Source organism: Actinomadura sp. KC06 (assembly GCF_004348735.1).
In the GTDB taxonomy this organism is placed as follows: Bacteria; Actinomycetota; Actinomycetes; order Streptosporangiales; family Streptosporangiaceae; genus Spirillospora.
The window spans coordinates 1-56,430 of sequence record NZ_SMKT01000018.1 but is presented as its reverse complement, the minus strand read 5'-3'; the positions used below and the strand labels follow the sequence as shown (position 1 = coordinate 56,430).

Annotated in this window: 52 protein-coding genes (1 of these 52 only partly in view); 26 read left to right on the top strand and 26 right to left on the bottom strand. The window is 72.4% G+C overall.

All coding sequences use genetic code 11. The features are described from left to right. Window positions 1–345, bottom strand: the 5' portion of a protein-coding gene (locus E1287_RS09010; protein ID WP_131964398.1) for a YciI family protein. Its footprint begins 255 nt before the window's first position; 345 of the gene's 600 nt are visible here — the first part of the coding sequence; it begins with the start codon at window positions 343–345; its stop codon lies beyond the left edge, outside the window. An 88-nt stretch (window positions 346–433) separates the two neighbouring features. Here E1287_RS09010 and E1287_RS09005 point away from each other — a divergent pair, with 88 nt between their 5' ends. Then, window positions 434–796: a cupin domain-containing protein gene (locus E1287_RS09005; protein ID WP_131964397.1), complete on the top strand. Its 363-nt coding sequence runs from the start codon at window positions 434–436 to the stop codon at window positions 794–796. A 17-nt stretch (window positions 797–813) separates the two neighbouring features. Here the strand turns inward: E1287_RS09005 and E1287_RS09000 are convergent, their stop codons facing one another. Further along, window positions 814–1,467, bottom strand: coding sequence for a 1,4-alpha-glucan branching protein (locus tag E1287_RS09000; protein ID WP_131964396.1), 654 nt, complete (start codon window positions 1,465–1,467; stop codon window positions 814–816). Between the two features lie 83 nt (window positions 1,468–1,550). Between E1287_RS09000 and E1287_RS08995 the strand changes: the two genes are divergently transcribed. Next, entirely contained in the window at window positions 1,551–3,026 is a 1,476-nt protein-coding gene (locus tag E1287_RS08995; RefSeq protein ID WP_207934093.1) for a M28 family metallopeptidase, read from the top strand. 7 nt (window positions 3,027–3,033) lie between these two features. Here the strand turns inward: E1287_RS08995 and E1287_RS08990 are convergent, their stop codons facing one another. Further along, entirely contained in the window at window positions 3,034–3,822 is a 789-nt protein-coding gene (locus E1287_RS08990) for a TetR/AcrR family transcriptional regulator (RefSeq protein WP_131964394.1), read from the bottom strand. A gap of 132 nt (window positions 3,823–3,954) precedes the next feature. Between E1287_RS08990 and E1287_RS08985 the strand changes: the two genes are divergently transcribed. After that, the gene (locus E1287_RS08985) at window positions 3,955–4,953 is read left to right on the top strand and encodes an ATP-binding cassette domain-containing protein (RefSeq protein ID WP_131964393.1); all 999 of its coding nucleotides are present in this window, start codon (window positions 3,955–3,957) and stop codon (window positions 4,951–4,953) included. Beyond that, the gene (locus E1287_RS08980; protein WP_131964392.1) at window positions 4,950–5,780 is read left to right on the top strand and encodes an ABC transporter permease; all 831 of its coding nucleotides are present in this window, start codon (window positions 4,950–4,952) and stop codon (window positions 5,778–5,780) included. The genes E1287_RS08985 and E1287_RS08980 overlap by 4 nt, the downstream gene beginning before the upstream one ends. A gap of 93 nt (window positions 5,781–5,873) precedes the next feature. On the opposite strand, the gene E1287_RS08975 is transcribed toward E1287_RS08980, so the two are convergent. The 6 genes from E1287_RS08975 to E1287_RS08950 form a co-directional block, all read right to left on the bottom strand. Further along, window positions 5,874–7,103 (bottom strand): FAD-dependent oxidoreductase, encoded by a 1,230-nt coding sequence (locus tag E1287_RS08975; RefSeq protein ID WP_131964391.1) that lies wholly within the window; start codon window positions 7,101–7,103, stop codon window positions 5,874–5,876. Window positions 7,104–7,108: 5 nt separating this feature from the next. Next, entirely contained in the window at window positions 7,109–7,300 is a 192-nt protein-coding gene (locus E1287_RS08970; protein WP_131964390.1) for a ferredoxin, read from the bottom strand. Window positions 7,301–7,351: 51 nt separating this feature from the next. Then, entirely contained in the window at window positions 7,352–8,266 is a 915-nt protein-coding gene (locus E1287_RS08965) for a zinc-binding dehydrogenase (protein WP_207934092.1), read from the bottom strand. Between the two features lie 97 nt (window positions 8,267–8,363). Continuing rightward, a complete protein-coding gene (locus E1287_RS08960) occupies window positions 8,364–9,563 on the bottom strand; it encodes an MFS transporter (RefSeq protein ID WP_131964388.1) in 1,200 nt (399 codons plus the stop codon). Between the two features lie 36 nt (window positions 9,564–9,599). Then, window positions 9,600–10,280: a class I SAM-dependent methyltransferase gene (locus tag E1287_RS08955; protein WP_131964387.1), complete on the bottom strand. Its 681-nt coding sequence runs from the start codon at window positions 10,278–10,280 to the stop codon at window positions 9,600–9,602. Between the two features lie 36 nt (window positions 10,281–10,316). Continuing rightward, entirely contained in the window at window positions 10,317–11,570 is a 1,254-nt protein-coding gene (locus E1287_RS08950) for an aromatic ring-hydroxylating dioxygenase subunit alpha (RefSeq protein WP_131964386.1), read from the bottom strand. A 522-nt stretch (window positions 11,571–12,092) separates the two neighbouring features. Here E1287_RS08950 and E1287_RS08945 point away from each other — a divergent pair. After that, a complete protein-coding gene (locus E1287_RS08945; RefSeq protein WP_131964385.1) occupies window positions 12,093–13,184 on the top strand; it encodes an adenosine deaminase in 1,092 nt (363 codons plus the stop codon). Window positions 13,185–13,191: 7 nt separating this feature from the next. Beyond that, the gene (locus E1287_RS08940; protein ID WP_131964384.1) at window positions 13,192–13,839 is read left to right on the top strand and encodes a PH domain-containing protein; all 648 of its coding nucleotides are present in this window, start codon (window positions 13,192–13,194) and stop codon (window positions 13,837–13,839) included. Here the strand turns inward: E1287_RS08940 and E1287_RS08935 are convergent. The 3 genes from E1287_RS08935 to E1287_RS08925 are packed head-to-tail and all read right to left on the bottom strand — an operon-like array spanning window position 13,832 to window position 16,744. After that, window positions 13,832–15,463, bottom strand: a complete 1,632-nt coding sequence (locus E1287_RS08935; protein ID WP_131964383.1) for a phospho-sugar mutase — start codon at window positions 15,461–15,463, stop codon at window positions 13,832–13,834. The genes E1287_RS08940 and E1287_RS08935 overlap by 8 nt on opposite strands. Next, window positions 15,460–16,260: a purine-nucleoside phosphorylase gene (locus tag E1287_RS08930; protein WP_207934091.1), complete on the bottom strand. Its 801-nt coding sequence runs from the start codon at window positions 16,258–16,260 to the stop codon at window positions 15,460–15,462. The genes E1287_RS08935 and E1287_RS08930 overlap by 4 nt, the downstream gene beginning before the upstream one ends. 31 nt (window positions 16,261–16,291) lie before the next feature. Then, window positions 16,292–16,744: a gamma-glutamylcyclotransferase gene (locus E1287_RS08925; RefSeq protein ID WP_207934090.1), complete on the bottom strand. Its 453-nt coding sequence runs from the start codon at window positions 16,742–16,744 to the stop codon at window positions 16,292–16,294. A gap of 125 nt (window positions 16,745–16,869) precedes the next feature. Between E1287_RS08925 and E1287_RS08920 the strand changes: the two genes are divergently transcribed. After that, a complete protein-coding gene (locus tag E1287_RS08920; RefSeq protein WP_131964380.1) occupies window positions 16,870–18,255 on the top strand; it encodes an NAD(P)H-quinone dehydrogenase in 1,386 nt (461 codons plus the stop codon). Between the two features lie 21 nt (window positions 18,256–18,276). Here E1287_RS08920 and E1287_RS08915 read toward each other — a convergent pair whose 3' ends face one another. Continuing rightward, on the bottom strand, window positions 18,277–19,557 hold the full coding sequence (locus tag E1287_RS08915; RefSeq protein WP_131964379.1) for an ArsB/NhaD family transporter: 1,281 nt from the start codon (window positions 19,555–19,557) through the stop codon (window positions 18,277–18,279). A gap of 31 nt (window positions 19,558–19,588) precedes the next feature. After that, window positions 19,589–20,050 (bottom strand): CBS domain-containing protein, encoded by a 462-nt coding sequence (locus tag E1287_RS08910; protein WP_131964378.1) that lies wholly within the window; start codon window positions 20,048–20,050, stop codon window positions 19,589–19,591. Window positions 20,051–20,362: 312 nt separating this feature from the next. Between E1287_RS08910 and E1287_RS08905 the strand changes: the two genes are divergently transcribed. Next, entirely contained in the window at window positions 20,363–21,022 is a 660-nt protein-coding gene (locus tag E1287_RS08905) for a response regulator transcription factor (protein WP_131964377.1), read from the top strand. Between the two features lies 1 nt (window position 21,023). On the opposite strand, the gene E1287_RS08900 is transcribed toward E1287_RS08905, so the two are convergent. The 5 genes from E1287_RS08900 to E1287_RS08880 form a co-directional block, all read right to left on the bottom strand. Next, complete coding sequence (locus E1287_RS08900; protein WP_131964376.1) at window positions 21,024–22,010, bottom strand: sensor histidine kinase; 987 nt, start codon at window positions 22,008–22,010, stop codon at window positions 21,024–21,026. Between the two features lie 376 nt (window positions 22,011–22,386). Then, complete coding sequence (locus tag E1287_RS08895; RefSeq protein ID WP_131964375.1) at window positions 22,387–23,766, bottom strand: hypothetical protein; 1,380 nt, start codon at window positions 23,764–23,766, stop codon at window positions 22,387–22,389. Between the two features lie 71 nt (window positions 23,767–23,837). Next, window positions 23,838–25,607 carry a biotin carboxylase N-terminal domain-containing protein gene (locus E1287_RS08890; RefSeq protein ID WP_131964374.1) on the bottom strand — a complete coding sequence of 590 codons (1,770 nt, stop codon included), beginning with the start codon at window positions 25,605–25,607 and terminating at the stop codon, window positions 23,838–23,840. Between the two features lie 574 nt (window positions 25,608–26,181). Next, window positions 26,182–30,507 (bottom strand): FtsK/SpoIIIE domain-containing protein, encoded by a 4,326-nt coding sequence (locus tag E1287_RS08885; protein WP_131964373.1) that lies wholly within the window; start codon window positions 30,505–30,507, stop codon window positions 26,182–26,184. A gap of 37 nt (window positions 30,508–30,544) precedes the next feature. After that, a complete protein-coding gene (locus E1287_RS08880) occupies window positions 30,545–31,486 on the bottom strand; it encodes an NAD-dependent epimerase/dehydratase family protein (protein WP_131964372.1) in 942 nt (313 codons plus the stop codon). A gap of 112 nt (window positions 31,487–31,598) precedes the next feature. On the opposite strand from E1287_RS08880, the gene E1287_RS08875 reads away from it, so the two are divergent. The 11 genes from E1287_RS08875 (at window position 31,599) to E1287_RS08825 (ending at window position 42,393) form a co-directional block, all read left to right on the top strand. Continuing rightward, window positions 31,599–32,324 (top strand): TetR/AcrR family transcriptional regulator, encoded by a 726-nt coding sequence (locus E1287_RS08875; RefSeq protein ID WP_131964371.1) that lies wholly within the window; start codon window positions 31,599–31,601, stop codon window positions 32,322–32,324. A 243-nt stretch (window positions 32,325–32,567) separates the two neighbouring features. Next, the gene (locus E1287_RS08870) at window positions 32,568–33,485 is read left to right on the top strand and encodes a hypothetical protein (RefSeq protein ID WP_131964370.1); all 918 of its coding nucleotides are present in this window, start codon (window positions 32,568–32,570) and stop codon (window positions 33,483–33,485) included. Window positions 33,486–33,487: 2 nt separating this feature from the next. Beyond that, complete coding sequence (locus E1287_RS08865; RefSeq protein ID WP_243718759.1) at window positions 33,488–34,426, top strand: hypothetical protein; 939 nt, start codon at window positions 33,488–33,490, stop codon at window positions 34,424–34,426. Then, complete coding sequence (locus E1287_RS08860) at window positions 34,427–35,725, top strand: ATPase, T2SS/T4P/T4SS family (RefSeq protein ID WP_131964369.1); 1,299 nt, start codon at window positions 34,427–34,429, stop codon at window positions 35,723–35,725. Continuing rightward, window positions 35,725–36,720 carry a type II secretion system F family protein gene (locus E1287_RS08855; protein ID WP_131964368.1) on the top strand — a complete coding sequence of 332 codons (996 nt, stop codon included), beginning with the start codon at window positions 35,725–35,727 and terminating at the stop codon, window positions 36,718–36,720. The genes E1287_RS08860 and E1287_RS08855 overlap by 1 nt, the downstream gene beginning before the upstream one ends. Beyond that, complete coding sequence (locus E1287_RS08850; protein ID WP_243718755.1) at window positions 36,717–37,646, top strand: type II secretion system F family protein; 930 nt, start codon at window positions 36,717–36,719, stop codon at window positions 37,644–37,646. The genes E1287_RS08855 and E1287_RS08850 overlap by 4 nt, the downstream gene beginning before the upstream one ends. Window positions 37,647–37,700: 54 nt before the next feature. Then, window positions 37,701–37,922, top strand: coding sequence for a hypothetical protein (locus E1287_RS08845; protein WP_131964367.1), 222 nt, complete (start codon window positions 37,701–37,703; stop codon window positions 37,920–37,922). Window positions 37,923–37,951: 29 nt separating this feature from the next. Continuing rightward, entirely contained in the window at window positions 37,952–38,344 is a 393-nt protein-coding gene (locus E1287_RS08840) for a TadE family protein (RefSeq protein WP_131964366.1), read from the top strand. Continuing rightward, entirely contained in the window at window positions 38,341–38,781 is a 441-nt protein-coding gene (locus E1287_RS08835; RefSeq protein ID WP_243718753.1) for a TadE family protein, read from the top strand. The genes E1287_RS08840 and E1287_RS08835 overlap by 4 nt, the downstream gene beginning before the upstream one ends. Then, entirely contained in the window at window positions 38,778–39,242 is a 465-nt protein-coding gene (locus E1287_RS08830; protein WP_131964365.1) for a pilus assembly protein TadG-related protein, read from the top strand. Before E1287_RS08835 ends, E1287_RS08830 begins: the two co-directional genes overlap by 4 nt. 79 nt (window positions 39,243–39,321) lie before the next feature. Then, window positions 39,322–42,393 carry a BTAD domain-containing putative transcriptional regulator gene (locus tag E1287_RS08825; protein WP_131964364.1) on the top strand — a complete coding sequence of 1,024 codons (3,072 nt, stop codon included), beginning with the start codon at window positions 39,322–39,324 and terminating at the stop codon, window positions 42,391–42,393. A 12-nt stretch (window positions 42,394–42,405) separates the two neighbouring features. On the opposite strand, the gene E1287_RS08820 is transcribed toward E1287_RS08825, so the two are convergent. From E1287_RS08820 to E1287_RS08805, 4 genes are all read right to left on the bottom strand, one after another. Next, on the bottom strand, window positions 42,406–43,620 hold the full coding sequence (locus E1287_RS08820) for a YncE family protein (RefSeq protein ID WP_131964363.1): 1,215 nt from the start codon (window positions 43,618–43,620) through the stop codon (window positions 42,406–42,408). A 104-nt stretch (window positions 43,621–43,724) separates the two neighbouring features. After that, on the bottom strand, window positions 43,725–44,792 hold the full coding sequence (locus E1287_RS08815) for an NYN domain-containing protein (RefSeq protein WP_131964362.1): 1,068 nt from the start codon (window positions 44,790–44,792) through the stop codon (window positions 43,725–43,727). Between the two features lie 77 nt (window positions 44,793–44,869). Next, window positions 44,870–45,118, bottom strand: coding sequence for an acyl-CoA carboxylase subunit epsilon (locus E1287_RS08810; RefSeq protein ID WP_243718751.1), 249 nt, complete (start codon window positions 45,116–45,118; stop codon window positions 44,870–44,872). Window positions 45,119–45,140: 22 nt separating this feature from the next. Then, window positions 45,141–46,733, bottom strand: coding sequence for an acyl-CoA carboxylase subunit beta (locus E1287_RS08805; protein WP_131964360.1), 1,593 nt, complete (start codon window positions 46,731–46,733; stop codon window positions 45,141–45,143). Between the two features lie 150 nt (window positions 46,734–46,883). Between E1287_RS08805 and E1287_RS08800 the strand changes: the two genes are divergently transcribed. The 5 genes from E1287_RS08800 to E1287_RS08780 all read left to right on the top strand — a co-directional run bounded on the left by E1287_RS08800 (window position 46,884) and on the right by E1287_RS08780 (window position 52,377). Beyond that, window positions 46,884–49,463 (top strand): phosphoenolpyruvate carboxylase, encoded by a 2,580-nt coding sequence (locus E1287_RS08800; RefSeq protein ID WP_131964419.1) that lies wholly within the window; start codon window positions 46,884–46,886, stop codon window positions 49,461–49,463. A gap of 2 nt (window positions 49,464–49,465) precedes the next feature. After that, on the top strand, window positions 49,466–49,903 hold the full coding sequence (locus E1287_RS08795; protein WP_131964359.1) for a GNAT family N-acetyltransferase: 438 nt from the start codon (window positions 49,466–49,468) through the stop codon (window positions 49,901–49,903). A gap of 39 nt (window positions 49,904–49,942) precedes the next feature. Beyond that, the gene (locus E1287_RS08790) at window positions 49,943–50,278 is read left to right on the top strand and encodes a YciI family protein (protein WP_131964358.1); all 336 of its coding nucleotides are present in this window, start codon (window positions 49,943–49,945) and stop codon (window positions 50,276–50,278) included. 50 nt (window positions 50,279–50,328) lie between these two features. Beyond that, window positions 50,329–51,552 (top strand): RNA polymerase sigma factor, encoded by a 1,224-nt coding sequence (locus E1287_RS08785; RefSeq protein ID WP_131964357.1) that lies wholly within the window; start codon window positions 50,329–50,331, stop codon window positions 51,550–51,552. Window positions 51,553–51,636: 84 nt separating this feature from the next. Further along, window positions 51,637–52,377: a DUF899 family protein gene (locus E1287_RS08780; RefSeq protein WP_131964356.1), complete on the top strand. Its 741-nt coding sequence runs from the start codon at window positions 51,637–51,639 to the stop codon at window positions 52,375–52,377. 19 nt (window positions 52,378–52,396) lie between these two features. Here the strand turns inward: E1287_RS08780 and E1287_RS08775 are convergent, their stop codons facing one another. Beyond that, entirely contained in the window at window positions 52,397–53,170 is a 774-nt protein-coding gene (locus E1287_RS08775; RefSeq protein ID WP_243718749.1) for an enoyl-CoA hydratase-related protein, read from the bottom strand. A 47-nt stretch (window positions 53,171–53,217) separates the two neighbouring features. On the opposite strand from E1287_RS08775, the gene E1287_RS08770 reads away from it, so the two are divergent. Together E1287_RS08770 and E1287_RS08765 are read left to right on the top strand one after the other, a co-directional pair. Continuing rightward, window positions 53,218–54,093 (top strand): biotin--[acetyl-CoA-carboxylase] ligase, encoded by an 876-nt coding sequence (locus tag E1287_RS08770; protein ID WP_207934089.1) that lies wholly within the window; start codon window positions 53,218–53,220, stop codon window positions 54,091–54,093. A 171-nt stretch (window positions 54,094–54,264) separates the two neighbouring features. Further along, window positions 54,265–55,278, top strand: coding sequence for an adenylate/guanylate cyclase domain-containing protein (locus E1287_RS08765; RefSeq protein ID WP_131964353.1), 1,014 nt, complete (start codon window positions 54,265–54,267; stop codon window positions 55,276–55,278). Window positions 55,279–55,326: 48 nt separating this feature from the next. Here the strand turns inward: E1287_RS08765 and bfr are convergent, their stop codons facing one another. Both bfr and E1287_RS08755 read right to left on the bottom strand, forming a co-directional pair. After that, window positions 55,327–55,824 (bottom strand): bacterioferritin, encoded by a 498-nt coding sequence (gene bfr / locus E1287_RS08760; RefSeq protein WP_131964352.1) that lies wholly within the window; start codon window positions 55,822–55,824, stop codon window positions 55,327–55,329. A 100-nt stretch (window positions 55,825–55,924) separates the two neighbouring features. Beyond that, window positions 55,925–56,221 carry a (2Fe-2S)-binding protein gene (locus E1287_RS08755; protein ID WP_131964351.1) on the bottom strand — a complete coding sequence of 99 codons (297 nt, stop codon included), beginning with the start codon at window positions 56,219–56,221 and terminating at the stop codon, window positions 55,925–55,927. Between the last annotated feature and the right edge of the window lie 209 nt (window positions 56,222–56,430).

Sequence of the window (56,430 nt, the reverse complement as noted above, 5' to 3'; positions counted from 1 at the left end):
CTTGGCCTGCGCGAGGATCAGGAAGCGCTGGTATCCGGCGACCGCTCCGGTGAATTCCCACATCGTGCGGCCCAGCACGTTCCGCCAGCGGCGGACGAGGACCTCGCGGTAGACACCGGCCTGGTAGTTGGGCTCGTCGAACGCGAACTCGCGGGCGGCCGCCGGATCGGGCAGGTCGACGATGTGGAGGCTGCCGGTCGCCGCCGTGCCGTCCGGCGTGAGCGTGGGGCCGCGCGCGATCATCGTCTCGGCGTAGCGGTCCATGAACGTCCAGTGGGCCTCGACCAGCTCCGAACGCAGCGCCGCGCTCTCCGGCCGGTCACGGCAGTAGAAGAAATACTCCACGTCGCCTCTTCATATCGGGTGTTCGGATGCCTTGACGCAGGTCAGGGCCGGTGCAAGCGTGGAACTGATGGTGAAAGGGGGACCCATCATGCTGGAGATCAAGAGCATCGACAAGCCGGACGACCGGCGCGACATGTCCAAGGGGCACCTCGAACTCGTCAACCTGTCCGGGCTGGTGTTCGGCAAGGCGACGTTCGAGCCCGGGTGGCGCTGGACGGAGTCCGTGAAGGAGATCGCGGGCACCGACCTCTGCGAAGTGCACCACAACGGCTACATCGTCCAGGGACGGATGCGCATTCGCACGAAGGACGGAGCCGAAGGGGAGGTCGGTCCCGGCGACGTGTTCGTCGTGTCGCCCGGCCATGACGCGTGGGTCGTCGGCGACGAGCCGTGCGTCGCGTTCGACTTCGGAGGCGGCATCGGCGAATACGCCAAGGCCGGCGCCCACTGACCCGGAATCGCTGGGGGTCAGGCGGTGAGGACGGCGAACGGCCCGCGGCTGCGGCCGCCGTCCGGTGATCGCCACTCGGCGGTGACGGAGCCCAGGGCGTCGCCCGTCCCGGGCTGATTCTCGCGGAGAACGCGCACGACCCGGATGGTCAGCGCGCCGTGAGGCTTGGCCTCCACCGTGACGTCGGTGCCGTGCCGGGCGTCCTCGACGGACGTCAGCGCGACCAGCGCCGAAGCCCCGTCGCCGGTGAAGTCGCTGACGACGGACGTGTCAGGAGTGTCGCTCCGGCTCTGGTGCTGCGGCTCGGCACGGCCCTGGAGGAGCGCGAGGAGCTGCCCGACGGCGACCGGGTCGCGAGTGGCGTCGTACACCCAGCGCCGTCCCAGCACACCGTGCTCGGACGTGCCGATCAGCGCCCGATCGGCCCCGTCGAGCGGCGCGCCGCGGTAGCTGAGCGGCACGTGGTAGGCGACGGGGGCGCCGCTGGACGTGTCCGTGACCACCATGAACTCGATCCCGACCGCGCCCTCCGGGTCGTCGAGCCGGAAGCCTCCGGACCTTGACAGCGCGGGCGCGTCCAGCGAGCCCGCGTACCAGGGCCGCGCGGGCAGCCATGCCGCGAGCAGCTCCAGCTTGCCGGGCGTCATCGTGGTCTCGTGGATGAAAGCCATATCGCAATTGTCCACACCTGGGCGGGGCGATGACTGTCGCCTCTGGTCCTGGACACCGCCGCGATACGGAGAAAGATCGATGCGTGGCCACTAACGCATCCCCCGCCGACAACACGCCCCCCACCGAGCCGACGCGGACCGCCGCCAGCCGCAGGACGTTCCTCTCCCTGTCGACGGCGGCCGCCGCCGTCACCGCGACCGGCGCCGGTGTCGCGCTGACCGCCGCGCCCGCGGCGGCGAAGGAGCGCGGCTGGCCGGACGGCCCCGGCAAGCCCGTCACCGACCAGCGGCCGGACGCCGAGCTGCGGGCGCTGCTGCGCGAGATCGACCAGGACCGCATCGAGGCGATCGTCCGGAAGCTGGTGAGCTTCGGCACCCGGCACACGCTGTCCGTCCAGGACGATCCGGAGCGCGGCATCGGAGCCGCCCGCGACTGGATCCTCGCGGAGATGAAGCGCTACGCCGCCGCGTCCGGCGGGCGGATGACCGCCGAGCTGCAGTCGTACGTCCAGGAGCCGGGGCCGCGCATCCCGACCGCGACCCGCATCACCAACGTCGTCGCGACGCTGCGCGGATCGGCGACACCCGACCGGATCTACGTGGTGTCCGGCCACTACGACTCGCGGGTCACCGACGTCATGAACGCCACCGCGGACGCGCCCGGGGCCGACGACGACGCGTCCGGCGTGGCGGTCGTCATGGAGCTGGCCCGGGTGATGGCGAAGCGCCGCCCTGAGGCCACCCTCGTCTTCACCGCCGTGGCCGGCGAGGAGCAGGGCCTGTACGGGGCCAGATACCAGGCGAAGCAGTACAGGACGGCCGGCGCCGACGTGCAGGGCATGTTCACCAACGACATCGTGGGCAGCAGCACCGCCGACGACGGCACCCGCGACCCCCGTTCGCTGCGGCTGTTCGCCGAGGGCGTGCCGACCGCCGAGTCCCCGGGCGAGGGCGACGTGCGGCGCTCGGTCGGCGGCGAGAACGACTCCCCGTCCCGGCAGCTCGCCCGGTTCGTCTCGTCCGTCGCCGACAACGACGCGACCGGCATGCACGTCCGGACGATCTACCGCCGCGACCGCTACCTGCGCGGCGGCGACCACATCGGCTACCTGGAGCAGGACTACCCCGCCGCGCGCTTCACCGAGCCCCACGAGGACTACGCCCATCAGCACCAGGACGTCCGCGTCGAGGACGGCAAGCAGTACGGCGACCTGCCCGAGTTCTGCGACTTCGCGTACATCGCCCGCGTCGCCAAGGTGAACGCCGCCGCGCTGTGGTCGCTCGCCCAGGCGCCCGGGACGCCGAAGAACGCCCGCGTCCGCACCAGCGAGCTCACCAACGACACCGACCTGGTCTGGGACCGCGGCGCCGAGCCGGACCTCGCCGGGTACGAGGTCGTGTGGCGGGAGACGACCAGCCCCGACTGGACGCACGTCATCCCCGTCGGGAACGTCACCGGGGTCAAGATCGACCTGTCCAAGGACAACGCGTTCTTCGGCGTCCGCGCCGTCGACCGCGACGGTCACCGCAGCCCGGTCGCGTTCCCGGTCCCGGGCTGACTCGGCCTTACCCGGAAGGCGCGTCACCCGAAGGCGCGTCCAGGACGGGCGCGAAACCGTCGTGGATGCGGGCCAGGCCGAACTCGAAGAGCTGCTCGTAGGAGAAGTCGAAGGTCTTCTCGTCCAGGCTGGCCATGTTCGGGAACGCGCCGCTGTTCAGGGCGCTCTCCAGCGTCGGCGTCTGCTCCTGCCAGAACTCCTCGCTGCTGACGCCCGTCCGCGCCTCGGCGCGGAGCTCGTTGATGTGGCTGCGCGCGACGCCGTGCACATAGTCGTACTGGACGCCGATCATCATCATCAGCGTCCGGTCGTCGGCCCCGAAGGGGCGCAGCTGGCCGAGGAGCTGGTCCAGCCCGCGCAGGGAGTTCGGGCCGAGCAGCGGACGGCTCTGGTCCACGAACGGGTACCAGGGATGGTCCATGCAGAGCCGCCAGTGGCCGCGGGCGTCGGCCGCCATGATCTCGCGCCAGCCGCGCCCGTCGTCCGCGCACTGCTCCGGGTCCTCTTCGGGGAACTCGATGACGCGGTCGAGCATGAGGTCGAGCAGCTCGCTCTTGCCCGGGACGTAGCGGTACAGCGTCATCGTGCCGACGCCCAGATGGGTCGCGATGCAGCGCATCGACATCGCCTCGATCCCGTCGGTGAGGGCGAGCTCGTCGGCGACCTCGACGGCCGCCGTGACGATCCGGTCGAGGCTGAGCCCGGGCGGGCGGCCGCGCGGCGGCCGGGTCCGGTCACCCCACAGCAGCTTCAGGCTGCGTCCGAGATCGCGGTCGTCGCCGTGCTCCGTTGCCATCGTCCGTCCTGCTCTTCCCATGTCCGGCGCCGCCCGCCGGCGTCCGGACACGACGCTATCGCGCGGGTCCGGCTTCACTTCGAGTATAGTGTACGCTAATTTGCGTAGGGCATACGCGAACTAGGAGGCGGCATGCCGGACAACGCGATCCTCGCCGAGGGGGTCCGCAAGATCTACGGAGAGAAACGGGCACTGGACGGCTTCGACCTGGCCGTGCCGAACGGCATGGTCTACGGCCTGCTCGGCCCGAACGGGGCCGGGAAGACGACCGCCGTGCGCATCCTGACCACGCTCGTCCGGCTGGACGGCGGCCGCGCCGAGGTCGCCGGGCTGGACGTCGCCACCCGGCCCCGGCAGGTGCGCCGCCGGATCGGGCTGGCGGGCCAGCACGCGGCGGTGGACGAGGTCCTGACCGGACGGCAGAACCTGCGCATGTTCGGCCGGCTGTTCCACCTGGGCAAGAAGCGCGCCGCCGAACGGGCCGAAGAGCTGCTGGAGCGCTTCGACCTGCTCGACGCCGCCGACAAGGGCCTCAAGGAGTACAGCGGCGGGATGCGCCGCCGCCTCGACCTCGCGGCCAGCATGATCTTCGCGCCGGACGTCCTGTTCCTGGACGAGCCGACCACCGGCCTCGACCCGCGCGGCCGCAACGAGGTCTGGGCCTCGGTCCGGTCGCTCGTCGCGCAGGGCACGACCGTCCTGCTGACCACCCAGTACCTGGACGAGGCCGACCAGCTCGCCGACCGGATCGCCGTCCTCGACCGGGGCAAGGTCATCGCGGACGGCCCGCCCGAGTCGCTGAAGCGGCTGATCGGCGGCGACCGGATCGAGGTCGTGGTCAGCGACCCCGCCAACCTGTCCGCCGCGGCGGCGGTCGTCGCCCGCGTCGCGTCCGCCGAACCGGAGATCGACCAGACGGCGGCGCGGGTGCACGCCCCCGTCACCGAACGGGTCGCCGCGCTGACCGAGGTCGCCCGCACCCTCCAGGACGACGGCATCGGCGTCGACGACATCGGGCTGCGCCGTCCTACCCTCGACGAGGTGTTCCTGCGCCTCACCGGCCACCGCGCCGAGAGCGAGGACGACGCCCCGAAGAAGGCTCCGAAGAAGAAGGAGAAGGTGAAGGCGTGAACGCCCAGGCCAAGACCGCCGACGATGACGCGCTCGGCACGCGGCTCTACTGGGCGGCGGCCGACTGCTGGACGATCGTCCTGCGCGGCCTGACCCACTACGTCCGGCAGCCGAGCAACATCGCCTGGCAGCTCGGCTTCCCCATCGTCTCCGTCCTGCTGTTCGGCTACGTGTTCGGCAGCGCGATGTCGGTCCCCGGCGGCGGCGACTACCAGGAGTTCCTCATGCCGGGCATGTTCGGCATGACGATGGCGATGGGCTTCATGAACACCGCGTACGTCGTCGTCTACGACAGCGCCCGCGGCGTCACCGACCGGTTCCGGTCGATGCCGATGTCGCCGTCCGCCGTCGTCACCGGACGCGGCGTCGGCGACCTGATCGGCGCGTCCCTCGACCTCGTCGTCCTCGCGCTGACCGCGCTGGCGATCGGCTGGCGCTCCAGCGGCGGCGTGCTCGACACCCTCGCCGCCTTCGGGCTCCTCCTGCTGCTGCGGTTCGCGCTGATCTGGATCGGCGTCCTGCTGGGCCTCCTGGTGCCCAACGAGGAGGCCGCCGGAAGCCTGTTCGCGGTCGCGTTCCCGTTCGCGATGATCTCCAGCGCGTTCGTGGCGCCGTCCCTCATGCCGGACTGGCTGGGCACGATCGCGATGTGGAACCCGGTCTCCGCCACCGTGACCGCGTCCCGCGAGCTGTTCGGCAACCCGGCCGCCGTCGGCGACACCTGGATCGAGCAGCACGCCATGCTGATGGCGATCGTCTGGCCGATCGTCCTCACGGCGATCTTCCTGCCGCTCGCCGTCCGCCGCTACCAGCGCCTCAGCCGCTGACGGCCCCTGACCTCCGGGCGGCCGTGTCGGGACCGTACGCGGGCGTCGCACCGGGTCGATGCGACGCCCGCCGACGCCCGGCGAGCGGCCCGGTCATCGGCGCCGGCTTTCGGCGAACTCCAGAGCGGCCGTCCGACCGGTGTTCTGGGCTATCAGGCGGCGATACTTCATCGCTTCGGCTCTCATGTCCACGGCCAGCGCGCCGATGATTCGATCGTTCGCGCAATAGAGGGCCGTGAACGGACCGCCGCCGGTGTGGTCACCCGCCACGACACTTGTTTCCACGTCGTGGCGATCCGAATCGGGCACTCCCACGAATTGGATGCGGCTCGAATACCAGTCCGACCAGAAGTACGGGATCGTCTGATAGGGCTGCGCACGGGACGGCGCCACGGCGTTGCGAGCGGCACGTGCCCCCTGTTCGGCCGCGGACGTCCAGTGCTGGAGGCGCATCGGGCCGTCCAGGACGTCGTCGAACAGGGCGTTGGGCCAGCGTGCGATATCGCCCGCGACGTAGACGCCGGGCGCCGCGGCCAAGGTCGCGTCGGCCACCACCCCGTCCTCGACGGTCAGTCCGGCGCCGTCCAGCCATTCCGTGCAAGGCGCCGCGCCCACGCCCGCGACGAGGACGTCGGTCTGGACGTCCCGTCCGTCCGCGAGCCGGACCGCGCGGACGCGGGTGTCGCCGACGATTCCATCGACGCCCACCCCGGTGATCACTTTTGTGCCATTGCGCCGGTGAATCTCTGTGAGCGCCTGCCCCATGCGCTCACCGATCGCACCCGCCAGAGGTGTCGGCGCCCTTTCCACCACCGTGACATCGAGGCCCAGTTCCCGGCCCACCGAGGCCACTTCCGAGCCGATGAAACCGGCGCCTATGACGGTCAGTTTCGGCGAGCCGACACGCAGAGCGCCGCGCAGGGCACGAGCGTCGTCCAGCGTCCGTATCGTGAAGACGCCGTCCAGGTTCCCGGTACCCGGGAATGATCTCGCATAGGATCCGGTCGCCAGAACCAGGGCGTCGTAGCGCATCGGACGGTCGCCGACGACCACGGTTCCTTCGTCGACGTCGAGAGCGGTCGCGGGCTCTCCGAGATGCAGCGTGACACCGAATTCGTCCGCGAGTCTGGCGCTGCCGCGGTAGGTCGTGTCGGGGCATTCGTCGGCGCACAGATAGTCCTTGGTCAGCGGCGGCCGGTCGTACGGCAGATGTTCCTCCGCACCCACCAGCGAGATCGGGCCGTCCCATCCGTCGGCGCGCACCGCCTCCACCGCCCGCAGGCCGGCGAGCGACGCGCCGACAACGACCAGCGTCCCGGTCATGAGGATCAGTCCTCGAGGGAGAGGGCTTCGCTCGGACAGGCGGCCACGGCCTCGGCCGCTTCCGCCTCCTTGCCCTCCATGACGGTGTCGGTGTGCAGGGTCAACTGCCCGTCCTGGTCCACCTCGAATACGTCCGGCATGATGGATTCGCACATGCCGATTCCTTGGCAGCGATTCCAGTCGACCACGATTCGCATCCCATCCTCCATTCGGGTCTGTCGATCGAGTGCAGTGGTCGAGGCAACTCCTCACCCCATTTCCAGCGCGATGTTTCCGACGAAGTCCTTGCGCATGAAGTGTTGCTGTGCTCTGACGAATTCGGCCAGCGGATAGGTGTGCGCGAGCAGTGGCCGGAGGGAGCCGTTCTCAATCAATTCGACCAGCCGGGAGAAATCTTCATGCGAGCCGAAGGACGAACCGATGAGTTCGATCTGCTTGAGGTAGAGCCTCCGCAGATCGAGTTCGACGAGCGGGCCGGCGATGGCCCCGGCGGTCACATACCGGCCGAGCGGGCGGATGATCTCGTCGAGCAGCTCACGCAAGAGCGGGCCTCCCACCACATCGGCGACGACGTCGACCGGTCCGGCGGCACGCAGCTCGTCGCGGGTCAGCACGGTGTCCGCGCCGAGCCGGGCGACCTGCTCCACCTTTCCCGGCGAGGTCACGGCGACGGTCCGCGCGCCGCGCACCCGGCACAGCTGGACGAGCGCGGACCCGACCCCGCCGGACGCTCCGGTGATCAGAGTCGTCTCTCCCCGCGTCACCCGCGCGCGTTCGAGCATTCTGAGCGCCGTGAGGTACGCGGTGGGGAAGGTGGCGAGTTCCGCGTCGCCGCATCGCCTTTCGATCCGGTGCGCGTTACTCGCGGGCACGGCCACGAATTCGGCGTATCCACCGTCGATCTCGCTGCCCAGATACCGCGGCCGGACCAGCTCGCGCTCACCGCCCGTGTAGACCATCGGATCGATCAGGACGCGTTCTCCCCGGCGGGAGTCCGGCACGCCGAAGCCGGCTTCGTGGATATGGCCGGCCACGTCCGCGCCTTGGATCCGGGGGAACGAGATCGGCTCGCCCGACCAGCCGGTGGGCTCGTCGCCAGCGCTGTAGGCCCCCTGGCGCGTCCACACGTCGGTGTTGTTGAGGCATGCGGCCGCGACGCGCACCACCACCTCGTCCGCGGCGGGACGTGGGTCTGGCAGGTCGTCGCGGTACTCCACCTTGTCGAGCCCGCCGAATCCGGTCAGCACGACACCGCGCATGTCAGTCCCTCCGGTGGGCGGCGACGATGGGCGCGGGCGTGTCGGACGCACCGTCCGGCTTCGTCCCCGGCCGCACGAGTGATCCGAGGAGCCCGACGGCGGCGCACGCGTAGAACGCGGTGACACCGCCCGCGGCGTCGGTCAGGGCCCCGGCCAGCGGCGCCCCCACCGTCTGTCCGACCGCGATCATCATGAACGAGACACCCACGCCGAACGACGCGCGTTCGGGGTAGAGCGAGGTGCTCCAGAGCAGCACCAGACCGCACAAGCCCACATAGGCCGCGCCGAAGACCCCGCCGGCGAGGAACGCGACCGGAGCCGACGCCGGCGCGAGTCCGAGGAGGGCGGTGGCGCCACCGATGGCGATCATGACCATCGTCCACGACCGGGCGAGGCCGGAACGCGCGATCAGATCGCCGCTGAGCGCGCCGACGAACCCGGCCGCGCCGAGCACCGTCCACATCGAGGTGGACACCACCGGTCCGGCGCCGCCCTCGCTGGTGATCAGGTCACGGCCGAACGTCCACATGGCCACGCTGCTCAGGCCCATGAGGAACGCACCGAGGAGGAGGAGCGCCGTTCCCGGGACGAACCCGCGCTCACCGGCCGGACCGCGGCCCTCCGACGTGGTGTGCGGGACGGTCAGCCAGATCCACAGCGTGACCGCGGCAGCGAGCAGGGAGAAGACGCCCCACGCCCATCGCCACTGGTCGATGAGCACCAGGGCTATGGGCCCGGACACCAGAACACCGATCCCGGTGCCCGCGTTGACCACGCTCTGTGCACGGTCCCGGACCCCTTCGCGCACCCAGCGGCTGACGGCCGCGGCCATCGGAGGCGAGGCGATCCCGGTGCTCGATCCCGCGACGAGCACGCCTGCGGCCAGGACGAGGGACGATGGCGCCAGTGCCACCGTCGCCGTCCCGATCGTCGCCACCACGCCCGCGCCGACCCCGACCCGCCGGGCGCCGACCCGCTCGGTCAGAATCAGGCTGAGGACGATCGCCACGCAGTAGCCGATATAGCTACCGGAGCCGATGATCCCCGAAATCGTCGATGAGATGGCGAAGGTCTCGTTGAACTCGGGTGCGAACAGCCCGTAGGCGAAACGGGCGAATCCATAGCAGGTGCCGATCAGTGCCGTGCCCGCGCAGACCATGCCCCACCGGCCGCGAAACCCTCCCGAGCTCTCGCGGAGCATGGAGATCGACCCCCTTGTTCCCTGTTTTGTTCCCTGCTACTTCCGCAGGACCCAGTAGGTGGCGCCTTCCTCGTCGATGTAGGGCCCGTCGTCGTCGGCCTTCAGCAATTCGAGTTTGCCGTCGCCGACGAGTTCGTCCACATGCTGTGTGAATCGTGATTCGCGCAGGTAACTGTTCCTAGTGCTGATCACCAGAAACGCGCCGGCGCGGGCGGGTGCGACGATGTGGTCGAGCGCCTCGGCCTCGACGTGCCCGACGGTGAACACTCCGCAGCAGGTCACCAGGTCGTAGTGCTCGTCCTCCACGCAGTCGATGGGCTCGCTGAGGTCCACGCCGCCGACGAGGTTCCGGTAGAACCCGGTGGCCTGGGCCTTCTCGACCATCGGCCGGCTGAGGTCGACCCCGTCCACCGCGCCGAAGCCGGACCTGGCCAGCTCGGCGCCGACCAGGCCGGTGCCGCAGCCCGCGTCCAGCACGGTGACGTCGGAAGGCTCCATCCCGGCGTCGGCGACGGCCGCCGCGGCCAGATGCGCGGTGAAGGCGGGGCCGACGTATCCTTCGGCTGAAACGTCGGCATCATAGGTTTCCGCCCAGTCCTGGTAGTAGGCGTCCAGGGCGCTCACATCGCCGGAGAGCGCATGTGATGCCTTGATGTTCTCCAGACTGACGTCGTGATTCGCATCGATGTCCGTGGACTTGAAGGACGCGCCGCTCATGGGTTCCTTTCGCGATGGGAGTGGACGCTGAACTCGTCAGGACACCAGCGTCGTCTTGGCCTCGCCAGGCAGGCCCACATGTGTCCTGATGAGTGTCTGGAACGCGTTGATATTGCGCTCCATCTCTCGGGAGAGCAGCGGGTGGGGGAAGGCCGGTGACTGCATTCCCGCATGCATCCGCTGGATGATCTCCCAATCCTCGTCGTTGACCTGTTTCCAGTTGTCCAGGGTCTGCCTGCGGTGCGGTGCGTACTCCTCCGCGTAGGCGCCCTCTTCGCCGACGAAATAGAAATTGAGGTGCTCGATCGTCCGTCCCGCGCTGATGGGTTCCAGAATCCAGGCGAAGAGGTGATCGGGCATGACGCCGATCAGGAAGGTCGGGTACACGCTGAAGTACTCGGCGCGCACGGTGTCCGCGCCGCCTTTGAGGGGCCACTTGGGCAGGCTCAGACCGTTGATGGAGTCGGGCTCGTAAAGACCGGTGCCGATGCCCATCAGCCGGTCGCTCAGCTTCACCTGGTAGCGCTGGGAGAACGGCGAGTAGGTGTTCAGGGTCTTGTGGATGAAGGGGACGTGGTAGCTCTCGAGGAAGTTCTCCACGATGAGCTTCCAGTTGGCCTTGAAGTCATAGGTCAGCGAGGCCCCGTGCCTCATGACGCTGAGATCATAATCGGCCCAGCGTGCCCGGAGTTCGGCGATGGAGTTCTCGAACGGCTCGGGCATCGCGGAGAAATTGACGAAGACGAAGTCCAGCCACTCGGTCACGGCTATCTGCTTGAGCCCCAGCTTGTTCTGCTGGCGGTCCGGCAGCTCCGTGGCGTTGACGCCGGCGAAATGCTTCGTCCAGGCCAGCTCGCCGCCGAGCTTGTAGGTCCACGCGTGGTAAGGGCACACGATCGTCTTCTGGCCCTTTTGCGGTTCGCACACCAACTGGCTGCCGCGATGGCTGCAGACGTTGTGGAATGCCTTGAGCGATCCGTCCTCATCGCGGACGACGAATATCGGTACGCCCTGCACCATGGCCGGGACGACGTCGCCGGGTTCGGCGACGTCGCGCACGAACGCGGCGAACATCCAGGACACGCTGAACAGCCGCCTGTTCTCGACGCCCAGGTACTCCTCACTCGTGTAGGCGTCCTTGGGCAGAATCGCGAACTCGCTCATCTCGCTCGGGTCGGATTCGGCGGTGACGACCGACCTGCCGACGCCGACCGCATCCGTTCCGGGCGCATCGGCTGCTTCGTCTCCGTACAGGTTCTCACCAGGTCGGGGGCCGGACACCTCGGACATGAAAAGTCACTCCAGACCGAATAACGAGTGTTCGTTCCATCTTTTCGCGCGGAACCGACACGGCTCGCCAGCGGCCGGTAGACATTTCGATGCTGTGTGATGCCGTCCCCGTGTGTCAACCCGCGCCTGTGGCGCGGCCATCAAGAATTGCGCTCCCACCTGCACGGATAAAATTTCAAAGAGACCGTCGGCGTCATGCGGTGACGCGTCAGGCCAGTGTTCAAGCCCGGTCCGGAGCATGATGCAAAACTTGTTGTGGATGTGACTGCTCGGCAATCTGAGACTGGATGAGCGGATTTTCCGGCGCAGCAAGCAGCAGAGACTCCGGCCCTTGCCGTGGGCGTCTGGATCGAGCAGGTCGATGCCATGTTTAGGTCGTGATGGCGGGGTACGGGCGGATGGCGCGGAACTGTTCGGCCCGGTAATGGCAATAGCGGTATGAATGCTGCGGCAATGCGGCCATGCAGGTCGTCGGCGAGGAGGCCGACGACCTAAGCCCATGGATGCGGGTAGATTCGGGGCATGAACGTTCGGCCGACTCTTGAGGACATCCGGCGTGCGCCGAAGGTGCTGCTGCACGACCACCTGGACGGTGGGGTGCGGCCCGGGACCGTGGCGGATCTTGCGCGTGAGTCCGGGTATGGCGAACTGCCGTCCATGGACGCCGACAACCTGCGGGCGTGGTTCGAGGAGTCGGCGAACTCGGGCTCGCTGGAGCGGTACCTGGAGACGTTCTCGCACACCGTCGGGGTGATGCAATCCGTCGAGGCCCTGACGCGGGTCGCGTACGAGTGCGCGGAGGACCTGGCGAAGGACGGCGTCGTCTACGCGGAGGTCCGGTACGCGCCGGAGCAGCATCTGCGGGCCGGGCTGTCGCTGGAGCAGGTCGTCGAGGCCGTCCTGGACGGGTTCGCGCAAGGCGGCCGCGAGCACGGGATCCGGGTCGGGACGCTCGTCACGGCGATGCGGCACCAGGCGCGGAGCATGGAGATCGCGGAGCTGGCCGTCCGGTACCGGGACGCGGGCGTCGTCGGGTTCGACATCGCGGGCGCCGAGGCCGGGTACCCGCCGACCAGGCATCTGGACGCGTTCGAGTACCTGCAGCGGGAGAACGCGCACTTCACCATCCACGCGGGCGAGGGGTTCGGGCTGCCGTCGATCTGGCAGGCGATCCAGTGGTGCGGCGCCGACCGGCTCGGCCACGGCGTGCGGATCATCGACGACATCGAGGTGGACGGCGACGAGCCCAGGCTCGGGCGGCTCGCCGACTACGTCCGGGACAAGCGGATCCCGCTGGAGATGTGCCCCACGTCCAACATCCAGACGGGCGCGGCGAAGTCGATCGCGGAGCATCCGATCGGGCTGCTGCGGCGGCTGAGCTTCCGCGTCACCGTGAACACCGACAACCGGCTGATGAGCGGGACGACGCTGTCCAACGAGTTCGCGAAGCTCGTCGAGGCGTTCGACTACGGCTGGGACGACCTGCAGTGGTTCACGGTGAACGCGATGAAGTCGGCGTTCGCGCCGTTCACCGAGCGGCTCGAACTGATCAACGGGGTGATCAAGCCCGGTTTCGCGCAGCTCAAGTGGAGCGGCGCCCGGCCCCTGGCATGATCGAGCCATGGTGACCATTCGTTCCACCGGCGGCCGGGTCGCGGCGTACGCGTGGCTGGCGTTCGCCGCGCTCAACCTCGCCGACCTGCTGTTCGGCATCACCGGAGACGCGAGCTACACGCCGATGACGTTCGGCATCGGCGTCCTGCTGCTGCTCGGCTCCGGGGTCGCGTACGCGGTCGGGCTGCGGCCCGCGATCATCGGGGACGACGACGCCGTCACGATCCGGAACCCGCTGCGGGACGTCCGGGCGCCGTGGGCCGCGGTCCGGCGGATCGAGGGCACCAACGCCGTGACGGTGCGGTTCACCGGCCCGGACGGGGCGGAGCTGGAGTCGCGGGCCTGGGTGCACCAGACGTCGCCGCGCGCTCAAGCGAAGGCGGAGGCGCGGGCGCGGAAGGAAGCGACCAAGCAGCAGGAGTTCGACCTGCGGGGACGGACGCCGGCCGCGTTCGCGGCGCAGCAGCTGAACGAGATCCGCGACCGGCAGCGTCCGAGGACGAAGTCGGGCGCGCCTGACCGGGCCGCCGCCGCGAAGGAGGCGGCGGACGAGTCGGCCAAGGGGACGGTGACGTGGTCGGTTCCGGCGCTGGCGGCGCTGGGCGTCCCGCTGGCGCTGCTGGTCGTGATCGTGATCGTGGGGGCGGTCAGCTGAGGACCGCGGAGACGGCTTCGCGGAGGGCGTCCAGCTCGGATGCGGCGCGTGCGCGTGCCGTCGCGATGTCGCCGTGGACGGGTTGGACGACTTCCAAGTAACACTTGAGTTTGGGTTCGGTCCCGGATGGGCGGATGACGACGCGCGAGCCTGTGGCCAGGCGGAATCGCAGGCCGTCGGTGGGCGGCAGGCCGTCCGAGGGGCTGGCCAGGTCGTCGAACGATTCGACCGTGTGTCCGGCCAGGTCGGTCGGGGGAGCGGCGCGTAGGCGGGTCATCGTGGTGGTGATCAGGGAGGGGTCGTCCACCCGGATGGAGAGCTGCGCGGTGGCGTGCAGGCCGTACCGGCGGGCCTGGTCGTCGAGGAGGTCGAGGAGCGTGCGGCCGTCGCGGCGGGCCCGGGCGGCGAGGGCGGCGACGGCGATGGCGGCGGTGATGCCGTCCTTGTCGTTGACGAGCACCCCGTGGTCGTCGCCGACGCTGTAGCCGAGGGCCTCCTCGTAGCCGAACACCAGCCGGTCGGACGGGCCGCCGGCGCGCATGATCCATTTGAAGCCGGTCAGCGATTCGGCGAACCGGACGCCGTGCGCGGCGGCGATCGAACCCAGCAGCGACGACGACACGATCGTGGTGGCGATCAGGCGGTCGTGCCCGGTGGTGTGGTGCAGGACGTGCTCGGCGAGCAACCCGCCGACCTCGTCCCCGGTCAGCACGCGCCAGCCGCCGGCGTCGGGGACGGCCACGGCGCAGCGGTCGGCGTCGGGGTCGTTGGCGATGACCAGATCGGCGCCGCATTCGCGGGCGAGCGCGAGGGCCAGGTCGAGCGCGCCGGGTTCCTCGGGGTTGGGGAAGGCGACGGTCGGGAAGTCGGGATCGGGGTCGGCCTGTTCGGCGACGACGGCGGGGGCGGCGAATCCGGCGCGGTCGAACGCCGCGAGGAGGACGTCGCGTCCGACCCCGTGCAGGGGCGTGTAGACGATCGACAGGCTCGGGTCGGGGGTGCCGAGGTGCAGGGACGACACCGCGTCCAGGTAGAGGTCTGCGCCTTGGTGGACGGGCCAGGCGGTGCCGAGCGGTAGTTCGTCCACGCGGCCGACGGCATCGATCGCGGCGGAGATCTCGGTGTCGGTGGGCGGGACGATCTGCGCCCCGTCGGCCCAGTACACCTTGTAGCCGTTGTCGCGGGGCGGGTTGTGGCTGGCCGTCACCATCACCCCCGCCACGACGTCATCAAATGCGCGGGTGAAATGCGCCAGGACGGGCGTCGGCACCGGCTCGGCGAACACCTCGGGCCGCAGCCCGGCGCCGCTGAGCACCGCGGCCGTGTCGTCGGCGAACCGCCGTGAGCCGTGCCGGGCGTCGAAGCCGACGATCACCCGGCCGCCGGGCGGCAGGCAGGCGGCCAGCCCTGCGGCCGCGCGCATCACCGTGACCCGGTTCATCCGGTTGGGTCCGGCGCCGAGTTCGCCGCGCAGCCCGGCCGTGCCGAACTCCAGCCGGGCGCCGAACCGGTCGGCCAGGGCCGCGTCGTCGCCGCCGTCCAGGATGGCGCGGAGTTCGGCGCGGGTCTCAGGGTCGGGGTCTTGGGCCAGCCATTCCTCGGCGGCGCGGCGCAGGTCGCTCACAGTTTCGCCAGGACGGTGGCCAGGAGGGCGCCCATGCGTCCGGCGGAGGCGCGTCCGGCGGCCAGGACCTCTTCGTGGTCGAGGGGCTCGCCGGCCAGCCCGGCCGCGATGTTGGTGACCAGGGAGATGCCCAGCACGTCGGCGCCGCCGCGGCGGGCTTCGATGGTCTCCAGGACGGTGGACATGCCGATCAGGTCCGCGCCGAGGGTGCGCAGCATCCGGATCTCGGCGGGTGTCTCATAGGTCGGGCCGCGGAACGCCGCGTACACGCCTTCGGCCAGTGTCGGGTCGACCTCTTTGGCCAGGGTCCGCAGCCGTCCGGAGTAGGCCTCGGTCAGATCGAGGAAGGTCGCGCCGGTGAGGGGGTTGGCGCCTGACAGGTTCAGGTGGTCGCAGATCAGCACCGGGTCGCCGACCTTCTGGTGTTCGGGCCGCAGGCCGCCCGCCGCGTTGGTGAGCACCATCGTCGTGACTCCGGCGGCCAGGGCGGTGCGGACGGGGTGGACGACCGCGTCGACGCCGTGTCCCTCGTACAGGTGCGTCCGGCCCAGGAACACCAGCGCCCGGCGTCCGGCGACTTCCACCACCCGCACGCGTCCCGCGTGCCCTTCCGCGGCCGGTGGCGCGAAGCCCGGCAGCTCGGTGACCAGCACATCGGTAGACGGCTGGCCGAGCGCGTCGGCGGCCGGGACCCAGCCCGAACCCATCACCAAAGCGACGTCGAAGGAGTCGGCGGACGCGCGAGCGCGCAACTCGTCCGCGGCAGCCCGCGCCAGCGCAAAAGCGTCGTTGCTCACGTCGCCGACACTACCGGCGCGGATCGACCGGCTAGTCGCCCAGGGACGCGCACGGACGGGTCCGCAGGGCCTTCACGTAGTCGTCGGGCGCGCCCGCCTTCTCCGCCGCGTCCGCGAGGATGCCGAGGTAGCGCGCGGACGGGAGCCCGCCCTCGTAGTCGTCCAGGACGTACATCCAGCACAGCACGTCGCCGTCCAGCGTCTGCACCCGGACCCTGATCTTGCGGTAGACGCCGAGCGCGGCGCCCTCCCAGGCGTCGAGCTCCTTCTCGTCCCAGGCGGGCACGTCGTAGTAGACGACGAAGACCTGCTCGAACCGGTCCTCGACGACGGTCGCGAGGGCGCCGTCCCAGCCCTTGTCCTGCCCCCCGAAGGTCAGCCGCCAGCCGGCCAGCCAGCCGGTGCCGCGCATGGGCGAGTGCGGAGCCCGGCTCGCCATCTGGTCGGGATCCATGTTGGAGGCGTACGCCGCGTACAGTGCCACGTTGGCCAAGGTTACGCCACATGCCCTTACGGGCCGGGAGGAAGGCCGTATCGGCATCGGCGCGCTCCGTGAAACCGGTCCACGACGGGACTTTTCATCGCCGTGAGTAGGAAACAATGGAAGATGTGACCCGAATCGTGATCATCGGAGGAGGGCCGGGGGGCTACGAGGCCGCGCTGGTCGCGGCGCAGCTCGGCGCCGACGTGACCGTCGTCGAACGGGACGGCCCCGGCGGCGCGTGCGTGCTCACCGACTGCGTGCCGTCCAAGACGCTCATCGCCACCTCGACCCGCATCGCGGTGATGTCGGAGTCGGAGGGCCTCGGCGTGCGCTTCAACGGCGGCCCGGACGGGATCGTCGGCGCGCTGGAGGCCGACATGACCACCGTCAACAGGCGCGTGAAAGACCTCGCGCGCGCCCAGTCGTTCGACGTCGCCGAGCGGCTCGCCTACGAGGACGTCAAGATCGTCCGGGGCGAGGCGCGGCTGGTGGAGCCGCATGTCGTCGCGGTCGGCGACCGGCGGATCCCCGCCGACAACGTGCTGATCGCGACGGGCGCGACGCCGCGCGTCCTGCCCGGCGCGGAGCCGGACGGCGAGCGCATCCTGAACTGGCGCCAGCTCTACGACCTGCCGGAACTGCCCGAGGACCTGATCGTCGTCGGGTCCGGCGTGACGGGCGCCGAGTTCGCGGGGGCCTACCTGTCGCTCGGGTCGAAGGTGACGCTGGTGTCGTCGCGCGACCGGATCCTGCCGACGGAGGACGCCGACGCCGCCGCCGTCCTGCAGGAGGTGTTCCTGCGGCGCGGGATGAACGTCATGTCGCGGTCCAGGGCCGCCGGCGTGGAGCGGTCGGGGAGCGGCGTGATCGTCACGCTGGAGGACGGGACGAAGATCGAGGGCAGCCACTGCCTCATGACCGTCGGGATGATCCCGAACACCGCAGGCATGGGCCTGGAGGACGTCGGCGTCCGCTGCGACCCGCGCGGGTTCGTCGAGGTCGACAAGGTGTCGCGGACGTCCGTCCCGCACATCTACGCGTCCGGCGACTGCACCGGCGTGCTGATGCTGGCGTCGGTCGCCGGGATGCAGGGCCGCATCGCGATGTGGCACGCGCTGGGGGAGGCGGTGCAGCCGCTCAAGCTCGGCTGGGTCGCGTCCAACATCTTCACCGACCCGGAGGTCGCGTCGGTCGGCGTGACGCAGCGGATGGTCGACTCCGGCGACGTCAACGCCCGGACGGTCATGCTGCCGCTGTTCACCAACGCGCGGGCCAAGATGCAGGGCTTCGAGGACGGTTTCGTGAAGCTGTTCTGCCGTCCGGCCACGGGGATCGTGCTCGGCGGCGTCATCGTGGCGCCGCGGGCGAGCGAGCTGATCCTGGGCGTGTCGATGGCCGTCCAGCAGCACCTGACCGTCGACCAGGTGGCGCACACGTTCGCGGTGTACCCGTCGCTGTCGGGCAGCATCACGGAGGCGTCCCGGCGGCTGATGGCCGAGCACGCCTACTAGGCGCGCCCGGCCACCCCCGCGTCAGAAGTAGCGCAGCGCCACGTACGCCCACGCCATCACGGTGCTCACGACCGTGATGCCGATCCCGTAGCGGGTGAACTGCCAGAAGCTGATCGGGTGACCGGTCCTGGCGGCGATGCCGATCGCGACGACGTTGGCGCTCGCGGCGACCGCCGTCCCGTTCCCGCCGAAGTCGGCGCCGAGCGCGAACGACCACCACAGCGCGTCCGCGGTCTGCGGGTCGGCGCCCTCGGCCATCCCCTCCACGATCGGCGCCATCGTCGCCGTGTACGGGATGTTGTCGAAGAACGCGCCGAGCACGGCGGACCCGAACACCAGGCTGGTGGCGGCGGCGAAGTAGTTGTCGCCGATCGCGTCCGCGGCCCATTCGCCGATGCCCTCGATGACGCCGGTGTGCCCGAGGCCCGCGACCATCACGAACAGGCCCATGAAGAACACCAGGACGCCCCATTCGACCTCCTTGAGGACGTCCGCCACCTCGACCTTCGTGACCAGCAGCATGACGCCCGCACCGACCAGCGCCACGATCGACGGCTCCACGTGCAGCACCGAGTGCAGCGAGAACCCGACGATGATCAGCCCGAGGACGATCAGGCACCGCGCCAGCAGCCCGTGGTCGGTGATGGCCTTGCGCTCGTCCAGCGCCATCACCTCGTCCACGTACCGCTCGTCGTAGGTGAACGCCTTGCGGAAGATCCACCGCGACATCACCACGAACGTGACGAAGATGATCATCACGATCGGGGTCATGTGCACGAGGAAGTCGTTGAACGTGAGCCCCGCGCGGCTGCCGATGATGATGTTCGGCGGGTCGCCGATCAGGGTGGCGGCGCCGCCGATGTTGGACGCCAGCACCTCCGCGATCAGATACGGCTGGGCCGGGATGCGCAGCCGGTCGCAGACCACCACCGTCACCGGCGCCACCAGCATGATCGTGGTGACGTTGTCCAGGAACGGCGACGCCACGGCGGTGATGGCCATCAGCATCACCAGCAGCCGGTACGGCCTGCCCTTCGACCGCTTCGCCGCCCAGATCGCCAGGTACTCGAACAGCCCGGTGCCCTTGATCACACCGACGACGATCATCATGCCGAGCAGCAGGAAGATGACGTTCCAGTCGATCCCCTCGTGCTCGGAGAAGAAGACCTCGCCGCCGGAGGTCAGCCCGAGCACCGTCATCGCACCGGCCGCGATCAGGACGACCTTGACCTTGTCGGCCTTCTCCGTCGCGATGAAGAAGAACGCGACGACGAAGATCCCGAGCGCTACGGCAGCGCTCACCGCACGCCCCTATGCGCACGGGACCGCCGGGTCAGCCGTCGTCCGGCCTGGCCAGCGCCAGCGCGGACAGCAGCCGGTCGAGCGTGATCGCGCCCGCCAGGAGCCCGGCGTCGTCCACCACGGCGACGAGCGGGCTGCGCTGGCGCGCCATCAGCGTGGCGAGCTCCAGCAGCGTCGCGGACGCCTTGACGATCACCGGGCGGGGAGTGTGCGTTCCGAGGCAGTCGCCGACCGTCCTGTCGCGGAGCTCGTGCCAGAAGACGTCGGCGTGCGCCTCGTCCACGGCCCGGCTCAACGCGGGGTCCTCCTGGTAGGCGGCGGGCACCGCGAGCCGGAGCACCTGCGTGCCCGGCAGCACGACCCGGGGCCGCTGCTCCTCGTCGATCACGATCAGCCCGGGCAGGCGGCCGAGCGCCATGACCTGGATCGCGTGGGCGATCGGGTCGTCCGACGTCACGGTCGGCACCTGTACGGCGATGTCCCGCGCTTGCATCCTGACGGTGTCCTTCCGGCTCCCGGAGAGCCTTGCTCCTCGCGCTGATAGATCCCTCCTCCTGACGCCGGGGAACGGCCCGTCGCAGGACGGCCGCCGTCGCGCCGTGAGCGGGGGACGGCGTGCGCCGCTGAATCGCTGAGACATGCGTCCGCCCCTTTCTGCGTACGCTGTCCAGTCTTTGCGGCGGCGGCCCGCGCCGATATCGGGTCCGGGCCCCATATCGGCGGGGAGGGATCATGTATCTGCAGGTGGCGGGAATCTCCCGCGGTGTCCCGAGCCTAGGATGAGGACGAGACCGGAGGTGATCGGGTGCACACGCGCGAGTCCGCCACCCGGATTCTGCTGGCCGACGACCACGCGCTGGTGCGCCGCGGGCTCCGCCTGATCCTGGACGCCGAACCCGACCTGACCGTGGTCGCCGAGGCCGCCGACGGCGCCGAGGCGATCGACGCCTGCGCGGGCGGCGGCGTCGACCTCGCGATCCTCGACATCGCGATGCCGCGCATGACGGGCCTGCAGGCCGCGCGGGAGATCTCGCGGCGGTTCCCATCCGTGCGGACGCTGATCCTCTCGATGTACGACAACGAGCAGTACCTGTTCGAGGCGCTGAAGGCGGGCGCGTCCGGGTACGTGCTGAAGTCCGTCGCCGACCGGGACCTGCTCAGCGCCGTCCGCTCCGCGATGCGGGACGAGCCGTTCCTGTACCCGGCGGCCGTGACCGCGCTGATCCGCGAATACCTGGCCCGGGACCGGGACGGCGACGCCCCCGACAGCGTCCTCACCCCGCGCGAGGAGGAGATCATCAAGCTGGTCGCGGAGGGGTACTCGTCCAAGCGGATCGCGGAGACGCTCACGATCAGCGTGAAGACGGTCGACCGGCATCGCGCGAACATCCTCGGCAAGCTCGGCATGCGCGACCGGCTGGAGCTGACCAAGTACGCCATCCGCGTCGGCCTCGTCGAGCCCTGATCTACGGCACGGCCCGGCGTGCGCCGGACGGCGGGATGACCAGCCTGACCTCGGTGCCCGTGCCGCCGCTTCCGGACGGGCCGATCGTGAGCTGCGCGCCGATGAGCATCGCCCGTTCCCGCATCCCATGGATCCCGGCGCCGACCTCCGTGGGCGGGCCCGAGCCGTCGTCCACGACCCGCAGGACGACGCGGCCGTCGTCGTCCTGCGCCAGCGACAGCTCCGCGTTCCGTGCACCGGAATGCCGCCACACGTTCGTCAGGCCCTCCTGCGCGATCCGGTAGATCACCAGCTCGGCGTCCGCGCCGAGACCCTCCAGCCCGGTCTGGACGCGGCGCGTCACGCGCGGCCCGCCCGCCTCCGAGAAGTCGGCGGCGAGCGCGGTGAGCGCGCTGGTCAGGCCGAGATCGTCTAGGACCCCCGGACGCAGCCGCCGCGCCACCTGGCGCACCTCGTCCAGGCTCGACCGGACGGTCTCCTGCACGCCGCGCAGCTCCTCCGCCACCTCTTCCGGCGCCCGGTTCACCACCGACTTCAGCTCCAGCAGCACGACCGTGAGGCTCTGCCCGATCTCGTCGTGCAGCTCCTGCGCGATGCGGCGGCGCTCGGCCTCCTGCGCGTCCAGGACCACGGCGGTGCTGGTGCTGCGGTCGGCCTCCAGCCGGTCCAGCATCGCGTTGAACTGGTCGACCAGGTGGAACAGGTCGCCGTTGCGTCCGGTCGCCAGCCGGTCGCCCGAGCGCAGCGAGTCGAGCCGCGCCATCAGCGCGGTGAGCCCCTCCAGCGGCGCCAGGCTGGCGCGCAGCAGCACCGCGTTCGCCGCCATCATCACGGCGAGCCCCACCACCAGCACGGGCAGCTCCCGCAGCAGGACGAACGACGACACGGTGACGGGCGCGACCGCCAGCGCCACCGTGCCCGCCGCGAAGATCAGCCCGTTGATTCCGAGGATGCGCCAGTACAGCGCCGACGCGGGTGTCCTGCTCATAGGTCCACGTCACCGCATGACGTCGGCGTTTGTCCATGCGGGACACCCCGCGCCCGCCTGCACGATGGGCCCCGCGCGTTATGGGCACCCGGCCCGATGGCGGCGCCCCTCCCCATCGCCGACGGTGGAGGAGAGCGCAGCCGCGACCGAGCCGGAGGTGGGGCAGATGGACGTTCTCGGCGCGGCCCTCGTGGTCCTGGGGCTGGGCGCGATCGTCGTCGTGGCGTCGGGCGACCTTGCCCGCGCTGCTGGAGACCAGCGACGATCCCGAACTGGTCGGGCACGTCGACAAGGCGGTGCGACCCTGGGGACTGGCCGCCGGGCTCGTGGCCGTCGTCCCGCACGACGCGGTGATCCCCGTCGTGCGGGACGACGGTCAGAAGCCGCCGAAGTCGCCGCCGCCGCCGAGCCCCCCGCCGAAGTCGCCGCCGCCGAAGTCCCAGCCGCCGCCGACGTCGCCTTCCGCGCCGGCGCCCGCTGCGTCGCCGCCGTAGCCGCCGCCCCAGCCGCCGCTCATCATCGAGCCGAGCATGGTGCCGATCATCATGCCGCTGAGCAGGTCGATCCCGCCGTAGCCGTAGTAGTAGCCGCCCGCGTAGGGGCCGTAGGCGGGGCCGGCGTCCCAGTACGGCCGCCGGGTACCGCCGGACGGCACCATGCGGACGTCCGGGTCCGTCCCCTTAAGGACGGCCTCCGCATCCGCCGCGCACGCCGGGACGGAACGCTCGACACCGCCGGGCGGCGCCCACGTCACGTCCTCCACGGACGGTCCGTGCTGCGGGTTGAAGAAGCACGGCGCACGCCGCTCCGGCACCGGCTCGTCGGCGAGCCGGGCGCGCGTCGCGGTCATGTAGTAGCGGCCGTCCTCCAGCGCGGTCGTGACGGCCTGCATGTCCTGCGGCTTGGCTGCGCGCGCCGTCTCCCGCTTGGCCTCGTCGTAGGAGTTCATGGCGTGCTCGTAGTCGGCGCGGGTGTCGGGGTCGAGGCCCTTGTCCATGACGTCGAGGTCGAGGCGGGCGATGTCCTCGCCGAGCAGCGTCACGTCCTCCTCGACGCCGGCCTTGAGGTCGGCCATCTGCCGGGCCTCGCGGTCGAGGCGCCGCTTGCGCACGACGAGGAACCCGCCGGCGCCCACCGCGACGACCATGAGCAGGACGCCGAGCGTCACGTACATGCCGATCGCGCTGGACCGGGCCTTGTCGTCGACCTTCTGCTCCGCGAGGCCGCCGAACTGGATCAGCCGGTCCTTCAGCGGCGTGCCGTTCGTGCGGGTGACGAGCTGGTTGATCTCCTCCTTGTCGAGCTTCTTGGAGATCGCGCCCATGCGGCTGCCGTCGGCGGTGACGGCGACGTACGTCCCGCCCTTGCCGACGCGCTCCGCGACGGCCGGGAGCATCTGCCCGACCTCGCTCTTGGTGACGCCGTTCCCGACGACGACGGCGCGGATGTCGGCGTCCCGGTCGCCGCCGAGGGCCGACGTGATCTCGTTCCGGTCGGACGGGGACAGCACGTTCCCCGCCTCGCTCGTCACGTACAGCCGCGAGTCGATCAGGCCCTTCGCGATCTGCCCGACGTTGTCATAACGGCCGGTCGTCTGCGTCGCGGTGGTCTGCGTGGTGGTCTGCGCTGCGGCGGGCTGCGCCTGGGCGGCCTGCGCGGGGGCGGTGAAGGCGAACGCCGGCAGGGCGACGGCGGCGACGATCGCCGAGACGGCGCCCCGGCGTGCCGCCCGGATGGCCCGGTGGTCGGTGCTCATGCCTCCAGTCTGCCCATATAGGGGCAGAATGCGTCCTCCGGCAGACGGATTTCGTGCAGGCCGTTCTGGGGTCAGCTGTCCTTGATCTCGCAGATGACGGCGCCGGCGGAGACGGTCTGGCCGACCTCGGCGGACAGGCCGGTGAGCGTCCCGGCCTTGTGCGCCGTGATCGGCTGCTCCATCTTCATGGCCTCCAGCACGACCACGGTGTCGCCGGCCGCCACCGTCGCGCCGTCCTCGACGACGATCTTGACGATGGTGCCCTGCATCGGGCTGACCAGGGAGTCGCCGGACGCCTGCGCGCCGCCGCCCTTCTTGCCGCCGCGCCGCCGCGCGGGCTGCGCCGCCCCGGCGGCCCCGCCCGGCAGGGCGCCGAGACCCGCGGGCAGGACGACCTCGATACGCCGCCCGCCGACCTCGACGGTGACGCGCTCCCGCTCGCCCTCCTCCGCCTCGTCGCCCGCGGCGGGCGTCTCGTACGGCGGGATCCGGTTGTCGAACTCGGTCTCTATCCACCGGGTGTGGACGGAGAACGGCGTCGCGTCGTCGGAAGGGACGAACGCCGGATCGTCCAGGACCGCGCGGTGGAACGGCAGCACGGTCGGCATCCCGTCGATCACGAACTCCGCCAGCGCGCGGCACGCCCGCTCGACGGCCTGCCGCCGCGTCGCGCCCGTCACGATCAGCTTGGCGATCAGGGAGTCGAACGCCTGCGGGACGGTCTGCCCCGCCTCGTAGCCGGTGTCCAGGCGGACGCCGGGGCCGGTCGGCGGCTCCCACGCGGTGAGCGTCCCGACGGCGGGGAGGAACCCGCGGCCCGCGTCCTCGGCGTTCAGCCGGAACTCGATCGAGTGCCCGCGCAGTTCGGGGTCGCCGTAGCCGAGCTCCTCGCCGTCGGCGATGCGGAACATCTCCCGGACGAGGTCCACCCCGGCGACCTCCTCGGTGACGGGGTGCTCGACCTGGAGGCGGGTGTTGACCTCCAGGAAGGAGATCGTCCCGTCCTGGCCGACGAGGAACTCGCACGTTCCGGCGCCGACGTACCCGGCCTCTTTGAGGATGGCCTTGGACGAGCGGTAGAGCAGTTCGACCTGCTCGTCCGACAGGTACGGCGCCGGGGCCTCCTCGACGAGCTTCTGGTGCCGCCGCTGCAGCGAGCAGTCGCGGGTGGACACCACGACCACGTTGCCGTGCTTGTCGGCGAGGCACTGCGTCTCCACGTGCCGCGGCTTGTCGAGATACCGCTCCACGAAGCACTCGCCGCGCCCGAACGCGCCGACGGCCTCGCGGACGGCGGACTCGTACATGTCCGGGACCTCGTCCAGCGTCCGGGCGACCTTCAGGCCGCGCCCGCCGCCGCCGTACGCGGCCTTGATCGCGATCGGCAGCCCGTGCTCCTCGGCGAACGCGACGACCTCGTCCGCGCCGGACACCGGGTCCTTGGTCCCGGCGACCAGCGGCGCGCCGACCTTCTGGGCGATGTGCCTGGCCTGCACCTTGTCGCCGAGCGCGGTGATCGCGGCGGGCGGCGGGCCGATCCACGTCAGCCCGGCGTCCTGCACGGCCTTGGCGAAGTCGGCGTTCTCCGCGAGGAACCCGTAGCCGGGGTGGACGGCGTCCGCGCCCGATTCGGCGGCGACCTTCAGCAGCTTCTCGATGCTCAGGTAGCTGTCGGCGGCGGTCTGCCCGCCGAGGGTGAACGCCTCGTCGGCGACCTGAACGTGCAGGGCGTCCAGATCGGGCTCCGCGTACACCGCGACGCTGGCCAGCCCGGCGTCCCGGCAGGCACGGGCTATGCGGACCGCGATCTCGCCGCGGTTGGCGATCAGGACCTTGCGCACGTGGGTCTCCTCCCTCACAACCTCACGCAGTCTAGATAATCGCCGTTCCGCGGTTTCGTAAGCCCCTCCCCAAGAGCGCACATCTAAGGGTGCGTAGGGGGTCCGCATCGGCAAGCGTCTCCCCGGCGGCGGTGGCGTGCGTCCGCTCGGCCTCCGGGGGCGTCGGGTGGACGGGCCGGACGGCCGACCCTGCTGATCGCCGTCCGTGACGGCGCGGCTCCCATTTCTTTATGACACTTGACGACGAGTCACTATGTGCGTCACAAGGCGTGCGCGGCACCGCCTGGAAGGCGCATGTGGCCACATCCGGACACGCCCACATGGGCGGAAAGGCCCCCTAACGCAGGCCGATCCGCCGTTCGGCACTGGATCGATGTGATCGTCCCGGCGTAGGCTGTCGCCATTCTTTCGGCGCCGCCTGGAAACGTTCCAGCGTTGCGAGGCGAAAGGCCGGGACCGCGACTCCCGGCGGAACGATCGAGGCGGACGCCGGTCGACGCCTCCATGAGCCGCGGGTCCCGGCCCATCCCCCCGAGGTCGGGACCCGCACCCGCCGTCCCTGGTGAATGCGTGATCAGTCCGCGCCGGCCGGAGGCGGGAGGGCCACCTGCACCTGGGTGGCGGCGCCCGCGGCGATGAACAGGCCGCGGCCGGTGGGGCCGCCCAGCGGGGCGTTGCGGGGAAGGCGCAGGCCGAAGAGGTCGCCGTCGTCCGGGGACTCGACCGACAGCAGGACGCCCGACCGGGAACGGCGGGCCTCGGTGAGGAAGCCGCGGCGGCCGCCCGCCAGGTCGGCCGTGGCGCCGCCGACGACGACGGCGTGCGCGCCGTCGCGGGCGGTGCGCAGGACGTCGCGGAGGGCGTCGTCCAGGCCGGTCCGGTCGAGGAGTTCGGCGTCGTCCACGACCACGGCGTAGCGGTGCTCGTCGCCGATGGCGGCGGCGAGGTCGGCCGGGCCGGCGCCGGACGTCAGCAGCCCGAGGACGCCCGGATGCCCCGACAGCAGGCGCAGCGGCGAGCGGCGCGGCGTGACCAGCACGACGGGGACGAGGCCGCCGCCGACCGCGGGGTCCAGCAGCGAGTGGACGATCGTCCGCAGCGTGGTGGAGCGGCCGGAGCGCGGCGGGCCCGCGACGGTGAAGCCCGGCCCGTCGTTGAGCAGGTCGACGCCCACGGGCGCGAGGGTGTCGCCGCCGACGCCGACGAGCGCCCACAGCGCGGACGGGGCGAGGAACTCGCGCTCCAGCGACATCGCCTCGCGGTAGGTGACGCGGTCGGGAAGCTCGTCCACGCGCAGGGGGCGCCGGCGGCGGGGCAGGCGGCCGTAGCGGGACACGCAGGTGCGGGCGATCTCCTGGAGCGCGGCGCCCTGCGCGGCGCCGGACGGGTCGTCCGCCAGCAGCCCGATCTGCGACTCGCGCGGCGGGGCGTCCGGCCCGGCCGGTTCGAGGGCGCGGCCGGGCGGCATGGCGGTGGGGACCTGCCTGTCCTTGAGGCCGCCGTAGCCGTAGTCGTCCGGGTCGTCCATGCGCAGGAGGAGGCGGCGGCCGAAGGCGGCGGAGATCTGCCCGCCGAGGCCGGAGCGGTCGCCGGTGACCACGGCGCGCAGGCCCACGGCGGCGCCCTCGTCCAGGAGCCGGATCGTCTCGTCGACGAGGCGGCCCTGGTCGTAGTGCTCGAACGCGCCGAGGAACACCTCCCAGCCGTCGAGCAGCAGCACCATCCAGGGGAGGCGGTCGGTGGCGGCGACGGAGGCGCGCTGCTCGGCGAGGGACGCGAAGCCCGCCTCGGCGAGCACCCGCCGGCGCCGCGCGGTCTCGGCGGTGAGCGCGGTGAGGAGCCGGTCGCAGCGGTCGAGCCGGTCGCGGGCGACGACCGCGCCGCAGTGCGGGAGGGACGTCAGCGGCAGCAGCGCGTTCGCGCCGCAGTCGATGGCGTACAGGTGCGCGTCGTAGGGGGAGCAGGCGGCGGCGAGGGACCCGGCGATCGTCCGCAGGGCGGTGGAGCGGCCCGATCGGACGGACCCGGCGATGTACAGGTGGCCTCCGGACGTGAGATCCAGGGCCAGATCCTCGCGGGACTGGACGGCGGGCAGGTCGGTCACGCCGAACGGGATCGGCGGGACGTCCACGACGGAGCCGCCCGCGGCGTTCCGGGGCGTCAGCGTGAACCGCTCCGGCAGCGGGTTCAGCCACGGCGACGGCTCCCGCACGATGCCCGCGCGGCGGGCGGCCTCGTCGATCGCCTGGACGAGAACGCCGAGGTCGGTGGCGTCGTCGTCCGCTCCCAGGGCCTTGCGGGGGTCGGGCAGCGGGTGTCCGAGGCTCTGCCAGGGGAGCGGGACGACGGTGGCTCCGCGTCCGGCGGCCCCGGCCCCGGATCGGCGGCCGCTGACCCGCGCCACCTGGACGGCCCGCGGCGGCGACCCGCCAGAGCGGATGTAGCAGCGTCCAGGGGTGGACTTGGAGATCTGCGCGGCTTCCGGTGAACCGAGGACCTCGGTGGACTCGTCCGGGCCGGTGACGCGCAGCGCGATCCGCACGTCGGCGTCGGCGGCGATTCCGGCGGCCCCGGCGGGACGCCTGGTGGCGAGGACCAGATGGACGCCGAGGGGCCGCCCGCGCCGCCCGATGTCGACCAGGCCCGTCACGAACTCGGGCACGTCGGCGGCCATCGCGGCGAACTCGTCCACGGCCAGGACGAGACGCGGCACGGGCGCCAGATCGGGCCTCCCGCGACGCAGCCGGTCGTAGCCGTCGATGTCCTTCACGCCCGCGTCGAGCAGGACGTCCTCCCGGCGCCGGAGTTCGGCGGAGAGCGACTCCAGCGCGCGTTCGGCGGCGTGCCCGTCGTCCAGGCCGGTGACCACGCCGACCGTGTGGGGGAGGCGGGCGCACTCCCCGAACCTGGCGCCGCCGTCGGTGCCGATCAGGACGAACGTCATCTCGTCGGGACGGTTCGCGGCGGCGAGGGACGCGATGAGCGTCCGCAGCAGTTCCGACGTGCCCGCGCCCGCGGCTCCCGCGACGAGGGCGTGCGGCCCGTCCGCGCGCAGGTCGAGCTCGTACGGCAGGCGTGAGGTGCCGGCGCCGATGGGGACGCGGGCCGTCCGGCCTCCCGTGCGCGTCCACGTCCGGAGGATGTGGTCGGCCGTGGGCTCCGGCATGTCGAGGACGTCCAGAAGCCGCACGTCCGCCGGGACCGGGTCTGCGGCGGCCTCGCGCGGCACGTCCCGGACGGGCGCCAGTGCACGCGCCACCCGGTCGGTCCAGGTGGGCGAGACCTGGTCGGCCAGGACGGGGAAGTCGTATCCCGGGCCCCGGAGGCGGACCGTCGCGGGGTTCTGCGGGTCCCACACGGCCGCGGCACGGCATTCCTCGGGGAGCAGGCGCTCGTCGTCGTCCACGCAGATGCCGTACAGGCCGAACTCGGCGCCGCGCGACAGGAGCATCGGCATCCCGGGTATGCGGCGCAGGGTGCGCGCCCCGTCCAGCACGATCAGGATGTCGTAGGGGACCGGTTCCGCCTGGTCGGCGGCGCGCCGCCGCTCGGTGAGGCGGATCGCCAGCTCGGTGACGCGGTGCGCGGCCGATTCGGGGTCGGTGCCGACGAGAGCGACGCAGTCCTCGCCCTCGCGGGGCGCGCAGTGCGGCAGCCACCGCACCCAGTTCCACTCGTCCCCGGCGTCCCGGTCGGCGGCCAGGACGACGATGGCCAGGTCGCGGGGGCTGTGCAGCACGGCGGCCTGCGCGACCGTCCACCGGGCCAGCGCGCGGGACGCGCGGCGCGGACCGGCCACCCCGACGACGCCCAGCTCGGCCAGCGGCACCGTCACCGGCACCAACCTGGCGTCCACGGGCGGAAGGCGGGCGGTGTCGCCGGTGAACTCGATCCGGGCGGGCAGGTCGGCGAGGCCGATCCGCAGCTGCAGGACGTCGGGGTCGCCGCGGCGGCGCTCCCACAGCCGCCGCCGGGGCCCGGTCGCGGTGAGCAGGATCTCCGCCGGGTCGGGATGCAGGGCGCGCCGTTCGGCCTCGTCCTCGCGGCGCAGCCGTTCCAGTTCGGCGTCGAACTCGGCGGACCTGCGGCCGAACTCCTTCAGGGACCTGCGTCCGAACACCCGGAGCCGATCGAGCGGCCCCTGCTCGGGACGCTCCGGGACGTCCAGCCTCCTGACATGGAACACGGGTCGCGGGCGGGGCGGCCGGTCGAACGCGAGGCCGCCCTCCGGCAGGGGCTCCAGGTGGGCGTCGGGCGCGCCGCTCGGACCGAGCGCCAGGACGCTGGAGCCCACCCGCAGCCGGCCGCCCGCCGGCCAGATCGCGGTCGCGGCCAGCGGCGTCCCGTCCAGTTCGGCGGCGCCTCGCATCGTCGGCTCGGACGCCTCGACCTGGACGGTCTCCCGCCCGACCGTGAGCCGCAGCGACCGCGCCGGGACGGACGGATCGTCCAGCACCACGTCCACGTCCCGGCCGGACCCGATCGTGCTGACCCCGAGGCCGAGCCGGTGCACCGATCCGGCCGCCGGGCCGCCGACGACCCGCACCTCGACCAGCCCGGTCGGCTCGGCGAGGACGGTGGCGGCGGCGCCGCGCCGCTCGACCGCGACGACCGCGCCGTCCCGCAGCTCCTTGACGGCGAGGGCCTCCGGGTCGAGCATCCGCCCGTCCATCCACAGGGCCCGCCGCGGACGTCCCGCGCGGCCTCCCGACCTCAGCAGCTCGTCCGGCCTCGGCAGCTCGCCGGTGTCCAGGAGGGCGTCGTTGGCCAGGCGGTGAGTCCGGCCGTCGAGGAGGGCGGTGAGCGACTGCGCGACGCCGTCCACGGTGGCCTCGGAGTCGACGTCCATCACGACATCGCGCGGTCCCGCGCCCGTGAGTGCCGTGAACGAGATCCGCATTCCGTGCCCTCCGATGCCGTCAGGACAAGGGCTCAGCTTAATGAGGAGCGGGCGTCCGCTCGCGGTGGGCGGCGATGATCGCCTTGAGTCCGTCGTCCAGCGGGGTCGGCGCCATCCCGAACGTGGACTGGAACGCCGAGGAGTCCAGCACGTACGGCTTGTCGAACTGGTACCGCGTCTCGCGCAGCTCCTTCATCATCGGCGAGAACAGCCCGATCGCGTTGAAGACAGGCCGCGGCAGTTCGGAGACGCGCGGGGCCGGGGCGCCCGCGATCTCGCACAGCCGCTCGGCGACGTCGAGCGTGGACACGGCCGGGGCGGTCGGGACGTGCCAGGGCCGTCCCCACGCGCGCTCGTCCGTCCCGGCGATGGCGAGGGCCTCGGCGACGTCCGGCGTGTACGTCCAGGCGTGCGGGACGGACGGGTCGCTCATGAACGACACCCGCTTGCCCGCCAGCAGCGGCTTCACGAACCGGACCTCGCCGATGTACGCCTGGTCGGTGCTCCCCGGGCCGTAGTAGTCGGCCCCGCGCAGCTCGGTCATCCGGATGCGGCCCGCCTGGTGCGCGGCCAGCGCGTCCTGCCACATCTTGACCCGCACCCGGCCCTTGGCGCCGGTCGCGGCGAGCGGCAGGTCCTCGGTCATCGGACCGTCCACCGGCCCGTAGATGTAGAGGTTGCTCAGCGTCACCAGGACCGCTCCGGTGGCCTCGGCGGTGCCCAGGAAGGACGACGCCATCGGCGGCCAGTCCTGCGTCCAGCGGTGGTAGCGCGGGTTGACGCAGTTGTAGAGCGCGTCGGCGCCCGCGGCGATCCCGGTCAGCCGGGCCTGGTCGGTCACGTCGGCGGCGATCCGCTCGACGCCGTCCGGCCCCGAGCCGGACCGGGTCACGACGACGACGTCGTGCCCGCGCTCGACGAGCCGTCCGGCCAGGTGGGCGCCGACCTGGCCAGCTCCGACGATCACGTGCTTGCCCATGATGCTCTCCTAGTGTTCGGTGCTCCGTTACGAGAGCAATGCTCTCCTGTGCGAGCGGCGATGTCAAGAGCAGTGCTCTGGTTTTGGGGCGACGCTCTGCTAGCATCGGGCCATGAGCGCGGTTCGCACGGCACGGGAACGGGTTCGGGCGGAGCTGATCCGGGAGATCACGGAGACGGCCCGGCGGCATCTGGCCACCGAGGGGGCGGGCGGGCTGTCGCTGCGCGCGGTCGCCCGCGAGCTGGGCATGGTGTCCTCGGCGATCTACCGGTACGTCCCGAGCCGCGACGACCTGCTCACCGCGCTGATCATCGACGGGTACAACGCGATCGGCGAGGCGGCCGAGCGCGCCGACGCCCGGCACGCCGAGGGCGGCGCGGACGACTTCGCCGGACGATGGCTCGCCGTGTGCAGGGCCATCCGGGAATGGGCGCTCGCGCATCCGCACGAGTACGCCCTGCTGTACGGGTCGCCCGTCCCCGGCTACGAGGCGCCGGACGACACCGTCACCGCCGCCGTCCGCGACACGGTCGTGTTCGCCCGGATCGTCACCGAGGCGCACGCCGCGGGGGCCATCGATCTGGACGTGCCGGACGTGCCGCGCCCGCCCCAGACTCCCTCGTTCGTGGAGGGCCTGGAGCGCGTGCGCGCCATCGTCCACATGGACGCCCCCGACGACGTGATCGCCCGCGCCCTCACGGCGTGGGCCGGTCTATATGGAACTGTCAGCTTTGAGGTGTTCGGCCAATACGCCAACGTGATCGACGAAACGGCACGCGCCGGCTACTTCGACCACACCATGACGCTCCTCGCGCGCCTCATCGGCCTGAAACCCTGACGCGTGCCGGGCGGCGCCCGGCGGCATTCGGGTGTCCACAATGTGGTCAGTGACGGATGTGACTGATGGTAAAAACCGGAGTGACCGACGACTTCGCAGGTCATCGCACTATGCCCGGAGACGGGACGGCACGCGTTCACCGAATCCATTGACGTGACCTTGCCGCCCCCGCAAGCATGGATCGCTCGGTGATGCGGGGACCCCGTCGGACGGGGTCTGCGGGAGGGCGGGAAGCAGGGCGCGATGAAGTCCAACCAGGCGACCATCTCCGGCGGTGGGGCGGCGGGGCTCGGCGGCACGGGGCTCGGCACGTCCGGCGGGCAGCGGCTCCCCTCCTCCCCGCGCGAACGCAAACCGGCCCTGGCGGCGCTCGCGCTGCTGCTCATCCTCGGCGGCGCCCTCGCCAGCGCGTACCTCGTGATGGCGAGCGGCGAGCGGGTGTCGGCGATCCGGATCGCCCAGCCGGTCGCGGCCGGGCAGGCGATCCCGGCGAGCGCGCTCGAAGAGGTCCAGGTCGGCGACACCGGGATCCAGTACCTCGACTGGACGGAGCGGGCGAAGGTGACCCGCCACATCGCGGCCGTCCCGCTGGTCAAGGGCGCGCTGCTGACCAACTCCATGATCAGCCCGGCGGACGCCCCGTCGAGCGGGCGCCTGATCGTCGGGCTCGCGCTGAAACCGGGCCAGTTCCCGTCCGGCGGCGGCGACACCGGCGTCAGCGTCGGCCGGCACGTCATGCTCTACGCGGTCGGCGGCGCGACGAACGGCGGGCCGCGTCCCGGAACGGTCCTGTCCCAGGACGCGATCGTCGTCGGCATGAGCGGCGACGACGGCGGGAGCGGCGGCCTCGGCGGCGCCCGGCTCCGCTCCGAGCAGACCAACGTGGACGTCGCCGTCCCGCCCGCGGACGCGGCGCTGGTCACGCAGGCGGCCTCCGCCGGGACGATCGCGGTCGCGCTGATCCCCGCCGGGGCGAACGCCGCCCCGCCGCCCGCCGCGCCCGCGCCCGGCAAGCCCGGCGACCAGCAGACCCCCGGACCCGGCGCCACCCAGAACCCCGGCACCACCCAGAACCCCGGCGGGACGCAGAGCCCCGGCGGGACCGTGCCCGTTCCCTCGGGAGGCGGCGGCGCACCGGATCCAGGCACGGGCGGTAACTGACGGTGGCACTCATCGCGCTCGCTGCCGACAAGGGGGCGCCGGGCGTCACGACGGCCGCCGTCGCCCTCGGCGCCGTGTGGCCGCGTCCGGTGCTGGTCGCGGAGTGCGACCAGGCGGGCGGCGACCTCGTGTACCGGCTCCCGGCGCAGGACGGCGAAGGCGCGGAGGGCATGCTGAACCCGTCCCGCGGGCTGCTCAGCCTCGCCGCCACCGCGCGCCGCGGCCTGCGGCCCGACCAGATCGCCGAGCACTGCCAGCGGCTCGTCGGCGGCCTCGACGTGCTCGTCGGGATCACCAACGCCGAGCAGGCGCAGGCGATGACCTGGCTGTGGGGCCCGCTCGGGCGCGCGTTCGCCGGGCTCGCGCCCGTCGACGTGATCGCCGACTGCGGGCGGCTCGGCGCGGACACGCCGCTGCTCGGCCTGCTGCGCGAGGCCGACCTCGTCGTGCTGCTCACCCGCGCCACCCTGGAGCAGGTCGCCCACCTGCGCGAACGCGTCGCGGCGCTGACGGCGGAGCTGCGCGGCGGCCCGCCCGTCGGCGTGCTCGTCCTCGCCGACCCGCGCGACTTCCGCGGCTCGATCGCCGAGGTCGACCGCATCCTCGCGGGCGCCAGGCACCGCGGCCCCGCCCCCGACCCGGCGCAGGGCCCGCCGCCGGCGGACGTGACCGTCCTCGGCGGCCTGGCCCTCGACCCGAAGGGCGCCGAGCTGCTCTCCGGCCGCTGGGGCGGTCGCCTGGACCGTTCGCTGCTGATCCGCTCCGCCCGCGAGGTCGCCGGCGACCTCGTCGGACGCATCCCGTCCGGACGGCCGCTCGCGCTGCCACCGCCGTCCGCGCAGAACCCGCCGTCCGCGCAGAACGAATCGCCGCCGGCATCACCGCCTGCTTCCGCGCCGCCGCCCGCGCACGCGCCGGCGCCTGCGGAAGGGAGGCGGTAGATGGACCACGGGCTCGTCAAGCGCCTCCGGCAGGAGGTCGGCGACCGGCTGGCGCAGCAGCGCAGGCTGGACGCCGCGAACGGGCTGCCGCCGATGTCCGGGGAGGACGAGCGGCAGTTCGCCCGCGCGCTCATCGGCCAGGTGCTGGAGGAGTTCGCGCGCGGCGAGATCACCTCCGGGCGGCGCCCGCCGAACGCCGAAGAGGAGGAGGCGCTCGCGGCCGGGGTGCACGCGGCGCTGTTCGGCGTCGGCCGGCTCCAGCCCCTCCTCGAGGACCCCGAGATCGAGAACATCGACGTCAACGGCTGCGACCGCGTGTTCATCGGCTACGCCGACGGGCGCGAGGTGATGGGCGAGCCGGTCGCCGAGAGCGACGAGGAGCTGGTCGAGCTGATCCAGATCCTCGCCGCCTACAGCGGGCTGTCGTCGCGCCCGTTCGACACCGCCAACCCCCAGCTCGACCTGCGGCTCCCGGACGGCTCCCGGCTCTCCGCGATCATGGACGTGACCGTCCGCCCGGCGCTGTCCATCCGGCGCGCCCGCCTCGGCAAGGTGTTCCTCGCCGACCTGGTCGGCAACGGCACGTTCTCGCAGGAGATCGGGCTGTTCTTCCGCGCCGCCGTGCTCGCCCGCAAGAACATCATGATCGCGGGCGCGACCAACGCGGGGAAGACGACGCTGCTGCGCGCCGTCGCGAACGAGATCCCGGCGAGCGAGCGGCTCATCACCGTCGAACGGGCGCTGGAGCTCGGCCTGGACGCCTTCCCCGAGCTGCACCCGAACTGCGTCGCGTTCGAGCAGCGGCTGCCGAACTCCGAGGGGCAGGGCGCGATCACGATGGCGGAGCTGGTCCGCCGGTCGCTGCGGATGAACCCGTCCCGCGTGATCGTCGGCGAGGTGCTCGGCGACGAGATCGTCACGATGCTGAACGCGATGTCGCAGGGCAACGACGGGTCGCTGTCGACCATCCACGCGAACTCCTCGGTCGAGGTCTTCAACCGCATCGCCACGTATGCGATCCAGTCGGACGAGCGCCTGCCCGTCGAAGCGACCCACATGCTGATCGCGGGCGCGATCGACTTCGTCGTGTTCATCGAGAAGCGCAACGACTACGCCTCCGGCGGGCGGCTGCGCCGCTACGTGTCCAGCGTCCGGGAGGTCACCGGCGTGGACGGGCGGGTCCTGTCGTCGGAGGTGTTCGCGCTCGGGGCGGGCGGGTACGCCGTCCCGTCCGCGCCGATCTCGTGCATCGCCGAGCTCGCCGATCACGGCTACGACCCGTCCGCCGGAGGCTGGTGATGTACACGCCGGACGTGCTCCTCGCCATCGTCGCGGGCGCGGTGGCGGGCGGCGGGCTGATCCTGCTGGTCGCGGCGCTGCGCGGGCTGCCGGCGCGGTCCGGACCCGCCCGCGGGCGCAGCCGCGAGGACCTCGTCAGGACGTTCACGACCCGCACCGCCACCGCCGTCATCGTCGGCATGGCCGTGCTGGTCGTGACGCGCTGGCCGATCGCCGCCGCCGGGACCGGCGCGCTCGTCCTCGCCTGGAGCGGCCTCGCGGGCGGCGCCGCCGAGGAGCGCAGGTCCATGATGCGCCTGGAGGGCCTCGCCGCCTGGACGGAGTCGCTCCGCGACACCATCGCCGGGGCCGTCGGCCTCGAACAGGCCATCCCCGCCTCGCAGCGCGCCGCCGCGCCCGCGCTGCAGCAGCCGCTCCGCAACCTCGTCGACCGGCTGCACACCCGCGTCCCGATGCCGGACGCGCTGCGCCGGTTCGCCGACGACCTGGACGACCCGTCCGCCGACCTGGTGATCGCCGCGCTGATCCTGAACTCCAAGCTCCGCGGCCCCGGCCTGCGCGACATGCTCAGCGCGCTGGCGAACTCGGCCCGCGCCGAGCTGGACATGCGGCGCCGCGTGGAGGCCGACCGGCGGTCCACCCGGCGCAGCGTCCGGATCGTCGTGGCCGTCTCGGTCGGGACGGCCCTCGCCCTCGCCGTGTTCAACCACTCCTACGTCGAGCCGTACGACGACTTCGTGGGGCAGCTCGTCCTGTGCGTCGTCGTCGCGCTGTACGGCGCCGCGTTCCTGTGGCTGCGGCGGCTGTCGAAGTACGAGCTGCCGGGACGGTTCCTCAGCGAGCCGCGCAAGGCCGTCCAGCCGGGCGTGCCGGGCGAGGTGCCGAGCACCGTCGCGGGCTGGCAAGGCGACGGCGCCGGCCCGCAAGAGCTTCCCCTGCGCGGCCGCCACACTCCGTCTAAAGCAGGGGACGCGGGCGGCGGTGGTGCCCCGTGAACGGCCTGAACGCCGCGATGATCGCGGGCGCGGTCGTCGGGCTCGGCCTGTACGTCCTCGTCCGGGCGCTGTTCCCGCAGCGTCCCGGCCTCGCCGCCCGGATGGCCGCGCTCGACGCCACCCGCCGCCGCCGCGACCTGGAGGAGCAGCAGGCCGGACGGCTCTCCCCGACGCTGGAGAAGGTGGGCGGCATCCGCGCCAGGCTCGGGCGTGAGCTGGCCAGGGTCTGCGAGGCGCGCGGCTGGCGGCTGCGCTCCGTCCGCGCCGACCTCGCCATCACCGAGCGGTCCCTGGAGGGGTTCCTCGCGACGAAGTTCCTGCTGCCCGCCGCCGCGCTGCTGTTCGTCCCGCTGATCGTCGCGTACTTCACGCTGCTCGGGCTCGGCTCGTCGGTCGCCGTCCCGGTCTGGATCTGCGTGCTGTTCGCCGCGATCTTCTTCTTCTTTCCCGACCTGCAACTCCGGCAGGAGGCGCAGGCCCGCAGGCAGGACTTCCGGCACGTCGTCGGCGCGTTCCTCGACCTCGTCTCGATGAACCTGGCGGGCGGACGCGGCGTCCCCGAGGCGCTGATGACCGCGTCGAACGTCGGGGAGGGCTGGGCGATGCACCGCATCCGCGACGCCCTGGCCAACGCCCGCATCACCGGGCAGACGCCGTGGCAGTCGCTCGGCCGGCTCGGCGAGGAGCTCGACATCTCCGAGCTGCGCGACCTCGCCGGGGCGCTCGCGCTCGTCGCCGACGACGGCGCGCAGATCCGCAAGTCCCTCTCCGCCCGCGCCGCGTCGATGCGCAGCCGCGAGCTGTCCGAGCTGGAGGGCAAGGCAGGCGAGCGCTCCCAGTCGATGCTGGTCGCGCAGCTGTTCCTGTGCGCCGGATTCCTGATCTTCCTGGCCTACCCGGCCCTGATCCGGGTGCTCGCCTCATGACGCCCGCCGCCGAGAATGCCGACACCGCCGAGACGGCCCACTGGAGGTGCCCCGATGAGTCAGCACAACCCGTTCAACGATCCGTTCGTCGCCTATCTGCGCGCCATGGCGAGCGCACGGCTCGCCCGGCTCCGCTCCGAGGAGGAGCGCAGCAAGGGCGCGTCCGCCATCGAGTGGGCGATCATCACCGCGATCCTGGCGCTGCTCGCCATCACGATCGGCGCCGTCATCACCAAGAAGGTCACGGACAAGGCCAACACCATCAACACCGGCTGACGCTCCGCTCGGACGCCGGGGTGTCGTCGATGGAGTGGGCGCTGCTCACTCCCGTCCTCATCCTGTTGATGCTCATCGTGGTGCAGTTCGCGATGGTGTTCCACGCCCGCCATGTCGCGCTCGCGGCGGCGCAGTCGGGCGCCCGCGTCGCGCGGACCTCGCCGGTCGGCGGCGGTTGGGAGGGCGCCGCGGCCGCGAAGGCCGCGGGCGACGCGCGCGCCATCGGCCCCGAGTTGCTGGACGGCCTCGACGTCCGGACGGGCGAGGCCGGGGACGAACGCTGGGTCGAGGTCAGCGGGACCGCGGTGTCCGTCATCCCGTTCATGAAGTTCCACGTCTCGCAGCGCTCCCAGGGACCGATCGAATGCTTCCGCCCGGACGTCGGCGACGGCACCGCCTGCGAGCGGGGTGCCGGGCCATGAGGGCGGTCGAACTCCCGGACCGCGGGTCCATGTCCCTGGAGATGGTGCTGGTGACGCCCATCTTCGTCGCGTTCTTGCTGTTCCTCGCCGCCGCCGGCCGGATGGTGGACGCGCAGAGCCAGGTGGACGGCGCCGCCCGGGACGCGGTGCGCGCGGCGTCCATCGCCCGCAGCGCCCCGTCCGCGCAGGCGTTCGCCGCCGACACCGCCGCCGCGGGGCTCAGGGGCAGCAGATGGTGCGCCGGCGGGCCGAGCGTGGTGACCGACGTGTCCGACTGGCGGCCCGGCGGCCGTGTCGGCGTGACGATCACCTGCGACGTCGACCTCGGCGACCTGTCGTTCATCGGGCTGCCAGGCACCAAGCGGCTCCAGGGCGAGGCGATCGCCCCCATCGACACGTTCACGTTCCGGGGCACGGACACCGGGGACGGCGAATGAGACGGCTCATCGCGCGCTTCAGCCGGCCCGCCGGGCGGGACCAGGGGACGATCGCGCTGTACACGGTCCTGTTCACGCCCATCGTCCTCCTGCTGGCCGGGCTGCTGGTGGACGGCGGCCTCGCCATCCACGCGCGCCAGCGCGCCGCGGACATGGCCGAGCAGGCCGCCCGCGCGGGCGCCAACCAGATCGACACCGACGAGCTCCGGCGGACGGGCGAGCCCGTCCTCGATCCCGGCCGGGCCCGCGCCGCCGCGTGCGACCTGCTCGCCGCCTACCGCGACCAGGTGACCGCCTCCCAGTGCGACGCCGACGAGGAGGAGGTGGCCGTGACCGTCCAGATCACCGTCCGGCCGCAGCTGCTCGGGATCATCCCCGGCTTCGGCGAGTTCCAGATGACGTCGGGCGCGACCGCGCATCCCGTCACGGGAGGCCCGGACCCCGGAGGAATCGACCCGTGAGCCGCGGCCGAAACAGTCCTACGATGAGTGCGACGTCCAAGCGCACGGCAGGCGGCGACCGGCGAACGGCAGGGGCGCGATGGTGACAGGACATGGGCGACGGGCACCGGTCCGGGTCCGGCGGCGCAGCGCGGGCGATGTTCTGGCGGGGATCTGCGCGCTCGCCGCGCTGACGGTGCTGATGGCGGGCGTCCCGGCCGCGCTGCTGATCCTGTTCGGGTCGCCGCTGCCGGACGACATGCCCACCGCGTCCGACCTGACGAACCGGGTGGGTCCCGGCGCGCTCATCGGCATCCTGGTCGCGCTGGTGTGGCTCGCGTGGATCCAGCTCGCCGCGTGCGTGATCGTCGAGGTGTACGCGGGTGTCCGCGGCGTCGGCGTCCCGGCGCGGGTGCCGCTGGCGGGCGGGACGCAGTCGCTGGTGCACCGCCTCGTCGTCGCCGCGCTGCTGCTGTTCTCCGCGACGTCGGTGATCGTGCCCGCGTTCTCGGGCGGCGGCGGCCTGTCGCAGCGCCCCCCGGCGCAGACGCAGGCGCAGGAGTTCCAGCCGCCCCCGGCCCCGCCGCAGAGCACGAACCTCACCGACCGGGCCGAGACGTCCGTCTCCGAGAACCTGATCGACGAGTCGGCCACCACGAAGATCTACCGGGTGCAGCCGCCGGAGGGACGCCACCACGAGAGCCTCTGGGAGATCGCCGAGAAGTGCCTGGGCGAGGGCCGCCGGTACAAGGAGATCTTCGCGCTCAACAAGAACCACATCCAGCCGGACGGGACGCGGCTCACCATCGCCAGCCTGATCCGTCCGGGCTGGATCCTGGAGATGCCCGCGGACGCCAAGGGCGCCAAGGTCATCCCCGCCAAGGACCTCAAGGACTATTACCGGTACGGCCACGCCGTCCCCGACAAGCCCGAGAAGCCGGAGCGGCCCGCCCAGCCGGAGAAGCCCGAGCAGAAGCCGGAGCAGCCGGAGCAGCCGCGCGAGTCGGCGCCGACCACTCCGGCGCCCGACCCGAAACCGCAGCAGCCCGCCCCACCGGCGACCGCGAAGCCGCCGACCTCCCAACCTCCGGCGACCCAACCTCCGGCGTCGCAGCCGCCAGCCTCAAAGCCACCCGCCTCCCAGCCCCCGGCGTCGCAACCGCCAGCTTCGCAGCCGCCTGCCTCGCGGCCTCCGGCGTCGCAGCCGTCAGGCCCGTCCGGGGAGATGGACGGGACGGCCGGCAGCGGCGGCGCGTCGGTGCCCGGTCAGGGGTCCGGTCAGGAAGAGGAGTCCGGCGGACGGTTCGACGTCGGCTGGCCGCACGGGCTCGCGGCGTCGGCGCTGCTCGCCGCCGGGCTGCTCGCCGTGCTCGGACGGCGCCGCCGCGCCCAGATGTGGAACCGCGCGTCCGGGCACATGATCGTCCGGCCGGAGGGCGGGGCGGCGGACGCGGAGCGGGCGCTGCGGCTCGGCGCCGACGACGACGCGACCCGGCTCCTGGATCTCGGGCTGCGGCATCTGTCGAAGTCGATGGCGGCGGGCGGCCGGGCGCTGCCGACCGTGTACGGCGTGCACATCGGCGGCTCCCAGAGCCTCGACCTGTGGATCGCGCCGGCCGACCGGAACCCGCCCGCACCGTGGCAGGCGTTCGACGACGGCCAGGTGTGGCGGCTGCACGGCGACACGCTCGCCGGGCTCGAGGCGTCCGACCTCGGCGATGTCCTCGCCCCGTACCCCGGCCTGGTCTCCATCGGCACGAACGACAGCGGCCGCATTCTCGTCGACCTGGAGGCCGCGCACGGGCTGATCGCGCTGCGCGGGCCCGAGGACGTCCGCCGGGCGGCGCTGTCCGCGATCGCGATCGAGCTGGCCACCAACCGCTGGTCCGACCACATGCGGATCACGCTCGTCGGGTTCGACGGCGAGCTCGGCGAGGGGCTGGCGGAGATCGCGCCGGACCGGGTCCGGTCCGTTCCCACGCTCGCGGACGCGCTGCCCGAGCTGGAGGGACGCAGCGAGGAGGTCCGGCAGGCGCTCGCCGCGTCCGGGGTCGACTCGGTGCTCACCGGACGCTGCCGCGGCGTGTTCGGCGAGGCGTGGATGCCGCACTACCTGATCATGGCGGACCGGCCGTCGGAGCGGGACGCGGACCGGCTCGTCGCGCTCGCCCGCACCGGCACCCGGATGGCCGCCGGGTACCTCGTCCCCGGCGACGTGCAGGGCGCCACCTGGACGTGGGACGTCGACGCCGCCGGACGCCTCCAGGCGGGCGTGCTCGGCTTCGACGTCGACGCGCAGCTCGTCCCGGACGACGCCTACCGCCGCGTGTTCCAGCTGTTCCGGGCCGCGAACCGGCTCGACTCCGTCGAGCTGCCCGGCCTGGCCGGCGGCGCGGAGCCGCCGACCGCGCAGCAGTCGTCGGTCGAGATCCGGCTGCTCGGCCCGATCGAGGTCGAGGCGCCGGGCCCGATGGACGAGAGCCGCCGCGAACTCTGCACCGAGCTGCTCGTCTACCTGGCCGCGCATCCGGAGGGCGTCCACCCGACGGTGCTGTCCGGGGCGATCTGGCCGCGCGGGGTGAGCGCGGCCGTCCGCGACGCGTCCGTGGCGCGGGTGTCGGACTGGCTCGGCCGGGACGCGCGCGGCCGCCCGAACCTGTACTACGACGACCGCGGCCGGATCAGGCTCGGCTCGGAGGTGCGCGTCGACCTGGCCGTGTTCCGCTGGCTGGTGTGGCGGTCGGCGGCGGAGCCCGCGTCCGAGACCGCCTACATGGCGTACGCGCTGGACCTCGTCCGCGGCCCGCTCCTCGCCGGGCGGCCGCGCGGCCGGTACGCGTGGCTCGCCGACCACGACCTGGAGTACGAGTCGTCCGCGCGGGTCATCGACGTCGCGCACCGGCTCGTCGTGCTCCGGCTGGACGAGGGCGACGCGCGCGGCGCGGTCGGCGCGGCGCGCGCCGGGCTGCGGCTCGCGCCCGAGGACGAGGGCCTGTGGCGCGACCTGCTCCGCGCGACCCACGCCACCGGCGACGTCGCGCAGGTGCAGGTCGTCGTGGACGAGCTGCGCGGCCGCATCGCCCGCGACCCGGTCTACGACCGGCTCCAGCCCCAGACGGAGGCGCTCATGGAGGAACTCCTCCCCGACTGGCACGGCGTCGGCTCCCGCTGACCCGCGGAGGGCTTACCGGTGAAGGCCGGTGCCTCCGAGCGAGTACCGGCCCGGCTGCGGGTGGACGGTCAGCCCCATCGGACGTCCCTCGACCATGACCTTCCGCAGGACGTGCCCCGTCCGGGTGTCCACGGCGTAGACGAGGCCCGTCGGGTCGACGAGCCACAGCGCCGTCCCGTCCGACGACACCCCGCCGGGCGCGGGCGAGCCGCCGCCCGGCAGCGGCCACCGGGCCGTGACGCGCCGGGTCGCGAAGTCGATCGCGGTGAGGACGCCGCCGCCGACGACGAACAGCCGGCGCGCGTCCCTGCTGATCGCCAGGCCGCGCGCGCCCGGCGCGGTCGGGACGAACCCCACCAGGGCGAACCGGCGGGCGTCCACGAGCCACACCCCGCCGCTGACGGCGTCCGCCACGTAGAACACGGCGCCGTTCGGCGACAACCGCAGGTCGCCGGGACGGGCCCCGCCCGGCAGGCGGATCGTCCCCGTGACGGCGTGGCCGGCGAGATGCACCTGCGCGATCCCACCGGCGGACCTGCAGGTCGTGACGAGCGACGCCCCGTCCAGCGTGAAGTCGGCGTGCCCGGCGGCGCACGGCATCGGCACCGACGCCTTCAGCAGCATCGTCTGCGGGTCGCGGACGTCGATGCGGCGCGGCCCGCGGGCGAGGACCAGCGCGTCCCGCCCGTCCGGCGTGAAGTAGAGCCCGCCGGCGCCCGTCACGTTCACCGGCAGGCCCAGCCTGCCGGTGCGCGGCCCGACCGAGACGAGGACGCCGTTCGCGCGGTCGACGGCCCACAGGCGCCGCAGGTCCCACGACGGCACCACCCGCGACGCCGCCGCCCCCGTGTGGAGGCGCCCGGTGAGGCGGAGCGTGACCGGATCGAGCACGTCGACGGCCCGCCCGTTCGCGACGTACAGCCGCGCCGGCATCCCCTGCGCGGTCGGCGCGATCATGCCGGGACCGGTGGCGGCGTAGACGGGTCCGCCGACCGGCGCCCCGCCGCCCGGCGGGTCGGGCTGGGGCGCGGACGGGCCGGTGCCCGGGCGGACGCTCGAATACGGCGCGGGCCCGCCGAGCCCGACCACCGGGCCGCCCGGGGATCCCTCCCCGGGCCGGTAGAACGGGACGGGCGACTCGCACCCGGCGAGCACGCCGCCGGTCAGCGCGAGGGCCGCGGCGAGCGGGACCGCGGCGGCGCGTGATCGTCCCTCGTGAGCTCCCATGCGCGGTCTCCCCCCATCACCGCGGGGACCATACCGAGCGACGACTCCGAGTGTCCGACTAATTGCAAAACGTGTTCGCGTTCGCTGCCGGCACGAGGGGAACGCTAGTCGGACTTGCCGATTCCGATGCCGAACTCGCGGTAGACGCGCTCCCAGAAGCCGTCCCGCAGCCAGGTGCGGGCCTCCTGGTACGGGCGGAGCGACGAGCCCAGTTCCTTCTCCGCCTCGATCAGCAGCTCCTTGTCGATGACGGGCGGCAGGATCGGGCCGGGGAGCAGGTCGCGGATGTTGTCCCGGCCCCGCTCGAAGATCCACTTCTGCGCGACATGCTCGCCGATCTCCAGCATGTGGTCGCGCTCGGGGCCGAGCTTGCCGTCCGCCGCCGCGGCGGCGGCGTTGTTCATCGACGCGGCCACCGTCGCGGGCGTCGCGCCCGCCGGGACCGGGACGCTGGTGCGGACGGACGCGGGCGTCGGCTTGACCGCCGGGGGACGCCCGGCGAACACCTGCGACGGCGACGGGACGGGGCTCGTCCCCTTCGCGGCGGCAGCGGCGGCAGCGGCGTCCCGGACGGCCGCGGCCGAGCCCGGCGCGGGCGCCGGCAGCAGCTTGGCCTTCGTGAAATACGGGCGCAGGAAATCGGCCGGCAGCACCTCGACCGTGTCGGACTCCCACACCAGCCACTCGGCCTGGTTCGACCCGTGCGTCGGCTCGACGCCCCACAGGTGGACGCGGACGCCGTAGCGCTGCGCGGCCTCGACGGCGGGCAGCATGTCCTCGTCGCCCGCCAGCAGGACCGCGTCGGTGATCGCGCGGTGCCGGGCGAGGGCCTCGAGGTCGGCACGGAGCTGGGCGTCCACGCCCTTCTGCTGGCCCTGCGCGTTCAGGTTCCCGAGCCGCAGCTTCACCAGCGGCAGGTTCGCGATGACGCGCTGGTCGACCGTCGGCTGCCGCTTCGGCGCGGCGTCGAACCAGTACACCCGCAGCAGCTCGCCGCGGCGCTGCTCGTCGGCATGGTCGGTCAACGCCTTGATCAGCTTTTCGGCGGCGACCCGGTACTCACGCCTCGAACCGCAACTCAGCAGCAGCGCACCGGAGGCCGCGTAGAGGTACCCCGCGTCGACGAAAATCGCGTACCGCGCGGGCTGTGGGACGAACTCCGAGGTGGCCATGGCCTTCCACCTTATTCGTGACGGGCCGCCGCTGGGCGCGAACCACGGTTGTCCGTCACCTCGTCATCACCCGTCCGTCACCGGGGAAGGGCGCTCGCCCGCCACGCTCCGGGGCCGCGCGGCGCCGGTTCCGCCGCGAACGTGCCGCGCACGAGCCGGGACCTGTCGGCCCACCGGGACGGGCGCGCCGTGCCTTCCGGCGCACCGCCGTCCCGCGCCGCGGCGGCCTGCGCGCGGGCGGTCAGCACGGCCACGAGCGCCGCGATCTCCTCCGGCCCCGCGTCGCCGCGGACGACCTGGAGGAAGGGCTTGCCCTGAGCGGTCACCAGATCTCCTGGGAGGTTCGGTTTAGAGCGGGATGTTCCCATGCTTCTTGGGCGGCAGCGTCTTGCGCTTCTCCCGCAGTGCGCGCAGCGCCCGCACGACCTGCCCGCGCGTCTCGGACGGCTTGATCACGTTGTCGATGTAGCCGCGCTCGGCCGCGATGTAGGGGTTGGCGAGCGTGTCCTCGTACTCGGTGATCAGCTCGGCGCGGCGGGCGTCCGGGTCGCCGGCCGCGGCCAGCTCCCGCCGGTACAGGATGTTCACCGCGCCCTGCGCGCCCATCACCGCGATCTGCGCGGTCGGCCACGCCAGGTTGACGTCCGCGCCGAGGTGCTTGGACCCCATGACGTCGTACGCGCCGCCGTACGCCTTCCGCGTGATCACCGTGACCAGCGGGACGGTCGCCTCCGCGTACGCGTACAGCAGCTTCGCGCCGCGCCGGATGATCCCGTTCCACTCCTGGTCGGTGCCGGGCAGGAAGCCGGGGACGTCCACGAACGTCAGCACCGGGACGTTGAACGCGTCGCACGTCCGGACGAACCGGGCCGCCTTCTCGGACGCGGCGATGTCGAGCGTCCCGGCGAACTGCATCGGCTGGTTCGCGACGATGCCCACCGAATGGCCCTCGACCCGTCCGAACCCGACGATGATGTTCGGCGCGTACTGCTCCTGCACTTCGAGGAACTCGCCGTCGTCGACCACGTGCTCGATGGCGGTGTGCATGTCGTACGGCTGGTTCGGCGAGTCGGGGATGAGGGCGTCGAGCTCCTCGTCCGGTTCCGCCGGGTCGACGTCGGCCGGGAACGCGGGCGCGTCCGACAGGTTGTTGGACGGCAGGTAGGACAGCAGCGCCTTGACGTACTCGATCGCGTCGTCCTCGTCCGTCCCCTGGTAGTGCGCGACGCCGGACTTGGAGTTGTGCGAGTGCGCCCCGCCCAGCTCCTCCATCGTCACCTCTTCGCCGGTGACCGTCTTGATCACGTCGGGCCCGGTGATGAACATGTGGGACGTCTGGTCGACCATGACGATGAAGTCGGTGATCGCCGGGGAGTACACGGCGCCGCCCGCGCACGGCCCCATGACCAGCGAGATCTGCGGGATCACCCCGGACGCGTGCACGTTGCGCTTGAAGATCTCCGCGTACAGGCCGAGCGCGACGACGCCCTCCTGGATCCGCGCGCCGCCGGAGTCGTTGATCCCGATGACCGGGCAGCCCGTCGTCATCGCGTGGTCCATGACCTTGCAGATCTTCTCGCCGAACACCTCGCCGAGGGAGCCGCCGGAGACGGTGAAGTCCTGGCTGAACACGGCGACGGGGCGTCCGTCGACGGTGCCGTACCCGGTGACGACGCCGTCGCCGTAGGGCCGGTTCTTCTCCATGCCGAAGTTCGTGGACCGGTGCCGCGCCAGCTCGTCGAACTCGACGAACGACCCCGGGTCGAGCAGCGCGTCGATCCGCTCCCGGGCCGTCATCTTGCCCTTGGCGTGCTGCTTCTCGACCGCGCGCGCCGATCCGGCGTGCACCGCCTCGTACCGGCGGCGCTCCAGGTCGGCGATCTTTCCGGCCGTGGTGTGGACGTCGTACTCCACCGGGGGTTCAGGGGCTTCCGTGGCCATGCGCGCCAGGGTAACCACCTCCCCACTTCGTACTTTCACGGGGGGTGTGGGGGGGTCGTCCCCCCACAAGGGTGGCGCGCGGACGCAGGCGGGGGAGTCGTTACGCTTGGGCGGGTGGCCACGAAGACACGCGACACGTTCCGGCAGGACATGCCCGAAATGCTCCGCCGCGACGTCCGCCTGCTCGGCGCGATGCTCGGCGACGGCCTGGTGGAGTACGGCGGACGGGACCTGCTGGACGACGTCGAACGGCTCCGGCACGCGGTGATCGCGGCCCGCCGCGGCGAGATCGGCGGCGGGGAGGTCGCCTCCCTCGTCGACGGCTGGACGCTGGAACGTGCCGAGCAGGTCGCCCGCGCGTTCACCGTGTACTTCCACCTGACGAACCTGGCGGAGGAGCACCACCGCATCCGCACGCTCCGGGACCGCGACACCGGCGACACCGTCCCCGGGTCGGTGGCGGCGGCCGTCCAGCAGATCCGGGGGAGCAACGGCCGCGTCGACGACCTGATCGACGGGCTGGAGTTCCGTCCCGTCTTCACCGCCCACCCGACCGAGGCCCGCCGCCGCGCCGTCGTCACCGCCATCCAGCGGATCAGCGACCTGATGACCCGCCTGAACGGCGCGCCCGGCGCGACCGAGCGCGCGGAGATCGAGCGGAGCCTCCGCGAGGAGATCGACCTGCTCTGGCGGACGGCGCTGCGCCGCGCCGCCCAGATGGACCCCCTGGACGAGGTCCGCACCGCGATGGCCGCGTTCGACGAGACGATCTTCCGGGCCGTCCCGCACGTCTACCGGGCGCTGGACCGCGCCCTCGGGAACTCCGGCACCCGTCCGCCGAAGGCCCGCCCGTACCTGCGGTTCGGGAGCTGGATCGGCGGCGACCGCGACGGCAACCCGTACGTCACCGCGCAGGTCACCCGCGACGCGGTCATGATCCAGGCCGATCACGTCCTGCGGGCGCTGGAGGCGGCGTGCGCGAGGGTCGGCCGGGAGCTGACCGTCCACGAGGACACCACGCCCGCCTCGGCGGACCTGCGCACCGCGCTCGCCGCCGCCCGCACCGCGCATCCCGGGCTGATCGGCGAGATCGCCAAGCGCTCGCCCGGCGAGCCGCACCGCCAGTTCCTCCTGCACGCGGCGGCCCGCATCGCCGCGACCCGCGAGCGCGACGCCGACCTGGCCTACGCGTCCGCGGACGGCCTCCTCGCCGATCTGCGGACCGTCCAGGAGTCCCTCGCGGGGGCGGGCGCGCCCCGGCAGGCGTACGGACGCGTCCAGAGCCTCATCTGGCAGGTCGAGACGTTCGGCTTCCACCTGGCCGAGCTGGAGATCCGCCAGCATTCCGAGCTGCACGAGCAGGCGCTCAAGGAGGTCTCCGCGGGCGGCCCGCTCTCGGAGATGACCGAGGAGATCCTGGAGACCCTCCGCGTCGTGGCCTGGATCCAGCGGCGCTTCGGCGTCCGCGCCTGCCACCGCTACATCGTCTCGTTCACGCGTTCCGCCGGCGACATCGCCAACGTGCACGCGCTGGCCGCCTCGCTCGGCGACGGCGCGCCCGTCCTCGACGTCATCCCGCTGTTCGAGACGGGCGAGGACCTGGAGCGCGCCCCCGCCGTCCTGGACGGGATGCTGAAGATCCCGGCCGTCCACCGGCGCCTGGACGAGACCGGCCGCCGCCTGGAGGTCATGCTCGGCTACTCCGACTCGGCCAAGCAGCTCGGCCCCACCAGCGCCACGCTCCGCCTCTACGACACACAGGAGGCCCTGGCCGCGTGGGCCGCGCGCAACGGCATCGCGCTCACCCTGTTCCACGGCCGCGGCGGCTCGCTCGGCCGCGGCGGCGGCCCCGCCAACCGCGCCATCCTCGCCCAGGCCCCCGGCTCGGTCGCGGGCCGTTTCAAGGTCACCGAGCAGGGCGAGGTCATCTTCGCCCGCTACGGCCACGGCGAGATCGCCAAGCGGCATGTCGAGCAGGTGACCAGCGCCGTCCTGCTGGCCTCGACGGACGCCGTCCAGGACCGGGCGCGCGAGGCCGCCGCCCGCTTCCGCCCCCTCGCCGACAAGATCAGCGAAGCCGCGCGAGCGGCCTTCCGCTCCCTGATCGAGACGGACGGCTTCGCCGCGTGGTTCGCCCGCGTCAGCCCCCTGGAGGAGATCGCCGAACTGCGCATCGGCTCCCGCCCGGCCCGCCGCAAGGCCGCCCGCGGCCTGGAGGACCTGCGCGCCATCCCCTGGGTGTTCGCCTGGACGCAGACCCGCGTCAACCTCCCCGGCTGGTACGGCTTGGGCAGCGGCCTCGCCGCCGTCTCCGACGACGGCCGCGACCTCACCGGGCTCCGCGACGCCTACGAAACGTGGCCGCTGTTCAACACCCTCCTGGACAACGCCGAGATGAGCTTGGCCAAATCAGACCGCGCAATAGCCGAGCGCTATCTCGCCTTGGGCGAACGTCCCGAACTCACCGAGACCGTCCTCACCGAATACGACCGCACCCGCCGCCTCGTCCTGGCGGTCACGGGCCACGAACGCCTCCTGGAGAACCGCCGCGTCCTCTCCAGAGCGGTAGAACTCCGGAACCCCTACGTGGACGCCCTCTCCCACCTGCAGCTCCGCGCCCTCAAGACCCTCCGCCAGGGCGTCGCGAACCACGAGGAACGCACCCACCTGGAGGCACTGCTCCTCCTCTCCGTCAACGGCGTCGCCGCCGGACTCCAGAACACCGGCTGACCATGATCAGACCCGCCACCTCACCCGACCGGCCGCGCATAGAAGAGATAGTCGAAGCCGCCTACGCCCCCTGGGCGGAACTCATCGGCGCCCGCCCGATCCCCATGGACGCCGACTACGCCGCGTTCATCGAGGCCGGCCACGTGTTCGTGACCGGCGAGGGCCCGGACGGGCTGATCGTCCTCATCCCCGAGGACGGCGTGCTCCTGATCGAGAACGTGGCCGTCGCCCCCGACCGCCACGGCCAGGGCATCGGCCGCACCCTGCTGTCCTTCGCCGAGGACCACGCCCGCGCGCTGTCCCTCCCGCGCCTGCGCCTCTACACCAACGAGCTGATGACCCGGAACATCGCGCTGTACACGTCCCTCGGCTATCAGGAGACCGGCCGCGAGGACATCGGCGGCCGCAACGTCGTCCACATGGCCAAGACCCTCGCGTAGCGCCCTTCGGGTCGGCCGTGGTCGGGCAGAATCGGGGGGATGAGGTATGTGCTGCTGATCTGCGACGACGAGAAGGACGCGCCGAGCAACGAAGACCTCGCGGCCGATCCGGTGCATCAGGCCTGGCAGGAGGACCTGGAGCGGCGCGGGGCCGAGATCGTCGGGCTGCGCCTGCGTCCGGTGGTGGACGCGACGTCGGTCATGGTCCGCGAGGGCGAGACGCTCGTCTCGGACGGGCCGTTCGCCGAGACGAAGGACTTCGTCGGCGGCGTCGTGGTCGTGGAGTGCGCGAACCTGGACGAGGCCATCGAGATCGCGGCCGGCCATCCCTACGCGCGCCGGGGCGGCGTCGAGATCCGTCCAGTCTGGGAATGAGCGAAGCGAACCGGGGGGTGCGGGGGGTCGGCCCCCCGCAGGAGACAGGCATGAACCCCTCCGGCGAGCAGGTTCGGAACGCGGTCGACGCGGCGTACCGGGACGAGTGGGGCCAGGTCGTCGCGACGCTGATCGGCATGACGGGCGACTGGGACCTCGCCGAGGACTGCGCGCAGGACGCGTTCGCCGTCGCGCTGGCGAGCTGGCCGCGCGACGGCGTCCCGCGCCGCCCGGGTGCGTGGCTCACGACGGCGGCCCGCAACCGCGCGATCGACCGGCTGCGCCGGGACGCGGCGGGCGCGGCCAAGCTGCGCCAGCTCGCCGTGCTGGCCCGCGACCCGGACGAGCCGCCCGCGGAGGACATCCCGGACGAGCGGCTGCGGCTGATCTTCACCTGCTGCCATCCCGCGCTGCCGTTCCCGGCGCGGGTCGCGCTCACCCTGCGGACGCTGGCCGGGCTGAGCACCGCCGAGATCGCCAGGGCGTTCCTGACCGCCGAGCCGACGATGGCGCAGCGGCTCGTCCGCGCGAAACGCAAGATCCAGAACGCCGGGATCCCGTACCGGGTCCCGCCCGCCCATCTCCTGCCGCAGCGGCTCGCGGCCGTCCTCGCGGTGCTCTACCTGATCTTCAACGAGGGCTACGACGAGGACGACGAGCGCCGGGCGCTGGCGGCCGAGGCCATCCGGCTGACCAGGGTCCTTGTCCGGCTGATGCCGGACGAGCCCGAACCGCGCGGGCTGCTCGCCCTGGCGCTGCTGCACGAGGCCCGGCGCGCGACGCGCAAGGACGACGACGGCGTGCTGGTCACGCTGGAGAACCAGGACCGCTCCCGGTGGGACCGGGAACTGATCGCCGAGGGAGTCGCGACGCTCGACAACGCGCTGGCCATGCGGCGTGCCGGGCCCTACCAGCTGCAGGCCGCCATCGCCGCCTGCCACGCCACCGCGCCCGACGCGGCGAGCACGGACTGGCCGCAGATCGCGACCCTGTACGGCGAGCTGGGCCGGGTGGCGCCGTCCCCGGTCGTGGACCTCAACCGCGCCGTCGCGATCGCGATGGCGGACGGCGTCCCGGCCGGTCTGAAGCTGGTCGACGAGCTCACCGCGTCCGGGCGGCTCGACGGGTACCACCTGCTGCCCGCGACCCGCGCCGACCTGCTCCGCCGGGACGGCCGCACCGCCGAGGCCAGGGCCGCGTACGAGGAGGCGCTGAAGCTCGCGCCGACCGAGGCCGAGCGCCGCTACCTCGCCGGACGCCTCCGCGAACTCTGAACCAAAATTTTGCCGCGGATGTCGATCCCGGACGGGTGCCGTTCGTCGGTGGGGCGAAAGACCGACCGAGAGGAAGGAAACCCGATGAACACCGACACGACACCGCCGACGCCCGAGATCACCGACCGCGCCACCTTCCAGGCCCAGCTGGACGAGCTGCGCGTCCAGGAGAAGGCGCACACGCGCGCCGGCGACGCGATCGCGGCGGCCCGCCGGCGCCTGCCGATGGTAGAGGTCGACGCCGCCACGCCGCTGATCGGCCCGGACGGCCCCGTCACCCTGCTGGACGCCTTCGAGGGCCGCCGGCAGCTGATCGCCTACTACATGATGTGGTACACGGGGCGTCCCGCGTCCGAGCAGTGCGAGGGCTGCACGTACTACAACGGGAAGGTCCGCGAGCTGTCCTACCTGCACGCCGCGGGCATCACCTACGCCACGCTCTGCCAGGGGCCGTACGAGGAGAGCGTCCGGTACCGCGACTTCATGGGCTGGGACATGCCCTGGTACTCGGCCCAGGACTCCGTCGAGACCCTCCTGGTCGGACGCCAGATCGGCATGTTCCACCTGGTCTGCTACCTGCGGGACGGCGACCGCGTCTTCGAGACCTACTGGACGAACGGCCGCGGCGTCGAGGCCCTGGACAACAGCTACCCGCTCATGGACATGACCGTCTACGGGCGCCAGGAGGAATGGGAGGACTCGCCGGACGGCTGGCCGCACGACGGCTCGATCGACGGCGGCTTCTTCCGCACGGGCGGACGTCCCACCGCCCAATGGCCCCGCCTGGAGGCCGGACACTCCGACGACCTCGGCAACGCGTCCTGACCCGCCCGGCGGTGCCCGCCTAGGACGGCCATATGGGCTTGCGCTTCTCGTTGAACGCCGCGATGCCCTCGCGGCGGTCGGCGGAGAACGCGACGGTGCGCCAGGCGTTCTCCTCCAGGTCGAGGCCCGCCTCCAGGCTCACGCCGCCGCCGAGTCGCAGGGCCCGCTTGGCGGCCCGGACGGCGACCGGCGAGTTCCCCGCGATCACGCCGGCGAGCCCGAGGGCCTCCTCGCGGGCCGTCCCGGCGGGCACTTTCCGGTCGGCGAGGCCGTACTCCAGGGCCTCGCCGGCGCCGAGGCGGCGGCCGGTGAACACCAGGTCGGCGGCCTTGCCTGGGCCGAGGCGGCGCAGCGCGAGCTGCGTCCCGCCGCCGCCGGGGACGAGCCCGACGCTCACCTCCGGCAGCCCGAACACGGCCGTCTCGTCCGCGACGATCAGGTCGGCGGACAGCGCGAGCTCGCAGCCGCCGCCGAGCGCGAACCCGTGCACGGCCGCGATGACCGGCTGCGGCAGGGCCAGGACGCCGCCGAACGCGGCCCGGAACGCCGGACGCTGCGCGAGGATCTCGGCGTCGGTCATGGCGTTGCGCTCCTTGAGGTCGGCGCCGACGCAGAACGCCTTCTCCCCGGCCGCGCCCAGCACGACCGCGCGGACGGACGCGTCCGCCGCCACCTCCGCGCAGACCGCGGCGAGCCGCCGCGCCATCGCCGTGGACAGGGCGTTGAGCGCCTCAGGCCGGTCCAGCACGATCTCCGCGACATGCCCGTCGCGCCGCAACGTCACACCATCCATGAAGGGCACCCTAACGATCGTTTCGCACGTGGGGTTGGATGGGTCGGGTGAGCGACTCACCATATGGGGATCTCGACCGGCCGCCCCTGCATGAGGCGGCGCTGCGGCGCGCGCTCGTCCGGGACGGCGGCCTGTGGCGGGACGTGCGGGTCGTGGCCGAGACGGGCTCCACCAACGCCGACCTCGCGGCCCGGGCCGCGGACGGGGCGCCGGAGGGGACCGTCCTCGTCACCGAGCTGCAGACCGCGGGCCGCGGCAGGCTGGGCCGGGCCTGGACCGCGCCGGCGCGGTCGGGCCTGACGTTCTCGATGCTGCTGCGCCCGCGGGTGCCGGTGCCGATGCTCGGCTGGACGCCCCTGCTGACCGGCGTCGCCGTCGCGACCGCCGTCCGCCGGATGACGGCCTGGTCGCAGACCGGGGAGCGCTTCCTCGGCGACGGCGCGGACGGCGAGGGCGGCGACGTGGCCGTGGACGTCCGGCTCAAGTGGCCGAACGACCTGCTCGCCGGCGACCGGAAGCTGGCCGGGATCCTGGTGGAGAAGGCCGGTGACGGGCTCGTCGTCGGCGTCGGGCTGAACGTCGGCCTGCGCTCGGACGAGCTTCCGGTGAAGACGGCGACGTCCCTCGCCATCGAGGGCGCCCCGCTCAGCGACCGGGCGCCGCTGCTGCGCGCGATCCTGCGCGAGTTCGCGACCTGGTACCGGGAGTGGACGGCGCTCGACGGCGATCCCGAGACCAGCGGGCTCCGCACCGCGTACAAGGACCTGTGCGCCACCCTCGGCCGGGAGGTCCGGGTGGAGCTGCCCGGCGACGAGCGGCTGACCGGCACCGCCCGGGACGTCGACGGCGCCGGACGCCTCGTCGTCGCCGGACCGGGCGGCGACAGCACGATCAGCGCCGGCGACGTCGTCCACGTCCGATGACGAGCGCACGTCCAGCGAAGGGCGCATGTCCGGTGAACATGCGGAGACCATCGGCGGTCACCGCCATGAATCAGTTGCTGATCTGCGACGATATGTCCGGATACCGATTCACGACGCCGTCGCCGCGGCCCACGGCGCCGGCTGACTGAGGGGCGGAAGATGGCGGCCGGAATGCCGGATCCGAAGGAGATCGAAGAGCTCCTCCTCGGGGGCGAGCTGCGGTACAACCGCGTCGACGCGGTGCGCCTGGCCGGGGTCTCCCGGGAGTTCTCCGGACGGGTGTGGCGCGCGTTCGGCTACCCGTCGATGCCGGACGAGACGGTCGCCTACACCGAGGGCGACATCGCCGCCCTGGACCGCATCCGCCGCCTGATGGACGACGGCGTCCTCGACGAGGAGGGCGTGATCCGGCTCGTCCGGGCGTTCGGGCAGACCATGACCCGGCTCGCGGAGTGGCAGGTCAGCCTGCTGCACAGCATGCTGACGCAGGATCCGCACGACACGCCGTCCGCCGAGGCCGTCCAGACGATCGTGGACGTCGCGGAGAAGCACATCGGCGAGTTCGAGCCGCTGGTCGTGCACGCCTGGCGGCGGCAGCTCGCCGCGGCCGGGACGCGCGCCCTGGCCGCCGCCGCGACGCGGGACAACGGCGACCCGGCGGGCCGCACCCCGGCCACCGTCGGGTTCGCGGACATGGTGTCGTTCACGCAGGTCAGCCGGGAGCTGGAGGAGATCGAGCTGGCCCGGATCGTGGAGTGGTTCGAGGAGACCGCCGCCGACATCATCGCCTCCTGCGGCGGCCGGCTGGTGAAGACGCTCGGCGACGAGGTGCTGTTCAGCGCGGAGACGCCGGAGGTCGGCGCGGAGATCGCGCTGACGGTCGCGGCCGCGATCCAGGACGAGACCGAGGTCCCGGACGTGCGGGTCGGCGTCGCGCACGGGCCCGTCGTGCCGCTGATGGGCGACCTGTTCGGCACCACGGTGAACCTCGCGGCCCGGCTGACGTCCATGGCCCGGCCCGGCTCCGTCGTGATCGATGGCGAGCTCGCCGCGCGACTGGAGCCGAGCCGGGCGTACGAGGTGACGCGGCTCGTGCGCCGCCCGGTCCAGGGGCTCGGCATCATCCAGCCGTACGTGCTGCGCCGCACACCCGGCATGCCGCCCCCGGCCCTGGACGCGCCGTGACCGCGACCGCCGATCGGACGCGCCCCGGCCGCTTCGGACGGGCCCCGCTCAGACGGGCTTGATCGAGTCTTCGCCGGGGGCGTCGGTGAGGCGCTGCAGGTAGTTCTGCTCGCCGAGCGCCTGGACGAGGCTCAGCTCGGTCTCCAGGTAGTCGATGTGCTCCTCCTCGTCCGCGAGGATGTCCTCGAAGATCCGGGCGGAGGTCACGTCGCCGCGCGAGCGCATCAGCTCGATGCCGGGCCGCAGCCGGGCCACGGCCTCCAGCTCGACGGCGAGGTCCGCCTCCAGCTGCTCGACGATGTTCTGCCCGATCCGCAGGGTGCCGAGTTTCTGGTAGTTCGGCAGCCCTTCCAGGAACAGGATCCGGTCGGTCAGCCGCTCCGCGTGCTTCATCTCGTCGAACGACTCGTCGCGGGTGTGCTCGGCGATGCGGGTGAAGCCCCAGTTCGCCTGCATCTTGGAATGCAGGAAGTACTGGTTGATCGCCGTCAGTTCCGCGGTGAGCTGGTCGTTCAGCAGCGCGATGATGTCCTTGTCGCCTTCCATGGCGTCCATGGTTTCATGGCGGGTGTTTTCAGGACAGCACTAACCCCCGCAAGGCGCGTGTCCGCCCGTCGCGGGCGGGGCCGTGCGGGGCCCGGAAGGCTCAGGCTGCGGTCGGAGCGGCGCCTCCCTCTTCGGACTCGGCGATGATCTGTTCGGGCCCTCGTCCGGGGCCCTGCTCGGGGACGGCGGCCAGCCCGGCCGGGCCGCCGGTCAGGGCGTCCGCGAGCTCGCTGGCGGTCCGGTACTCGCTGACCATGGTGTGGATGCGCCTGGTGCACGTTCCGCACCCGGGCTTGAAGCCGCAGGCGGCCTTGACCTCCCTGGCCGTCCGGCAACCGCTGGCCATGCAGCCGTTAACGTCGTCCTCTGTGACGGCGTTGCAGATGCAGACGTACATTCGGCTGACGGACCTTCCGTGCGGCTACGCGTGCTCCACGCGCCTGACCAGGCTAGCTTAGGGCACCCTCATTAAGGTTAGGCTCCCCTAAAGTAGCTCAGGCTTGTCCGTTCTGGCCAGAGGACTCCCGATCGGTGTGATCCACCCCTCACGGGGAAGGGCTCTTCACGCGCGCGCCCCGGTGCGCGCGCGCCGCAGGGACGGGAGGG

Coding starts and splice junctions, on each gene's coding strand:
- E1287_RS09005 (WP_131964397.1), top strand. CDS start 434: ATGCTGGAGATCAAGAGCATCGACAAGCCGGACGACCGGCGCGACATG.
- E1287_RS09000 (WP_131964396.1), bottom strand. CDS start 1,467: ATGGCTTTCATCCACGAGACCACGATGACGCCCGGCAAGCTGGAGCTG.
- E1287_RS08990 (WP_131964394.1), bottom strand. CDS start 3,822: ATGGCAACGGAGCACGGCGACGACCGCGATCTCGGACGCAGCCTGAAG.
- E1287_RS08985 (WP_131964393.1), top strand. CDS start 3,955: ATGCCGGACAACGCGATCCTCGCCGAGGGGGTCCGCAAGATCTACGGA.
- E1287_RS08975 (WP_131964391.1), bottom strand. CDS start 7,103: ATGACCGGGACGCTGGTCGTTGTCGGCGCGTCGCTCGCCGGCCTGCGG.
- E1287_RS08970 (WP_131964390.1), bottom strand. CDS start 7,300: ATGCGAATCGTGGTCGACTGGAATCGCTGCCAAGGAATCGGCATGTGC.
- E1287_RS08960 (WP_131964388.1), bottom strand. CDS start 9,563: ATGCTCCGCGAGAGCTCGGGAGGGTTTCGCGGCCGGTGGGGCATGGTC.
- E1287_RS08955 (WP_131964387.1), bottom strand. CDS start 10,280: ATGAGCGGCGCGTCCTTCAAGTCCACGGACATCGATGCGAATCACGAC.
- E1287_RS08950 (WP_131964386.1), bottom strand. CDS start 11,570: ATGTCCGAGGTGTCCGGCCCCCGACCTGGTGAGAACCTGTACGGAGAC.
- E1287_RS08945 (WP_131964385.1), top strand. CDS start 12,093: ATGAACGTTCGGCCGACTCTTGAGGACATCCGGCGTGCGCCGAAGGTG.
- E1287_RS08940 (WP_131964384.1), top strand. CDS start 13,192: ATGGTGACCATTCGTTCCACCGGCGGCCGGGTCGCGGCGTACGCGTGG.
- E1287_RS08910 (WP_131964378.1), bottom strand. CDS start 20,050: ATGCAAGCGCGGGACATCGCCGTACAGGTGCCGACCGTGACGTCGGAC.
- E1287_RS08900 (WP_131964376.1), bottom strand. CDS start 22,010: ATGAGCAGGACACCCGCGTCGGCGCTGTACTGGCGCATCCTCGGAATC.
- E1287_RS08895 (WP_131964375.1), bottom strand. CDS start 23,766: ATGAGCACCGACCACCGGGCCATCCGGGCGGCACGCCGGGGCGCCGTC.
- E1287_RS08885 (WP_131964373.1), bottom strand. CDS start 30,507: ATGCGGATCTCGTTCACGGCACTCACGGGCGCGGGACCGCGCGATGTC.
- E1287_RS08880 (WP_131964372.1), bottom strand. CDS start 31,486: ATGGGCAAGCACGTGATCGTCGGAGCTGGCCAGGTCGGCGCCCACCTG.
- E1287_RS08875 (WP_131964371.1), top strand. CDS start 31,599: ATGAGCGCGGTTCGCACGGCACGGGAACGGGTTCGGGCGGAGCTGATC.
- E1287_RS08870 (WP_131964370.1), top strand. CDS start 32,568: ATGAAGTCCAACCAGGCGACCATCTCCGGCGGTGGGGCGGCGGGGCTC.
- E1287_RS08860 (WP_131964369.1), top strand. CDS start 34,427: ATGGACCACGGGCTCGTCAAGCGCCTCCGGCAGGAGGTCGGCGACCGG.
- E1287_RS08855 (WP_131964368.1), top strand. CDS start 35,725: ATGTACACGCCGGACGTGCTCCTCGCCATCGTCGCGGGCGCGGTGGCG.
- E1287_RS08845 (WP_131964367.1), top strand. CDS start 37,701: ATGAGTCAGCACAACCCGTTCAACGATCCGTTCGTCGCCTATCTGCGC.
- E1287_RS08840 (WP_131964366.1), top strand. CDS start 37,952: ATGGAGTGGGCGCTGCTCACTCCCGTCCTCATCCTGTTGATGCTCATC.
- E1287_RS08835 (WP_243718753.1), top strand. CDS start 38,341: ATGAGGGCGGTCGAACTCCCGGACCGCGGGTCCATGTCCCTGGAGATG.
- E1287_RS08830 (WP_131964365.1), top strand. CDS start 38,778: ATGAGACGGCTCATCGCGCGCTTCAGCCGGCCCGCCGGGCGGGACCAG.
- E1287_RS08825 (WP_131964364.1), top strand. CDS start 39,322: ATGGTGACAGGACATGGGCGACGGGCACCGGTCCGGGTCCGGCGGCGC.
- E1287_RS08820 (WP_131964363.1), bottom strand. CDS start 43,620: ATGGGAGCTCACGAGGGACGATCACGCGCCGCCGCGGTCCCGCTCGCC.
- E1287_RS08815 (WP_131964362.1), bottom strand. CDS start 44,792: ATGGCCACCTCGGAGTTCGTCCCACAGCCCGCGCGGTACGCGATTTTC.
- E1287_RS08805 (WP_131964360.1), bottom strand. CDS start 46,733: ATGGCCACGGAAGCCCCTGAACCCCCGGTGGAGTACGACGTCCACACC.
- E1287_RS08800 (WP_131964419.1), top strand. CDS start 46,884: ATGCCCGAAATGCTCCGCCGCGACGTCCGCCTGCTCGGCGCGATGCTC.
- E1287_RS08795 (WP_131964359.1), top strand. CDS start 49,466: ATGATCAGACCCGCCACCTCACCCGACCGGCCGCGCATAGAAGAGATA.
- E1287_RS08790 (WP_131964358.1), top strand. CDS start 49,943: ATGAGGTATGTGCTGCTGATCTGCGACGACGAGAAGGACGCGCCGAGC.
- E1287_RS08785 (WP_131964357.1), top strand. CDS start 50,329: ATGAACCCCTCCGGCGAGCAGGTTCGGAACGCGGTCGACGCGGCGTAC.
- E1287_RS08780 (WP_131964356.1), top strand. CDS start 51,637: ATGAACACCGACACGACACCGCCGACGCCCGAGATCACCGACCGCGCC.
- E1287_RS08775 (WP_243718749.1), bottom strand. CDS start 53,170: ATGGATGGTGTGACGTTGCGGCGCGACGGGCATGTCGCGGAGATCGTG.
- E1287_RS08765 (WP_131964353.1), top strand. CDS start 54,265: ATGCCGGATCCGAAGGAGATCGAAGAGCTCCTCCTCGGGGGCGAGCTG.
- bfr (WP_131964352.1), bottom strand. CDS start 55,824: ATGGAAGGCGACAAGGACATCATCGCGCTGCTGAACGACCAGCTCACC.
- E1287_RS08755 (WP_131964351.1), bottom strand. CDS start 56,221: ATGTACGTCTGCATCTGCAACGCCGTCACAGAGGACGACGTTAACGGC.